General features: G+C 72.6%; 52 protein-coding genes (1 of these 52 cut by a window edge). 25 read left to right on the forward strand and 27 right to left on the reverse strand.

Annotated features, from left to right (window positions below):
* Window positions 1-309, forward strand: a 309-nt coding sequence (locus ACZ5NW_RS30685; protein WP_468747222.1) for a Scr1 family TA system antitoxin-like transcriptional regulator, incomplete at its 5' end; no start/stop codon positions are given.
* Window positions 306-494 carry a DUF397 domain-containing protein gene (locus ACZ5NW_RS30690; RefSeq protein WP_468747223.1) on the forward strand — a complete coding sequence of 63 codons (189 nt, stop codon included), beginning with the start codon at window positions 306-308 and terminating at the stop codon, window positions 492-494. The genes ACZ5NW_RS30685 and ACZ5NW_RS30690, both read left to right, overlap by 4 nt.
* Here ACZ5NW_RS30690 and ACZ5NW_RS30695 read toward each other — a convergent pair.
* Window positions 475-2,748: a tetratricopeptide repeat protein gene (locus ACZ5NW_RS30695; protein WP_468747224.1), complete on the reverse strand. Its 2,274-nt coding sequence runs from the start codon at window positions 2,746-2,748 to the stop codon at window positions 475-477. The two genes, ACZ5NW_RS30690 and ACZ5NW_RS30695, sit on opposite strands and share 20 nt — an antisense overlap.
* A 187-nt stretch (window positions 2,749-2,935) precedes the next feature.
* Here ACZ5NW_RS30695 and ACZ5NW_RS30700 point away from each other — a divergent pair, with 187 nt between their 5' ends.
* Window positions 2,936-3,478 carry a DUF2165 domain-containing protein gene (locus ACZ5NW_RS30700; protein WP_468747225.1) on the forward strand — a complete coding sequence of 181 codons (543 nt, stop codon included), beginning with the start codon at window positions 2,936-2,938 and terminating at the stop codon, window positions 3,476-3,478.
* On the opposite strand, the gene ACZ5NW_RS30705 is transcribed toward ACZ5NW_RS30700, so the two are convergent.
* The 4 genes from ACZ5NW_RS30705 to ACZ5NW_RS30720 all read right to left on the reverse strand — a co-directional run bounded on the left by ACZ5NW_RS30705 (window position 3,462) and on the right by ACZ5NW_RS30720 (window position 8,355).
* Entirely contained in the window at window positions 3,462-4,040 is a 579-nt protein-coding gene (locus tag ACZ5NW_RS30705; RefSeq protein ID WP_468747350.1) for a hypothetical protein, read from the reverse strand. The two genes, ACZ5NW_RS30700 and ACZ5NW_RS30705, sit on opposite strands and share 17 nt — an antisense overlap.
* Before the next feature lie 87 nt (window positions 4,041-4,127).
* Complete coding sequence (locus ACZ5NW_RS30710) at window positions 4,128-6,740, reverse strand: bifunctional FO biosynthesis protein CofGH (RefSeq protein ID WP_468747226.1); 2,613 nt, start codon at window positions 6,738-6,740, stop codon at window positions 4,128-4,130.
* Window positions 6,737-7,588, reverse strand: coding sequence for an LLM class F420-dependent oxidoreductase (locus tag ACZ5NW_RS30715; protein WP_468747227.1), 852 nt, complete (start codon window positions 7,586-7,588; stop codon window positions 6,737-6,739). Before ACZ5NW_RS30715 ends, ACZ5NW_RS30710 begins: the two co-directional genes overlap by 4 nt.
* Before the next feature lie 173 nt (window positions 7,589-7,761).
* A complete protein-coding gene (locus ACZ5NW_RS30720) occupies window positions 7,762-8,355 on the reverse strand; it encodes a TetR/AcrR family transcriptional regulator (protein ID WP_468747228.1) in 594 nt (197 codons plus the stop codon).
* Window positions 8,356-8,484: 129 nt separating this feature from the next.
* Here ACZ5NW_RS30720 and ACZ5NW_RS30725 point away from each other — a divergent pair, with 129 nt between their 5' ends.
* Together ACZ5NW_RS30725 and ACZ5NW_RS30730 are read left to right on the forward strand one after the other, a co-directional pair.
* Window positions 8,485-9,414 carry an oxidoreductase gene (locus tag ACZ5NW_RS30725; RefSeq protein ID WP_468747229.1) on the forward strand — a complete coding sequence of 310 codons (930 nt, stop codon included), beginning with the start codon at window positions 8,485-8,487 and terminating at the stop codon, window positions 9,412-9,414.
* 36 nt (window positions 9,415-9,450) lie between these two features.
* Window positions 9,451-9,846, forward strand: a complete 396-nt coding sequence (locus ACZ5NW_RS30730; protein ID WP_468747230.1) for a nitroreductase/quinone reductase family protein — start codon at window positions 9,451-9,453, stop codon at window positions 9,844-9,846.
* A 15-nt stretch (window positions 9,847-9,861) separates the two neighbouring features.
* Here the strand turns inward: ACZ5NW_RS30730 and ACZ5NW_RS30735 are convergent, their stop codons facing one another.
* The 6 genes from ACZ5NW_RS30735 to ACZ5NW_RS30760 all read right to left on the reverse strand — a co-directional run bounded on the left by ACZ5NW_RS30735 (window position 9,862) and on the right by ACZ5NW_RS30760 (window position 17,274).
* Window positions 9,862-11,313 carry an aldehyde dehydrogenase family protein gene (locus ACZ5NW_RS30735; RefSeq protein ID WP_468747231.1) on the reverse strand — a complete coding sequence of 484 codons (1,452 nt, stop codon included), beginning with the start codon at window positions 11,311-11,313 and terminating at the stop codon, window positions 9,862-9,864.
* Complete coding sequence (locus tag ACZ5NW_RS30740) at window positions 11,310-13,031, reverse strand: N-acyl-D-amino-acid deacylase family protein (RefSeq protein ID WP_468747232.1); 1,722 nt, start codon at window positions 13,029-13,031, stop codon at window positions 11,310-11,312. Before ACZ5NW_RS30740 ends, ACZ5NW_RS30735 begins: the two co-directional genes overlap by 4 nt.
* Window positions 13,032-13,125: 94 nt before the next feature.
* Window positions 13,126-14,244 (reverse strand): LLM class flavin-dependent oxidoreductase, encoded by a 1,119-nt coding sequence (locus ACZ5NW_RS30745; protein WP_468747233.1) that lies wholly within the window; start codon window positions 14,242-14,244, stop codon window positions 13,126-13,128.
* A 110-nt stretch (window positions 14,245-14,354) separates the two neighbouring features.
* Entirely contained in the window at window positions 14,355-15,125 is a 771-nt protein-coding gene (locus tag ACZ5NW_RS30750) for an SDR family NAD(P)-dependent oxidoreductase (protein WP_468747234.1), read from the reverse strand.
* Between the two features lie 8 nt (window positions 15,126-15,133).
* The gene (locus ACZ5NW_RS30755; RefSeq protein ID WP_468747235.1) at window positions 15,134-16,036 is read right to left on the reverse strand and encodes an LLM class F420-dependent oxidoreductase; all 903 of its coding nucleotides are present in this window, start codon (window positions 16,034-16,036) and stop codon (window positions 15,134-15,136) included.
* Between the two features lie 8 nt (window positions 16,037-16,044).
* A complete protein-coding gene (locus ACZ5NW_RS30760) occupies window positions 16,045-17,274 on the reverse strand; it encodes an amidohydrolase family protein (RefSeq protein WP_468747236.1) in 1,230 nt (409 codons plus the stop codon).
* A gap of 176 nt (window positions 17,275-17,450) precedes the next feature.
* Here ACZ5NW_RS30760 and afsR point away from each other — a divergent pair, with 176 nt between their 5' ends.
* Together afsR and ACZ5NW_RS30770 are read left to right on the forward strand one after the other, a co-directional pair.
* The gene (gene afsR / locus ACZ5NW_RS30765) at window positions 17,451-20,597 is read left to right on the forward strand and encodes an SARP-family global regulator AfsR (protein WP_468747237.1); all 3,147 of its coding nucleotides are present in this window, start codon (window positions 17,451-17,453) and stop codon (window positions 20,595-20,597) included.
* 230 nt (window positions 20,598-20,827) lie between these two features.
* Window positions 20,828-21,037, forward strand: coding sequence for a hypothetical protein (locus ACZ5NW_RS30770; protein WP_468747238.1), 210 nt, complete (start codon window positions 20,828-20,830; stop codon window positions 21,035-21,037).
* 382 nt (window positions 21,038-21,419) lie between these two features.
* Here the strand turns inward: ACZ5NW_RS30770 and ACZ5NW_RS30775 are convergent, their stop codons facing one another.
* Window positions 21,420-22,988, reverse strand: coding sequence for a FadD3 family acyl-CoA ligase (locus tag ACZ5NW_RS30775; RefSeq protein ID WP_468747239.1), 1,569 nt, complete (start codon window positions 22,986-22,988; stop codon window positions 21,420-21,422).
* A gap of 93 nt (window positions 22,989-23,081) precedes the next feature.
* On the opposite strand from ACZ5NW_RS30775, the gene ACZ5NW_RS30780 reads away from it, so the two are divergent.
* From ACZ5NW_RS30780 to ACZ5NW_RS30790, 3 genes are read left to right on the forward strand one after another with little or no spacing between them, the layout of a single operon-like run.
* Window positions 23,082-24,230, forward strand: a complete 1,149-nt coding sequence (locus ACZ5NW_RS30780) for a lipid-transfer protein (RefSeq protein WP_468747240.1) — start codon at window positions 23,082-23,084, stop codon at window positions 24,228-24,230.
* Between the two features lies 1 nt (window position 24,231).
* Window positions 24,232-24,648, forward strand: coding sequence for a Zn-ribbon domain-containing OB-fold protein (locus ACZ5NW_RS30785; RefSeq protein ID WP_468747241.1), 417 nt, complete (start codon window positions 24,232-24,234; stop codon window positions 24,646-24,648).
* The gene (locus tag ACZ5NW_RS30790; protein WP_468747242.1) at window positions 24,645-25,415 is read left to right on the forward strand and encodes an enoyl-CoA hydratase/isomerase family protein; all 771 of its coding nucleotides are present in this window, start codon (window positions 24,645-24,647) and stop codon (window positions 25,413-25,415) included. The genes ACZ5NW_RS30785 and ACZ5NW_RS30790 overlap by 4 nt, the downstream gene beginning before the upstream one ends.
* Window positions 25,416-25,422: 7 nt before the next feature.
* Here the strand turns inward: ACZ5NW_RS30790 and ACZ5NW_RS30795 are convergent, their stop codons facing one another.
* The 3 genes from ACZ5NW_RS30795 to kbpA form a co-directional block, all read right to left on the reverse strand.
* Window positions 25,423-25,947: a hypothetical protein gene (locus ACZ5NW_RS30795; RefSeq protein ID WP_468747243.1), complete on the reverse strand. Its 525-nt coding sequence runs from the start codon at window positions 25,945-25,947 to the stop codon at window positions 25,423-25,425.
* A 165-nt stretch (window positions 25,948-26,112) separates the two neighbouring features.
* Entirely contained in the window at window positions 26,113-28,494 is a 2,382-nt protein-coding gene (afsK, locus tag ACZ5NW_RS30800; protein WP_468747244.1) for a protein serine/threonine kinase AfsK, read from the reverse strand.
* 193 nt (window positions 28,495-28,687) lie between these two features.
* A complete protein-coding gene (gene kbpA / locus ACZ5NW_RS30805; RefSeq protein WP_468747245.1) occupies window positions 28,688-29,434 on the reverse strand; it encodes an AfsK-binding protein KbpA in 747 nt (248 codons plus the stop codon).
* Between the two features lie 134 nt (window positions 29,435-29,568).
* On the opposite strand from kbpA, the gene ACZ5NW_RS30810 reads away from it, so the two are divergent.
* Window positions 29,569-30,204 carry a TetR family transcriptional regulator gene (locus ACZ5NW_RS30810; RefSeq protein ID WP_468747351.1) on the forward strand — a complete coding sequence of 212 codons (636 nt, stop codon included), beginning with the start codon at window positions 29,569-29,571 and terminating at the stop codon, window positions 30,202-30,204.
* A gap of 111 nt (window positions 30,205-30,315) precedes the next feature.
* Here ACZ5NW_RS30810 and ACZ5NW_RS30815 read toward each other — a convergent pair whose 3' ends face one another.
* Window positions 30,316-30,768: an Lrp/AsnC family transcriptional regulator gene (locus tag ACZ5NW_RS30815; protein ID WP_468747246.1), complete on the reverse strand. Its 453-nt coding sequence runs from the start codon at window positions 30,766-30,768 to the stop codon at window positions 30,316-30,318.
* An 82-nt stretch (window positions 30,769-30,850) separates the two neighbouring features.
* Between ACZ5NW_RS30815 and ACZ5NW_RS30820 the strand changes: the two genes are divergently transcribed.
* On the forward strand, window positions 30,851-31,480 hold the full coding sequence (locus tag ACZ5NW_RS30820; RefSeq protein ID WP_468747247.1) for a LysE family translocator: 630 nt from the start codon (window positions 30,851-30,853) through the stop codon (window positions 31,478-31,480).
* 22 nt (window positions 31,481-31,502) lie between these two features.
* On the opposite strand, the gene ACZ5NW_RS30825 is transcribed toward ACZ5NW_RS30820, so the two are convergent.
* The gene (locus ACZ5NW_RS30825; RefSeq protein ID WP_468747248.1) at window positions 31,503-31,973 is read right to left on the reverse strand and encodes a nitroreductase family deazaflavin-dependent oxidoreductase; all 471 of its coding nucleotides are present in this window, start codon (window positions 31,971-31,973) and stop codon (window positions 31,503-31,505) included.
* Window positions 31,970-33,184 carry an acyl-CoA dehydrogenase family protein gene (locus ACZ5NW_RS30830; protein ID WP_468747249.1) on the reverse strand — a complete coding sequence of 405 codons (1,215 nt, stop codon included), beginning with the start codon at window positions 33,182-33,184 and terminating at the stop codon, window positions 31,970-31,972. Before ACZ5NW_RS30830 ends, ACZ5NW_RS30825 begins: the two co-directional genes overlap by 4 nt.
* An 80-nt stretch (window positions 33,185-33,264) precedes the next feature.
* Between ACZ5NW_RS30830 and ACZ5NW_RS30835 the strand changes: the two genes are divergently transcribed.
* From ACZ5NW_RS30835 to ACZ5NW_RS30845, 3 genes are read left to right on the forward strand one after another with little or no spacing between them, the layout of a single operon-like run.
* Window positions 33,265-34,428 carry a thiolase C-terminal domain-containing protein gene (locus tag ACZ5NW_RS30835; RefSeq protein ID WP_468747250.1) on the forward strand — a complete coding sequence of 388 codons (1,164 nt, stop codon included), beginning with the start codon at window positions 33,265-33,267 and terminating at the stop codon, window positions 34,426-34,428.
* A 36-nt stretch (window positions 34,429-34,464) separates the two neighbouring features.
* Window positions 34,465-34,890, forward strand: a complete 426-nt coding sequence (locus tag ACZ5NW_RS30840; RefSeq protein ID WP_468747251.1) for a pyridoxamine 5'-phosphate oxidase family protein — start codon at window positions 34,465-34,467, stop codon at window positions 34,888-34,890.
* 10 nt (window positions 34,891-34,900) lie between these two features.
* Entirely contained in the window at window positions 34,901-35,566 is a 666-nt protein-coding gene (locus ACZ5NW_RS30845) for a pyridoxine/pyridoxamine 5'-phosphate oxidase (protein ID WP_468747252.1), read from the forward strand.
* A 4-nt stretch (window positions 35,567-35,570) separates the two neighbouring features.
* Here ACZ5NW_RS30845 and ACZ5NW_RS30850 read toward each other — a convergent pair whose 3' ends face one another.
* The 4 genes from ACZ5NW_RS30850 to ACZ5NW_RS30865 form a co-directional block, all read right to left on the reverse strand.
* The gene (locus ACZ5NW_RS30850; RefSeq protein WP_468747253.1) at window positions 35,571-35,909 is read right to left on the reverse strand and encodes a helix-turn-helix domain-containing protein; all 339 of its coding nucleotides are present in this window, start codon (window positions 35,907-35,909) and stop codon (window positions 35,571-35,573) included.
* Entirely contained in the window at window positions 35,906-36,280 is a 375-nt protein-coding gene (locus ACZ5NW_RS30855; protein WP_468747254.1) for a type II toxin-antitoxin system RelE/ParE family toxin, read from the reverse strand. Before ACZ5NW_RS30855 ends, ACZ5NW_RS30850 begins: the two co-directional genes overlap by 4 nt.
* Before the next feature lie 52 nt (window positions 36,281-36,332).
* Window positions 36,333-36,851, reverse strand: coding sequence for an ATP-binding protein (locus tag ACZ5NW_RS30860; protein ID WP_468747255.1), 519 nt, complete (start codon window positions 36,849-36,851; stop codon window positions 36,333-36,335).
* Window positions 36,852-37,079: 228 nt separating this feature from the next.
* Complete coding sequence (locus tag ACZ5NW_RS30865; protein WP_468747256.1) at window positions 37,080-37,937, reverse strand: hypothetical protein; 858 nt, start codon at window positions 37,935-37,937, stop codon at window positions 37,080-37,082.
* 108 nt (window positions 37,938-38,045) lie between these two features.
* Between ACZ5NW_RS30865 and ACZ5NW_RS30870 the strand changes: the two genes are divergently transcribed.
* The 5 genes from ACZ5NW_RS30870 to ACZ5NW_RS30890 all read left to right on the forward strand — a co-directional run bounded on the left by ACZ5NW_RS30870 (window position 38,046) and on the right by ACZ5NW_RS30890 (window position 46,308).
* On the forward strand, window positions 38,046-38,558 hold the full coding sequence (locus ACZ5NW_RS30870; protein WP_468747257.1) for a hypothetical protein: 513 nt from the start codon (window positions 38,046-38,048) through the stop codon (window positions 38,556-38,558).
* Window positions 38,559-38,655: 97 nt separating this feature from the next.
* Complete coding sequence (locus ACZ5NW_RS30875) at window positions 38,656-39,318, forward strand: hypothetical protein (protein ID WP_468747258.1); 663 nt, start codon at window positions 38,656-38,658, stop codon at window positions 39,316-39,318.
* A gap of 193 nt (window positions 39,319-39,511) precedes the next feature.
* Window positions 39,512-44,464 (forward strand): ricin-type beta-trefoil lectin domain protein, encoded by a 4,953-nt coding sequence (locus ACZ5NW_RS30880; protein WP_468747259.1) that lies wholly within the window; start codon window positions 39,512-39,514, stop codon window positions 44,462-44,464.
* Between the two features lie 26 nt (window positions 44,465-44,490).
* Complete coding sequence (locus tag ACZ5NW_RS30885; RefSeq protein ID WP_468747260.1) at window positions 44,491-45,828, forward strand: hypothetical protein; 1,338 nt, start codon at window positions 44,491-44,493, stop codon at window positions 45,826-45,828.
* Between the two features lie 18 nt (window positions 45,829-45,846).
* Window positions 45,847-46,308: a hypothetical protein gene (locus tag ACZ5NW_RS30890; RefSeq protein WP_468747261.1), complete on the forward strand. Its 462-nt coding sequence runs from the start codon at window positions 45,847-45,849 to the stop codon at window positions 46,306-46,308.
* A 16-nt stretch (window positions 46,309-46,324) separates the two neighbouring features.
* Here ACZ5NW_RS30890 and ACZ5NW_RS30895 read toward each other — a convergent pair whose 3' ends face one another.
* Genes ACZ5NW_RS30895 through ACZ5NW_RS30905 form a run of 3 tightly spaced genes read right to left on the reverse strand, consistent with a single transcriptional unit; the run spans window position 46,325 to window position 47,813 of the window.
* Window positions 46,325-46,924: a GNAT family N-acetyltransferase gene (locus ACZ5NW_RS30895; RefSeq protein ID WP_468747262.1), complete on the reverse strand. Its 600-nt coding sequence runs from the start codon at window positions 46,922-46,924 to the stop codon at window positions 46,325-46,327.
* Window positions 46,925-46,932: 8 nt separating this feature from the next.
* On the reverse strand, window positions 46,933-47,376 hold the full coding sequence (locus ACZ5NW_RS30900; RefSeq protein ID WP_468747263.1) for a Zn-ribbon domain-containing OB-fold protein: 444 nt from the start codon (window positions 47,374-47,376) through the stop codon (window positions 46,933-46,935).
* On the reverse strand, window positions 47,367-47,813 hold the full coding sequence (locus tag ACZ5NW_RS30905; RefSeq protein WP_468747264.1) for a DoxX family protein: 447 nt from the start codon (window positions 47,811-47,813) through the stop codon (window positions 47,367-47,369). The genes ACZ5NW_RS30900 and ACZ5NW_RS30905 overlap by 10 nt, the downstream gene beginning before the upstream one ends.
* A 178-nt stretch (window positions 47,814-47,991) precedes the next feature.
* Here ACZ5NW_RS30905 and ACZ5NW_RS30910 point away from each other — a divergent pair, with 178 nt between their 5' ends.
* From ACZ5NW_RS30910 to ACZ5NW_RS30925, 4 genes are all read left to right on the forward strand, one after another.
* Window positions 47,992-49,182, forward strand: coding sequence for a flavin-containing monooxygenase (locus ACZ5NW_RS30910; RefSeq protein WP_468747265.1), 1,191 nt, complete (start codon window positions 47,992-47,994; stop codon window positions 49,180-49,182).
* Between the two features lie 148 nt (window positions 49,183-49,330).
* Complete coding sequence (locus ACZ5NW_RS30915) at window positions 49,331-51,556, forward strand: acetate--CoA ligase family protein (RefSeq protein ID WP_468747266.1); 2,226 nt, start codon at window positions 49,331-49,333, stop codon at window positions 51,554-51,556.
* Window positions 51,547-52,338: an enoyl-CoA hydratase/isomerase family protein gene (locus ACZ5NW_RS30920; protein ID WP_468747267.1), complete on the forward strand. Its 792-nt coding sequence runs from the start codon at window positions 51,547-51,549 to the stop codon at window positions 52,336-52,338. Before ACZ5NW_RS30915 ends, ACZ5NW_RS30920 begins: the two co-directional genes overlap by 10 nt.
* Before the next feature lie 42 nt (window positions 52,339-52,380).
* Window positions 52,381-52,959 carry a flavin reductase family protein gene (locus ACZ5NW_RS30925; RefSeq protein ID WP_468747268.1) on the forward strand — a complete coding sequence of 193 codons (579 nt, stop codon included), beginning with the start codon at window positions 52,381-52,383 and terminating at the stop codon, window positions 52,957-52,959.
* Window positions 52,960-52,969: 10 nt separating this feature from the next.
* Here the strand turns inward: ACZ5NW_RS30925 and ACZ5NW_RS30930 are convergent, their stop codons facing one another.
* Window positions 52,970-54,280, reverse strand: a complete 1,311-nt coding sequence (locus tag ACZ5NW_RS30930) for an MFS transporter (RefSeq protein WP_468747269.1) — start codon at window positions 54,278-54,280, stop codon at window positions 52,970-52,972.
* 72 nt (window positions 54,281-54,352) lie between these two features.
* On the opposite strand from ACZ5NW_RS30930, the gene ACZ5NW_RS30935 reads away from it, so the two are divergent.
* Window positions 54,353-55,408, forward strand: coding sequence for a GlxA family transcriptional regulator (locus ACZ5NW_RS30935; RefSeq protein ID WP_468747270.1), 1,056 nt, complete (start codon window positions 54,353-54,355; stop codon window positions 55,406-55,408).
* Between the two features lie 7 nt (window positions 55,409-55,415).
* Here ACZ5NW_RS30935 and ACZ5NW_RS30940 read toward each other — a convergent pair whose 3' ends face one another.
* Window positions 55,416-55,947: the 3' portion of a Zn-dependent alcohol dehydrogenase gene (locus ACZ5NW_RS30940; protein WP_468747352.1), read on the reverse strand. Its footprint extends 518 nt past the window's final position; 532 of the gene's 1,050 nt are visible here — the last part of the coding sequence; the start codon falls outside the window, past its right edge; it ends in the stop codon at window positions 55,416-55,418.

A 55,947-nucleotide genomic window follows, 5' to 3' on the forward strand; every position in this document is an offset into this window, starting at 1 on the left:
GGTGGCAGAGTGGTGCTACGGCAGCAGCTTGAACACCTATTGGAGGTCGCCAACTTGCCGCACGTGGACCTCCAGGTGATGCCCATGGAGCACCAGGACCACGCGGGGGTGAGCGGGTCATTCCGTGTATTCAAGCTCCAGGACGGCAAGACACTGGGATTCTCGGCAGGCGAGCGGAACAGCCAGGTGATCAGCGATCCACGGGAGGTCCAGCTCCTGGATATGCGTTATGGGATGATCCGGGCACAGGCCCTCTCCCCCCGGGAGTCGCTGGCGTTCATCGAGAAGGTTATGGGAGAAGAGACATGACCACCTCCACGTTGGCGTGGTTCAAGAGCAGTTACAGCGGCCCCAACGAGCCCGACTGCGTCGAGATCGCCATATCCCCCACCACCCCCACCATCCACATCCGCGACTCAAAAGACACCCACCGCCCCCACCTCACCTTCTCCGGCGCCTCCTGGCGAGACTTCCTCAGCTTCGCGGGTCGCTGAGCAGGCTCTGTACCTCGGCGCGGCGGGCCAGTGCCCAGGGGTACTCCGGTTTGAGGTCGAGCGCGTGGTCGAGGTCGGCGAGGGCCGCCGTGAGGTGTCCCATCCTGGCCAGGCAGGCGCCACGGCTCGCGTAGGCCGAGGCATAGGTCGAGTCCACGGCGAGGGCCCGGTCGTAGTCCGCGAGCGCGGCGTCGTAGCGGCCGGCGGCGGTGAGGGCGTCGCCCCGCTCGCAGAGCACCCAGCGCAGGTCGGGGCCGAGGGCGGCGGCGCGGTCCAGGTCGGCGAGGCGCCGCTCCTGGTCGCCGCGCACGCGCCAGACGCGGGCCCGTAGCACCAGCGCCCAGGTGAAGTCGGGGTCCAGTTCCAGGGCTCGGTCGAGGTCCGCGAGCGCCGCGTCGACGTGGCCGAGCCGTTGCCGGGTGACGCCCCGGGCGGCCCAGGCGTCCTCCAGCGTCGGGTCGAGTTCGAGCGCCCGGTCGAGAACGCTCATGGCGGCCGCGAGGTCTCCCGTCACCCGGTGGAGGTTGCCGAGCGCGGCGAGGGTGCGGGCGTCGTCGGGGACCAGTTCGTCGGCCCGGCGCAGGTCGGCGAGGGCACCGGAGAAATCGCCCTGGCCCACGCATGCCTCTCCGCGCACCACGTACGCCCGGGCCCGCCCCGGCGTGTCGAGGCGCCCCCGCGTCAGCAGCAGGCCCAGCGCTTCGAGGACCCCGCCCGCGTCCAGCGCGGCCAGGAGGTCGCTCCCCCAGGCCGCGACCTGCTCCTCGTCCGTGTCCTCCCCCGCCTGTACCAGCGTCTGCGCCCAGCGCCGGGCCACCACCTCGCCCTCGCCGCACGCCTCCACGAGATCCCGTGCGATCTCCGGCAGAGCGGTTCGGGGGTGGGCGCACAGCAGGTGGTACGACTCCGCGAGGCGCAGCTCCCGCCACCGCTCGTCCCTCCAGTGCTCGTCCGCCTGCGCTTCGGCGCGCCACTGACCGAACACCCCGGCGAGGCGGGTGTGCCGCTCGGTCCAGCCCCGGGGCGAGCGCAGTCGCTGGAGGCGCAGCATCGGTGCCCGTACGACGTCGTGGTACTGCACCCGCTCCCCGCGCTCGCTGACGAACGGCATGCTCCTCAGCCACGCGTACAGTTCGTCGACCTGCTCGTCGGGGCTGTCCACGACCGCCCGGAACACGTCCGCGTCCAGCCGTCGCGGCAGCGCGCACGCCAGCGCGACCGCCCTGCGCACGGGATCCCGCTCCCACTTGAGGAACCGCTCCACCGCGTCCGCGCTCGGATCCCCCACGTCCTCGGGGTCGGCGGGGCGTGCCGAGGCGAGGGTGGAGACCAGGACCGGCAGGCCGCCCGTGAGGCGCAGCACCTCCTCCACCACGGGCTCGTCCACGACGCCCTTGTCGGCGAGCAGCCCGCGCGCCTCCGCCTCCGTGAAGGGTCCGAGCCGCAGCTCCGCCGTGAAGTCGGTGAAGGCGCCCCAGCGGGCGATGTCGAGGGGGCGCTGGCCGGCCGTGACGACGACGACCGTGGCGGGGAGGGTGCCGTGCCGGTCGCTGGTGATCACCTCGTACAGCCAGCCGTCGAGGAACGGGCCAGTGCGCTCGTAGGTGTCGAAGAACAGGACGATCCACGGGGCGTCGGCGGCGGCTTCGGACAACTCGTCCAGCAGGACGGGGGTGAGGACGCGTTCCGGGGACAGCACGAGCTGTACGTCCTCCTGGTTGCGGAAGCGTGCGCTGAGGCTCGCCCGCAACCGGTCGGCGCCCTGGGCGAGTTGTGTCGCGTCCAGTGCTCCGGCGAAGGCGCCGACCCCGGGCACCATCCCCAGACCGACCAGCCCGGCCCGCGCCACGGCAACGGAACCGGCGGAGGGGCCCTCCGGCTCGGGTTCGTCGAGTGCCGCGACAGCGGCCGCCTCCGCCTCGTGCCGCCGGTCGCGGTGGACGGCGAGCAGCCGGTCCAGCTCCTTGAACCGGTGTCCCCGGGCGGCGAACTGCCGGCTGATCGCGGCCATCGCCTCCGGCACACTGCCGACGCTCTCGTCGACGTACACGGTCAGCGCGCCCTTCTCGCGGGCGATCTGCTCCAACTCGCGCACCAGGAAGGTCTTTCCGACGCCCGCGTTGCCGTGCACGTGGAAGAGGAAGCGGTGGCGTTCGTCCTCCGGCGGGAGGTCCAGGTTCGCACGGAACGCGGCGCGCTCGGCGCCACGCCCGACGAACCCGGCCCGTCTGCGCCGTTCGATCAGCTCCTGCATGGACGGCCGCGTCGGCCTCATCCGCCACCCACCCCCGTAGTCGGCTCCCGCCTGGCCCCACCATTCTGACCCGGCGACGGCCCGGCCGGGGAGGCCCGTCGGGGTGTCGTCGGAGTGTCCGAACCCTGACTGTTTTCTGGCGCAAAGCACACGCTCGAAGCGGGCCCCGCCCGGGCAGGAACCGGCCATGACCACCACCCCCACACGTCACACGGGTCTCAGCCTCGCCGCCACCCTGCTCACCGCCACCGTCGCCCTGTACATGGCCCTCGTCGCCTTCGGGAACATCACCGACTTCGGGACCAATCAGCAGTTCGTGCGGCATGTGCTGGCCATGGACACCACCTTCAAGGACGACGACCTGATGTGGCGGGCCGTCACCAGCAAGGGACTTCAGGACGCCGCCTATGTCGCGATCATCGTGTGGGAGACGGTGGCGGCGCTCGTCCTGCTGGCCGGGACCTGGTGCTGGGTGCGGCGCGATACGCGACTGGCCCGCAGGGTCTCCACCTACGGGCTGCTCATGGTCCTGCTGCTCTTCGGGGCCGGGTTCGTGGGGATCGGCGGGGAGTGGTTCGCGATGTGGCAGTCCAAGAGCTGGAACGGCCTCGACGCGGCGAACCGGGTGATCCTCCTCAGCGGCCTGGTGCTGATCGTCGTACACCTGCCGGAGAGGGACTCCGAGGCCGCTGCGGGGGCCGCCACGGGGGCCGCTACTCCACGACCCTGACCTTCGTCCCCGTCGCCCCGAACGCCCACAGGGCCGAGCCGTCGGGCTTGGGCATGCGGATACCGCCGGTCCTCGTGCCCGAGGCCGGCGGGGGCGAGGAGCCGTCGACCGCGTTGGAGAAGGCGATGTTCACGCCCGAACTGACCGTGAAGTAGACGATGTGCTCGATCTTCACGCCGTCCGAGCCCGTCGTCGCGTCCTTGCGCAGGGAGATCGTGTAGCTGCCGGGGGCCGGGTCGACCGTGCCCGGCCACACCGTGAAGGTGCGCCGGGCCTTCTCGTCGGCGTCGACCAGCCACACCCGGTGCTGCGCGAGGGAGTACACGATGCGGCGGCCCGCACCCGAGCCGTCCGGGACCTCGGTCGGCGCGATGGGCTTCGGTGACGCGGAGGGCTTCGCGGACGCCGACGGCTTGGCGGTGTGATGGGTCGCCGCCGTGGCCACGGGGTGCGGGCCCCCGTCCGCCTGGACCGCCAGGACCGCGACCGCGGCGATCGCGCCGGTCGTCAGGCCGGTGACCCAGACCCACGAGGGAAGCAGCCGTCGGGCAGGCACGGGCAGATCTCCTCAGTCTCCTGGCCCCGATACGGGGGGTGCCCCCAATACCGGGGGTCGGATCATCGTACTCAGTCCGGCGTAGGTCCCGGATCAGTCCAGCACCGGCAGCAGCTCCGGCAGGTGACCGTCCGACGCCCTCGCCGCCCGCTGCCTCTCCTCCGGTACCTCGCCGTACAGCGTCGTGCGCGGCCGTGCCGGGCGGCCCGCCGCCTCCGCCACCGCGATCAGATCGCGGACCGACTTGTACGAGCCGTACGACGAGCCCGCCATCCGCGAGATCGTCTCCTCCATCAGCGTGCCGCCGAGGTCGTTCGCCCCGGAGCGCAGCATCTCCGCCGCCCCGTCCGTGCCCAGTTTCACCCAGCTGGTCTGGATGTTGGGGATGTGCGGGTGGAGCAGCAGGCGGGCCATCGCCGTCACCGCCCGGTTGTCCCGCATCGTCGGGCCCGGGCGCGCGATGCCCGCCAGGTACACCGGCGCGTTGGTGTGGATGAAGGGCAGCGTCACGAACTCCGTGAAACCGCCGGTCTGTTGCTGGATGCGCGCCAGGGTGCGCAGATGGCCCAGCCAGTGCCGGGGCTGGTCCACGTGGCCGTACATCATCGTCGACGAGGAGCGGATGCCCAGCTCGTGCGCCGTCGTCACGACCTCGATCCAGGTCGCCGTCGGCAGCTTGCCCTTGGTCAGCACCCAGCGGACCTCGTCGTCGAGGATCTCCGCCGCCGTGCCGGGGATCGAGCCGAGGCCCGCCTCCTTGGCCGCCGCCAGCCACTCGCGGATCGACAGGCCGGTGCGCGTCGCGCCGTTGACGACCTCCATCGGGGAGAAGGCGTGGACGTGCATGTCCGGCACCCGCTCCTTCACCGCCTTCGCGATGTCGAAGTACGCCGTGCCCGGCAGGTCGGGGTGGATCCCGCCCTGCATGCAGACCTCCACCGCGCCCACGTCCCACGCCTGCTGGGCCCGGTCGGCGACCTGGTCCAGGGACAGCGTGTACGCGTCGGCGTCGGTGCGGCGCTGCGCGAAGGCGCAGAACCGGCAGCCGGTGTAGCAGACGTTGGTGAAGTTGATGTTGCGGGTGACGATGTACGTGACGTCGTCGCCGACGGCCGCCCGGCGCACGTCGTCGGCGATCCTCGTCAGCGCGTCCAGCGCCGGGCCGTCCGCGTGCAGCAGCGCCAGCGCCTCCGCGTCGGTCAGTTTCGTGGGGTCGTCGGCGGCCGTCGCCAGCGCCGCCCGTACGTCCGTGTCGATCCGCTCCGGAACCATGCCGGGGGCGGCCGCCTCGCGCAGGGCGCCCCAGTCGCCGTACACCTCGTCGAAGTCGTCGCGCCGGTCGGACGTACGGCCGTCGGTGTCGATGGTGCGGTGCAGATCCGTGCGGCCGGAGGCGACGAACACCTCCTCCGGCTCCTGCCAGGGCCGGCCCTCGACGACGGCGTCCGGGACGGCGAGGCCGGTCTCCGGGTCGGCGAGCGCGCGCACGTGCGGCAGCAGCCGGGGGTCCAGCCAGGGCTCGCCCCGGCGCACGAACTCCGGGTACACGCAGAGCCGTTCGCGCAGTTCGAAGCCGGCGGCCGCCGAGGTCGCGGCGAGTTCCTCGATCCGCGGCCAGGGGCGCTCCGGGTTGACGTGGTCGATCGTGAGGGGCGATACGCCGCCCCAGTCGTCGATGCCGGCCGCGATGAGCCGCTCGTACTCGCTGTCCACCAGGTTCGGCGGGGCCTGGATGTTGGCGGCCGGGCCCATGATGTGCCGGGCGACGGCCACCGCCGCGACCAGCTCGTCGAGTTCCGCGTCGGGCATGCCGCGCATCGCGGTGTCCGGCTTGGCGCGGAAGTTCTGGATGATCAGTTCCTGGATGCCGTGGTGGGCCCGCGCCACCTTCCGCAGCGCGAACAGCGACTCCGCGCGCTCCTCGTGGGTCTCGCCGATGCCGATGAGGAGGCCGGAGGTGAAGGGCACCGAGGAGCGGCCGGCGTCCTCCAGGACCCGCAGCCGTACGGCGGGTTCCTTGTCCGGGGAGCCGTAGTGGGGGCCGCCGGGCTCCGACCACAGGCGGGTCGCGGTCGTCTCCAGCATCATGCCCATGGACGGGGCGACGGGCTTGAGGCGCTGGAAGTCGGTCCACGTCATGACGCCCGGGTTGAGATGGGGCAGCAGGCCCGTCTCCTCCAGGATGCGGATCGATATGGCGCGGACGTAGGCGATGGTGTCGTCGTAGCCGTGCGCGTCGAGCCATTCGCGCGCTTCCGGCCAGCGGTCCTCGGGCTTGTCGCCGAGGGTGATGAGGGCTTCCTTGCAGCCGAGAGCCGCGCCCTTGCGGGCGATGTCGAGGACCTCGTCGGGCGACATGAACATCCCGTGCCCGGCGCGCCGCAGCTTGCCGGGGACGGTGACGAAGGTGCAGTAGTGGCACTTGTCCCGGCACAGCCGGGTGAGCGGGATGAAGACGCTCTTGGAGTAGGTGATGACGCCCGGCCGGCCGGCCGCCTCAAGGCCCGCGTCGCGCACCCGTCCGGCGGACGCCACGAGGTCCGCCAGGTGATCGCCGCGGGCCTGGAGCAGCACCGCCGCCTCGGCGACGTCGAGGGCGACGCCGTCCCGGGCCCGTTTCAGAGCGCGACGCAGGGAGTTCTCGGTCGGACCGGGGGCGCCGGGACGCTCGCTGGGGCCGGTTCCGGAGGTCGCGGAAGTCGTCATCTGTCGAGCATACGATCGAGGTCGTCCAACACCCGGAACACCTCGCTCTCCCCCGCGGACGGCAACTGGGCCACGATCTCCTCGATGCCGAGGTCGGCGTAGTGGGCGAGCTTGCCGGGGCTGGGGTGGACGGCGTACGGCACGACCTGGAGGGCGGCCGGGTCGCGGCCCGCGTCGGCCCAGGCGGTGCGCAGCAGCGGCAGCGCCTCGGACAGGCCGCGCCCGCCGATCGGCAGCCAGCCGTCGGCGTACTCGCAGATGTGCGCGAACAGCTTGGGCCCGGCGGCCCCGCCGACGAGGGTGCGCGGACCGACGACCGGCCCGCGCGGCTTCTGTACCGGCTTGGGGTGGGCGTGGCTGGCCCGCACGGATCCGAACTCGCCCTCGTAGGCGGTGGGTTCGTCGGCCCACAGCGCCCGCATCAGCGCCATCCGGTCCCGGACCAGCTCCCTCCTCGTACGCCAGGAGACGCCGTGGTCGGCGGCCTCCTCGACGTTCCAGCCGAAGCCGAGGCCGAGGGTGAGGCGGCCGCCGGAGAGGTGGTCGACGGTGGCGATCTGCTTGGCGAGGTCGATCGGGTCGTGCTGGGCGACGAGGGTGATGCCGGTGCCGAGACCGAGGCCTTCGGTCACCGCGGCGGCCTGACCGAGGGCGACGAAGGGGTCGAGGGTGCGGCCGTACTCGCGGGGGAGGTCGCCGCCGGCCGGGTAGGGGGTGGTGCGCTCGACGGGGATGTGGGTGTGCTCGGGCAGGAAGAGCCCGGCGTAGCCGCGCTGCTCCAGCTCACGGGCGAGGCGGGTGGGGGTGATCGTCTCGTCGGTGAGGAAGATGGTGACGGCGATACGCATGGGCTCCGCCCTTTCGCGGTCGGGTGGGTGACCTGTGGGTGACCTCATCTGTACCGGGGAGATGTGCTGGTGTCCATACCGACTGGTCGGCAGGTTGTGTTTCGGGTGCGGGTCGGTGGGGGCTTGTCGCGCCCACGCGGCGGAGCCGCATATCGATACAGCCCCGCGCCCCTTCAGGGCGCGCAGCCTCGCCGGATGGACTCGATTACGTCGGTCAGGCCGTGTTCGGTTGTTTCGGGGGGTAGGACGCCGCTGACCGCCAGGTCGGCGTAGCCGTGGAGGGCGGCGAAGACGGGCAGGCCGACGCGTTCCAGCGGGCCCTCGCGCACCTCGCCCGCGCGCTGGCCCTCGGCGATCAGTTCGAGGAGCTGGTCCGCCCAGCGGTGGGCGACCCGCCCGAGCGCCTCCGACGCCTCCGGGCTGTGCTTGGCCGAGAACATCAGGTCGAGCAGGGCGGCGTTGTCCACGGCGAAGGTGACGTAGGCGCGGGCCGCGGCGTCGACCCGCTCGGCGAACGACGCGCCGGCGCCGTCCTGGGAGGCCGCGATCACCTCGCTCAGCCGCTCGAATCCGACCACCGCGAGGGCGTCCAGCAGGACCTGCTTGGTCTTGAAGTGGCGGCTGGGCGCGGCCGGGCTCACCCCGATGTCACGGGCCAGTTCCCGCAGGGACAGCGCGCCCGTCCCCCGTTCCCTGAGGGTCTCCTCGGCCCGGGTGAGCAGTTCCGCTCGAAGGTCTCCGTGGTGGTAGGGGCGGCGGCTCTTCATGGCCTCAGCTTAGTTGGGGTGTGATCAGCGCCGACATTGTCGGCACTGCCTACATTGTTATCGTTGCATACATTGTTATCAGCGCCTACATTGAAGGGACGCCCCCTGAGAAGACCGGAGAAGACCGCCATGGCGAACACCGACACCACCCCCCGCCCCTGGAACACCCAGGACATTCCCGACCAGACCGGCCGCACCGCCGTCGTGACCGGCGCCAACAGCGGTCTCGGCCTGGACACCGTCAAGGCGCTGGCCGGCGCCGGCGCCCATGTGGTCCTCGCCGTACGGGACCCCAAGCGCGGCGAGGAGGCCGCCGCGACCGTGCACGGCAGCGTGGAGGTCCGCCGCCTCGACCTGGCCGACCTCTCCTCCGTGCGCGCGTTCGCCGCGGGCTGGCGCGGGAACCTGGACCTGCTCATCAACAACGCCGGCGTCATGAACATCCCCGAGGCCCGCACCAAGGACGGCTTCGAGATGCAGTTCGGCACCAACCACCTGGGCCACTTCGCCCTCACCAACCTGCTGCTGCCGCACATCACCGACCGCGTGGTCACGCTCTCGTCCGGCGCGCACCGGGCGCCGGGCAACCCCCGCATCCGCTTCGACAACCTCGACCTGGCCGGCGAGTACGCGCCGATCGCCGCCTACAGCCAGTCCAAGCTCGCCAACCTGCTCTTCACCCTGGAACTCCAGCGGCGCCTCACCGCCGCCGGCTCGCCCGTCCGCGCGCTGGCCGCGCACCCCGGGTGGGCCGCCACCAACCTCCAGGGCCACGACGCCAGCGCCCTGCGCCGCCTCGTCATGCGCGTCGGCAACCGCCTCCTCGCCCAGGACAGCGAGGCCGGCGCGCTGCCCACCCTGTACGCCGCCGTCCAGGACCTGCCCGGCGCGAGCTATGTCGGCCCCGACGGCCTCTTCGAGATGCGCGGCGCCCCGACCCTGGTGGGCCGCTCCCGCGCGGCCGGCGACCCGGCCACGGCCCGCCGCCTGTGGACCGTCTCCGAGGAACTGACCGGCGTCACCTTCCCCGCCCCTGTGGCGGCGGTGGCACAGGGCTGAGTGCGTGCCGGTCGCGGGACGGGGCATCCTGGTCGCATGTCCCGTCTCGGCGATCTTCGATTCCGTGCCGTCACCGGCTTCCAGCGCCGTGTCGCCAATCCGGTGCTGCGCCGGATCCCCCTCCAGACGGTCCTGGAGACCACCGGCCGCGTCTCCGGCCTGCCCCGCCGGACGCCGGTCGGCGGGCGGCGGATCGGTGACTGCTTCTGGCTCGTCTCGGAGTTCGGCGAGAAGTCCCAGTACGTCCGCAACATCAAGGCCGACCCCCGGGTGCGGGTCCGCGTCCGGGGCCGCTGGCACACCGGCACCGCCCATCTGCTCCCCTACGACGACCCGGCGACCCGCCTGCGCACGCTGCCCCGCCTCAACAGCACGGCGGTACGCGTCCTGGGGACGGGGCTGCTGACGGTGCGGGTCGACCTGGACCGCTGACGCCGCCCGGCCGGGTCACGTCGACCAGACGATCGCCTGCACCTCGCTGTACGCGTGCAGGGCGTACGAGCCGACGTCACGGCCCACGCCGCTCTTCTTGAAGCCGCCGAACGGGGCCTCCATGTTCCGGCCGACCGTGTTGACGCCGACGCCGCCCGCCCGCAGGCGACGGGCCACCCGGAAGGCCCGGGCCACGTCACCCGACCAGACGTAGTCGATCAGGCCGTAGTCGGAGTCGTTCGCCAGGGCGACGGCCTCGTCCTCCTCGTCGAAGGGAAGCACGGCGACCACCGGGCCGAAGATCTCCTCCCGGGCCACCCGCATCTCGTTCGCGCAGTCGGCGAGGAGGGTCGGGGCGACGTAGAAACCCCGGTCGAGAAGCGGCCGTTCACCGCCCGCGACCACCACCGCGCCCTCCTTACGGCCCAGTTCGACGTACGACTCCACCCGGTCCCGGTGCGCCGCCGAGATCACCGGGCCGACGACCGTGTCCGGCTCCCGGGGATCGCCCACCTTCAACCGTCCGGCGTAGGCGGCCAGTTGCTCGACCAGCCGCGCGTACACGCCCCGCTGGGCCAGGACCCTCGTCGGGGCCGTGCAGATCTGGCCGCTGTAGAAGGAGAAGGTCGTGCCGATGCCGGCCACCGCGGAGGCCAGGTCCGCGTCGTCGAAGACGATCGCCGCGCCCTTCCCGCCCAGCTCCATCAGCTGGCGTCTCATGTCCCGGCCGCACACCTCGGCGATGCGCCGGCCGACGGCCGTGGAGCCGGTGAAGCTCACCATGTCGACGTCGGGGCTGCCCACCACCGCCTCGCCGATCTCCACCGCCCGCCCGGATACCACGTTCACCACGCCCGGCGGCACCCCGGCCGCCTCCAGCGCCTCGGCCATGCGGTAGACGGACAGGGGGTCCTGCGGGGCCGGTTTCACCACGACCGTGTTGCCCATGGCGAGCGCCGGGGCGACCTTGCCCGCCGGGTTGGCCCACGGGTTGTTGTACGAGGTGACGCAGGCGACGACGCCCACGGGCTGCCGTACCGCCAGCGCGCCCATCACGCCCGCCCGCCCCATCGGCCCGGCCTCGTTGATCTGCGGCGGGATCGGCCACTCCGCTGGCTCCACGCGCGCGTACCGCCGGAAACGGGCCGCGCCCACCCCGACCTGCATGGCCCGCGCGGTGCCGGTGGTGGCCCCGGTCTCGGCGGCGGCGAGCTCCGCGTACGGCAGGAACCGCTCCCGGACGATCTCCGCGGTCCGGCCGAGGATCGCCGCCCGCTCCTCCGGCGGCGTGCGCGACCACGGACCGAGGGCCTCACGGGCGGCGGCGCAGGCGGCGAGGGCCTGGTCCCGGGAGGACTCGGGCGCGAGACCGACGGTGTCCTCGGTGGCGGGGTCGACCACGGCGTAGTGCCCGGCGTCCGGCTCCACCCACCGGCCGTCGAGGAACAGGCGCTGGCCGCCGCTCACCTCGTGTTCACCGTCCGGGTGTCCCGCCCGGACCGCAGCACCCTCCCCGGGACGGCCCCGGTCACCACGTCGTCGCGGATCGCCTCCACGCCGTTGACCCACACCGCCCGTATCCCGATCGCCCGGGAGTCCAGGCGGGGGCTGTCGCCCGGCAGGTCGTGCACCAGGGTGGCCGTACCGGCGTCGATCCGCTCCGGGTCGAACAGGACCAGGTCCGCGTGGAAGCCCTCCTGGATCCGCCCCCGGCCGACCAGCCCGAAGAGCCGCGCCGGGTCGTCCGTGAGCATCTTCACGGCCTGCTCCAGGCCGACCAGCTTCCGCCCGCGCAGACAGTCCCCGATGAAGCGGGTCGTGTACGGCGCCCCGCACATCCGGTCCAGGTGCGCACCCGCGTCGGAGCCGCCGAGCATGACGTCCTCGTGCTGCCAGGTCTCGGCCCGCAGCGCCCAGGACGCGGGGTCGTTGTCGGTGGGCATGGGCCACAGCACCGTACGGAGGGTGTCGGCGGCGCAGATCTCCACCAGGCACTGGAAGGCGTCCTGGCCGCGTTCCGCCGCGATGTCCTGGACCACCCGTCCGGACAGCCCGGCGTTCTCCTCGCTGTAGGTGTCGCCGATGACGTAGCGCCCGAAGTTCGTCAGCCGCCGGAAGACGCCGGCCTCCTTGGACGCCGCGCGCCGCAGCATCTCGGCCCGCACCTCCGGGTCGCGCAGCCGGGCGATCCGCTCCGGGACCGGCAGCCCGAGGATGTCGCCCCACCCGGGGATGAGGTTCAGCGCGCAGAACGTGCCGAGGGACATGTTCATCGGCGTGAGGATCGGCATGGTCAGCGCGACGATCCGGCCGCCCGCCTTGCGCGCCTGCTCGCTCGCCAGCAACTGCCGGGGCACCCGCTCGGGGACGGCCGCGTCGATGGTCAGGACATTCCAGTTCAGCGGCCGCCCCGCCACCGCGCTCATCTCGACGAACAGCTCGATCTCGGCATCGCTGAACTGGTCGAGACACCCGGCGACGATCGCCTCGATCTGCGTCCCTTCGTGCTCGCCTACGGCACGCGAGAGCGCCAGCAGCTCCGCCGGTTTCGCGTGCCGGGAGGCGACCGGCTTCCCGTCGCCGTCCGAGTGCGTCGAGGACTGAGTGGTGGAGAAACCCCAGGCCCCGGCGTCCATGGCGTCGTGAAGCAACCGCACTATCTCCGCCAGCTGCTCCTCACTGGGCTGCCCGCCGACCGCGTCCGGCCCCATCACATACCGCCGCAGCGCGCAATGCCCCACCATGAACCCGGCGTTGACGGCGATCCGCCCCTCCAGGGCGTCCAGATACTCCCCGAAGGTGTGCCAGCTCCAGGGCGCCCCGTCCTCCAGGGCGACCAGCGACATCCCCTCGACCTTGGACATCATGCGCCGCGTGTAGTCGGCGTCCCCCGCCTTCAACGGAGCAAGCGTGAACCCGCAGTTCCCGGCGGCAACGGTAGTGACCCCGTGATTCAGGGACGGCGTGGCATACGGATCCCAGAACAGCTGGGCGTCGTAGTGGGTATGGGGGTCGACGAACCCGGGCGCGAGAACGAGCCCGCGAGCGTCCTCACTGCTCCGGGCGTCCTCGGTGACGGTCCCGATGGCGACGATACGACCGTCTCGGATGCCGACGTCGGCGGCGAAGGCGGGCGCGCCGGTGCCATCGACCACGGTCGCCCCTTTGATGAGGTGATCGAGCATGAGTGCCCCCTTCAACTCGGGGTGGGCGGAAGGTTTTTAGGGGCGCGGGGAACTGCGCGACCAGCCACAAGCGACCCGCACCCCGCAACGACGATCAAGCCGCACCCCGGAACCGCGAAGTCCGATGCACGGGATCCGTATCGATCCGCGGAATCACGTACTCCCCGATCAACCGAATCGTCTGCAACGTCTCCTCCTTCGGCACCCCCACCGGCAACCCGAAGCTCAACTGATCCGCCCCGGCCTGCTCCCACGCCTTGCACTGCCGCAGCACCTCCTCCGGGTCCCCGCAGATCAGCAGCTCCTCCTCGATCAGCAGCTCCACGAACTCCGGCGTGTACTCGGGCAGCGTCTCCGGCCACTCCGGGAACCCCTCGGGGCGCGGGAACGTGTCGTGGTACCGGAAGACCAGCGACGGCAGATAGTGCAGCCCGCCGTTCACGGCGATCGAGATGGCCTCGTCATGGGTGGGCGCGCAGATCGCCGTCGTCGTCACCATCACGTTGTCGTTGACGAAGTCCCCGACCGGCTCGGCGTCCACGACCGCCGTCTTGTACTGCTCCAGCACCCACGCCATGTCGGACACCTTCTGGATGCTGAAGCCGAGCACCCCGAGCCCCTTCTTCGCGGCCATGGCGTACGACGCCGGCGACCCGGCCGCGTACCACATCGCGGGGTGGGACTTCCCGTACGGCTTCGGCAGGACCTTGCGCGGCGGCAGCTGCCAGTGCTTGCCCTGGAAGCCGACGTACTCGTCCTGGAGCCACATCTTCGGGAACTCGGCGATGGTCTCTTCCCAGATCTCCTTGGTGTAGTTCATATCGGTCACGCCCGGTATGAACCCGAGGATCTCGTGCGACCCGGCACCTCGCCCGGACCCGAACTCGAAGCGCCCCTCGGTGAGATGGTCGAGCATGGCGACCTTCTCGGCGACCTTCACCGGGTGGTTGACCTGGGCGAGCGGGTTGAAGATCCCCGACCCCAGATGGATCCGCTCCGTCGCGTGCGCCAGATATCCCAGGAAGACGTCGTTGGCGGAGAGGTGCGAGTACTCCTCCAGGAAGTGGTGCTCGGAGGCCCAGGCGTACTTGAAGCCGGAGCGGTCGGCCTGGATGACGTACTCCGTCTCCTCCATCAGCGCCTTGTGCTCGGCCAGCGGGTCGGTCTCGGCGCGCTTGCCCACGTATCCCTGTACAAAGAGCCCGAATTCCACGGAGGTCACCGTCCCCGGTTCAGTTGGCTGACGGTTCGTCAGATTGGCACCGGCCGCATGCACCGTCAATAGCTGACGGTCAGTCAGATACGGTCAGTCGGGTACGACGGTCACAGGACCGAGACGCCCGCCAGCCAGCCCCCGTCGATCACGAACGGCTGCCCGGTGATGTAGGAGGAGTCGTCGGACGTCAGGAAGAGCGCCAGCCGGGCCACCTCCTCGGGCCGCCCGATCCGCCCGAGCGGCACCAGCTTGCGGTACAGCACGTCCAGCGCCCGCGCCGTCTCCTCGGGATCCGCGTCCGGGTCCAGGCGGGCCGGGTTGGACATGGCGGTGTCGATCGCGCCGGGGCACATCGCGTTCACCCGGATGCCCCGCCCGGCCAGCTCCAGCGCGGCGACCCGGGTGAGCCCGACGATCGCGTGCTTGGTGGCGGCGTACGCCCCCACGGCCGCCATGCCCGTCACCCCGGTGTAGGAGGCGGTGTTCACGATCGTGCCGCCGCTGCCCAGCTCCGGCGCGACGGTCTTCACGCCGAGGAAGCAGCCGACCTGGTTGACCCGTACGACCTGCATGAACTCGTCCAGCGGGGTGTCGACGAGCGCGTTGAAGCGCAGCACGCCCGCGTTGTTGACCAGCCCGTCGACCTGGCCGTAGGTCTCCTTCGCGGCCCGTACGGCCGCCCGCCACTCGCTCTCCTCGCCGACGTCGAGGTGGGCGTACAGCGCCCCGAGTTCCTTCGCGAGGGCCTCGCCCGGCCCGTCCAGGACATCGGTGACGACGACCCGCGCGCCCTCCGCGGCGAAGAGGCGCGCCTCCTGCTCACCCTGTCCGCGCGCGGCACCGGTGACGATGACGACGCGGCCGTCCAGCTTGCCCATGGCTCTCCTCAGTCCAGGTGGGGGGCGACCTCCGCCCCGAACGCGGTGATCTGGTCGATGAGTTCGGCGCGGCCCCGGCTGCGCAGGCGCACCTGGAGCTGGTGCACGCCCATCGTCGCGTACGCGCGCAGCGACTCGGCGAGTGCTTCCGCGCCGCCGGTGAGGGTGCGCCGGCCCACGTCCCACGCGGGCCGGCCGACGTAGAGCGGCTCGGCGATGGCGCCGACGGTGAACGGCCCGTCGAGGCCGGCCTCCTCGCGCAGCCGCCGGATGGTCCCGATCCGGGCGGGCAGCCGCTCGCGCGGATCGCCCTGCGGCAGCCAGCCGTCGCCCCGGAGGGCGGCCCGGCGCACCGCCGCGGGGGACGATCCGCCGACCCACAGCGGCACCCGCTCCTGCGCGGGGCGCGGCCGCTGACCCAGGCCCGCGAAGTCGTGGACCTTCCCGTGGTGCTCGGGGAACTCGTCCGCGAACGCCGCCCGCAGCGCGGCGATCGACTCGTCGAGCAGGGCCCCGCGCCGCTCGAAGTCGACCCCCAGCGCCTCGAACTCCTCCCGTACGTGCCCGGCGCCGACCCCGAGGATCAGCCGGCCGCCGGAGAGACGGTCGAGGGTGGCGTACTGCTTGGCCGTGACCAGCGGGTGGCGCAGGACGACCACGGCGACATGGCTGAGCAGACGGGTGCGTTCGGTGACGGCCGCGAGGTGGGCCAGGGTGGCCACCGGGTCGTACCAGACCGTGCTCATCGCGGGCGCGAGGCGGCGCGGGACGCCGACGTGGTCGCAGGCGGCGATGTACGCGAAGCCGGCCCGGTCGGCGGCCCGCGCGACCTCGACCAGGTCGGCGGGGCCCGCCTCGGTCTCCCAGGGCTCGGCGTACAGGGTGCTCTGGGACTGGACCGGGAGCTGCATGCCGTACTTCACGCGCCGCCCCACAGGCCCTCGGGGGTGAGTCCCAGCAGGTCGATGGCGTTGCCCCGGACGATCCGCTCGACGACGTCGGGGTCCAGGTGGCCCATCTGGGCCTCGCCGACCTCGCGGGACTTGGGCCAGGTGGAGTCGGAGTGCGGGTAGTCGGTCTCGTACAGGACGTTGCCGAGGCCGATCGCGTCGAGGTTGCGCAGGCCGAAGGCGTCGTCGAAGAAGCAGCCGTAGACATGGCCGGCGAACAGCTCGGACGGCGGGCGGTGGACCTTGTCGGCGACTCCGCCCCAGCCGCGGTTCTCCTCCCAGACCACGTCGGCGCGTTCGAGGATGTACGGGATCCAGCCGATCTGGCCCTCCGCGTACATCACCCGCAGGTTCGGGAAGCGCTCGAACTTGCCGCTCATCAGCCAGTCGACCATGGAGAAGCAGCAGTTGGCGAAGGTGATGGTGGAGCCGACGGCGGGCGGGGCGTCGGCGGAGGTGGACGGCATACGGCTGCTGGAGCCGATGTGCATGGCGATGACGGTGCCGGTCTCGTCGCAGGCGGCGAGGAAGGGGTCCCAGGCGTCGGTGTGCACGGAGGGCAGGCCGAGGTGCGGGGGTATCTCGGAGAACGCGACGGCACGGACGCCCCGGGCGGCGTTGCGCCGCACCTCGGCCGCGGCCAGCTCGGCGTCCCACAGGGGGATGAGGGTGAGCGGGATGAGCCGGCCCTGGGCCTTCGGGCCGCACCACTCCTCCACCATCCAGTCGTTGTAGGCGCGCACGCAGAGCAGGCCGAGCTCGTGGTCGCTCGCCTCGGTGAAGGTCTGGCCGCAGAAGCGGGGGAAGGTGGGGAAGCAGAGCGCGGACTGGACGTGGTTGACGTCCATGTCGGCGAGGCGGGCGGGGACGTCGTAGGACCCCGGGCGCATCTGCTCGTAGGTGATGACCTCGAGTTTGATCTCGTCGCGGTCGAAGCCGACGGCGGTGTCGAGGCGGGTGAGGGGCCGGTGGAGGTCCTCGTAGATCCACCAGTCGCCGAGCGGCCCCTCGTCCCCGGCCTCGCCCATGACGGGCTTGAAGCGGCCGCCGAGGAAGGTCATCTCCTTCAGCGGGGCGCGCACGATACGGGGGCCGGTGTCGCGGTACTTCCTCGGAAGGCGGTCCTGCCACACATGCGGGGGTTCGACGGTGTGGTCGTCGACGGAAATGATCAGCGGGAGGTGCGCGGTCTTCTCCATGTGGGCCACCGTAGCGCTGATCTGACGGACCGTCAGCTGGTGTGGAGGGGGTCACGGATGTGCGGGCTTTGTGGACTCCCGTGAGCCGCGTTGTGATCGGCGTCTCGCCCGGCTGACGGTTCCGGCATGGACAGGGCAAACTGACCTGGATGGTCAGAAAGCCGAGGGGGACTCCCATGGACGACGGTGGACCGCGCGTGCCGGAGCAGAGGCGTCCGGACACCGCGAGCGGGGCGGCGGAGCCGACGCGTCCGGGTGCGGTGAGTGGGGCGGCGGAGGCGACGCGTCCGGGTGCGGTGAGCGGGGAGCCGGAGGCCGTGACGCCGGAGGTCGGTGCCGCCGGTGACGCCGGGGCCGGCGGTGCCTCCAGTGCTTTCGCTGCTGTCGGTGCCTCCCATGCTTCCGCTGCCGCCCGTGCCGTCCTGCGGTTCGGTGTGCTCGGGACCGTGCGGGCCTGGCGGGGGGAGGAGCCGCTGCCCACCGGATCGCCGCAGCAGCGTGCCCTCCTCGCCGCCCTGTTGCTGCGCGAAGGGCGTACGGCCACCGCCGGGGAACTCATCGACGCGCTGTGGGGCGAGGAACCGCCGTCCCAGGCGCTGGCCGCGCTGCGCACGTACGCCTCCCGGCTGCGCAAGATCCTCGACCAGGGCGTCCTGACCAGCGAGTCCGGCGGCTACGCCGTACGCGGGCTCGGCGACGGCGCCCTCGACCTGGCCGAGGCGCAGCGCCTCGCGACGGAGGCGGAGAAGGCGCGGGCGTCCGGGGACCTGGGCCGGGCCCGGGAGACCCTGAACCGGGCGCTCGCCCTGTGGGACGGCGAGGCGCTGGCCGGCGTGCCCGGCCCGTACGCCGAGACCCAGCGGATCCGCCTGGAGGAGTGGCGGCTCGGGCTGCTGGAGTCCCGCCTCGACATGGACCTGGAGCAGGGCTGCCACGCGGAGGCCGTCTCCGAGCTGACCGCCCTCACCGCGGCCCATCCGCTGCGGGAGCGGCTGCGCGAACTGCTGATGCTGGCCCTCTACCGCAGCGGACGTCAGGCCGAGGCGCTCGCCGTCTACGCCGACACCCGGCGCCTCCTCGCCGAGGAGCTGGGCGTCGACCCGCGCAAGGGCCTGAGGGACCTCCAGGAACGGATCCTGCGCGCCGACCCCGAGCTGACCGAACTGCCCGCCGCCCCGGCGGCGGAACCCGCGGTCGCCCTCGTGCGCCCCGCGCAACTGCCCGCCACCGTCCCCGACTTCACCGGCCGCTCGTCCTTCGTGACGGAACTGAGCGAGGTGCTGGCCGCCGCCTCCGGCAACGAGGGCCGGGTGATGGCCGTCTCCGCGCTCGCGGGCATCGGCGGCGTCGGCAAGACCACCCTCGCCGTCCATGTCGCCCACCGGGCCCGGGCGGCGTTCCCGGACGGCCAGCTGTACGTGGACCTCCAGGGCGCGGGACAGCGGGCGGCGGAACCGGAGACGGTGCTCGGCTCGTTCCTGCGGGCCCTCGGCACGGCGGACGCGGCGATCCCGGACTCCCTGGAGGAGCGGTCGGCGCTGTACCGCTCGATGCTGGACGGCCGCCGGGTCCTGGTGCTGCTGGACAACGCCAAGGACGCGGCGCAGGTACGGCCCCTGCTGCCCGGCACGGAGGGCTGCGCGGCGCTGGTCACCTCCCGGGTCAGGATGGTGGACCTCGCGGGCGCCCACCTCGTGGACCTGGACGTGATGTCCCCGGACGAGGCGCTCGCCCTCTTCACGAAGATCGTCGGTGAGGAGCGGGTCGCCTCGGAGCGGGAGGCGGCGCTCGACGTGGTCGCGGCGTGCGGCTTCCTGCCGCTGGCGATCAGGATCGCGGCGTCGCGGCTCGCGGCCCGCCGCACCTGGACGGTCTCCGTGCTGGCGGCGAAGCTCGCCGACGAGCGGCGCCGGCTGGACGAACTCCAGGCGGGCGACCTGGCAGTGAAGGCGACCTTCGAACTGGGCTACGGCCAGCTGGAGCCGGCCCAGGCCCGCGCCTTCCGCCTCCTCGGCCTCGCGGACGGCCCGGACATCTCGCTCGCGGCCGCCGCCGCGGTGCTGGACCTCCCCGTGGAGGACACGGAGGACGTCCTGGAGTCCCTGGTCGACACGTCCCTCCTGGAATCGGCGGCCCCGGGCCGCTACCGCTTCCACGACCTCGTACGCCTCTACGCCCGCGCCTGCGCCGAACGCGACGAGCACCCGCCCAGCGAACGCGACGCGGCGATGTCCCGCCTCCTGGACTTCTACCTCGCGACAGCGGCGAGCGTGTACGCGATCGAACGACCGGGGGACCGGCTGACCGACCACCTGGAGGAGACGGAGTACCCGGGCCTGCTGTTCGGGGACCGGCACCGGGCCCAGGACTGGCTCTACACGGAGGCGATGTCCCTGTTCGCCTGCGTGCGGCAGTCCACCGCGCCCGGCTTCCTGCGGCGCGCCGTGGACCTGCTGTGGGCGGCCGTCGACCTCACCGAGTCCGGCGCCAACTCCCGGGAGTACGAGACGACGGCCGCCTTCCTGCGGGACGCGGCCCGCGCGGCGGCGGACCAGCGGGCCGAGGCGCGCGCCCTCGTCACCCTCGCCAACGGCCACCATCTGATCGGCCGCTTCGAACTCGCCGGCGAGCAGGCCATCGAGGCGGTCCGGCTCGCCGACACGGCCGGCGACCCGCTGCCCGGCTGCTGGGCGTCCAACATGCTCGGCATCATCGCCCTCTACCAGGGCCGCTTCGAGGACGGCGAGAGACACCTCACCCGTGCCATCGACAGCTTCCGCTCCTGCGGGGACCGCCCCGGCGAGGCCAGCGCCCTGTGCAACCTCTCCCGCATCCACCTGGCGATGGGCCGCACCACGAGCGCGGTCTCCCTGGCCCAGCAGGGCAGCGACATGTACGACGCGATGGGGCACGCCCTCAAGGGCGCCAACGGCCGGTACGCGCTCGGCCTCGCGCTCACCGCGTGCGGGCAGCACGACCGGGCCGCCGAGCGTCTGGAGGAGGCCCTGGAGGTGTTCCGGGACAGCCGGATGCGGCTGTGGGAGGGCATGTCCCTCTTCCGTCTCGCCGAACTCGACCTCGCGGCCGGACGCCCGGCGCAGGCCGCGACCAACGCGGAGGCGGCCCTCACCGTGCTCCGGGGCATCGGCGGCGAATGGCGCCGGGGCCAGGTCCTCACGGTTCTGGGGCGCGCTCTGACGGACATCGGCCAGCCCGGCCGCGCCCAGGTCTGCTGGCGCGAGGCGCTGGAGATCTTCGAGGCGCTGGAGGCGGGCGAGGCGGAGACGGTACGAGGGCTGCTGCGGGCCGGGGCGGTGGCCTGAGGCGGCGAACGGGGCGGTGGCCCGAGGCGGGGAACGGGGCACGTTCATCGTTCGTTTATCGCCGTCCGGCACTCTCATGGTGTCGATCCGCCGCCTCGGGGGGCAGCCGGAACGGCCGTGGGCCGCAGCTAGGGTGGAGCGGCCCGGAGGCGCCCGCCCGGCAGTCCGCGGGGGAGTTGCCGGGCGGGACCTTCCCAACCACGACTTCACGAACCTTCAGGGGATCAGCCATGAGCGACGAGCAGAAGAACATCGCGGCGGACGAGACCGGCACGGACGCCGCCGAGGTCACGACGCTCAACAGCCACGCCACCAGCGAGCCCATCAAGCCGCTGAACAGCCACGCGACCATCGCGCCGGTGAACACCACGGTCCTCAAGGGGGACGACACCACGGTGGCCACGCCGGACAACTCGCACGCCACGGGCGAGACCGCCTGACGAAGCCTGGCCGACGGGGACCGGCCACGGCGGCACCGAGGGGGAGCCACCGCGGCCGGGGCACCACGGGGGGACAGAAGGGGCCGGACCTGGGGGGGTCCGGCCCCTTCGCCGCGTTCACCGCCCGCTGCACCGCGCCTCCCCATCGCCGCGGTTCACCACCCGGCGCCCCGCACCTCCCCCTTCGCCGCGTTCACCGCCCGCTGCACCCCGCCTCCCCATCGCCGCGTCACCGCCCGGCGCCCCGCGCCTCCCCCTTCGCCGCGTTCACCACCCGGTGCACCGCACTTCCCCCATCGCCGCGGTTCACCGCCCCGCGCCCCGCGCCTCCCCCATCGCCGCGTTCACCACCCCGCGCCCCGCGCCTCCCCCATCGCCGCGTTCACCGGCCGGTGCCCCGCAGCTCCCCCTTCACCACCTTTCCGCTCGCGTTGCGCGGCAGTTCGCTCACGAATTCCACCGCCTTCGGGACCTTGTAGTTCGCCATCTCGCGGCGGGACCAGGCCATCAGGTCCTCGGCGGTGGTGAGCGAGCCGGGGCGGCGGACGACGTACGCCTTGCCGACCTCGCCGAGTCGGGGGTCCGGTATGCCGACCACCGCCACGTCCGCCACATCCGGGTGCAGGCCGAGGAGTTGCTCGATCTCCGCCGGGTAGGCGTTGAAGCCGCCGACGATGAACATGTCCTTGATGCGGTCGGTGATCCTCAGGTTGCCCGCCGCGTCCAGCACCCCCACATCGCCCGTCCGCAGCCAGCCGTCCTCGGTCAGGGCCCGCGCGGTGGCCGCCTCGTCCTCGAAGTAGCCGCGCATGACGTTGAAGCCGCGCACCAGCACCTCACCGGGCTCACCGGCCGGCGCCTCCACCCGTACCTCGGTGCCGGGGATCGCCCGCCCGGACGTCGACGCGATCACCGGCAGCGGGTCGCCATGCCGGCACATCGTCACGATGCCGCTCGCCTCGGAGAGGCCGTACGCGGTGAGGACGGTCTCCACGCCCAGTTCCCCGCGCAGTCGCTCCACCAGCCGCAGCGGCACCACCGCCGCCCCGGTCACCACCAGCCGCAGCGCCGACAGATCGTGCGCGTCACGGGCCGGGTGGTCGAGGAGCGACTGGTGGAGGGTGGGCGGGCCCGGCAGGACGGAGACCCGTTCCGCCGCGATGTTCGCCAGCGCCGTACCGACGTTGAACACCGGCTGCGGGATCATCGTCGCGCCCCGCATCAGACAGGCGATGACCCCGGCCTTGTAACCGAAGGTGTGGAAGAAGGGGTTGACGATCAGATAGCGGTCGCCCCGCCGCAGCCCGGCCAGTTCGCACCACACCTCGTACGCCCGCAGGGTCTGCGCGTGGGTGATCACCGCGCCCTTGGAGCGGCCCGTCGTACCGGACGTGAAGACGATGTCCGAGGGCCAGGAGCCCTCCACCGCCGAGGCGCGCGCCCGCACCTCGGCGCGGCTCACCCCCTCGCCGCTCGCCAGGAAGTCCTTCCAGGTGCGGAAGTCCGCCGGGGCGTCGTCCGCCAGCACCACCACGTCCGCCAGGTCCGGCAGCCCCGGCCCCTCGGCGACGGCCCGCCGCAGCGACGCCACGTACGACGTGCCCAGGAACGTCCCGGTCACGAACAGCAGCCGGGCCCCGCTCCGGCGCAGCACGTCCGCCGCCTCCGCGCCCTTGAACCGGGTGTTCAGCGGCACCAGCACGGCTCCGGCGGACACCGCGCCCAGCGCCGACACGATCCAGTCCAGCGTGTTCGGCGCCCAGATCGCGACCCGGTCGCCCGGCGCGACGCCGTGGGCCAGGCAGGCCGCCGCCGACCGCTCGACGCGGGCGCCGAGTTCGGCGTAGGAGATCCGGGTGCGGCCCTCCACCACCGCCTCGACGTCCGCGTACCGCTCCGCGGCGGACCGGACGAGTCCCGGGATGCTGCCCCACTCCAGATCACCGCGCACCGCACGCCTCCCCACGCCGTAGCTGACTACCCGTCAGATTAACGATAGTCTGACGGACTGTCAGCAACCCTTCACCCGCGCGGAGGTGTGCGCATGACCGCCCTCAAGGACGCCACCGCGATCGTCGGCATCGGCCAGACCCCGTTCGCCAGACACCTCCCCGAGGACGAGCGCACCCTCGCCTGCCGGGCCGTGCTCGCAGCCCTCGACGACGCCGGCATCGCCCCCGGCGAGGTCGACGCCCTCGCCTCCTACACCATGGAGGAGACCGACGAGGTCGAGCTGGCCAAGGCCCTCGGCCTCGGCGACCTCACCTTCTTCAGCAAGGCCGGCTTCGGCGGCGGCGGATCCTGCGCCACCGTCGCCCACCTCGCCGCCGCCATCACCGCCGGGCAGGCCACCGTCGGCGTCGCCTGGCGGTCCCGCAAGCGCGGCAGCGGACCCCGCCCCTGGACCAACACCGCCGTCCAGCTGCCCACCCCCGCCCAGTGGACCCGGCCCTTCGGCCTGCTGCGGCCCGCCGACGAGATCGCCCTGCTGGCCCGCCGCCACATGCACGAGTACGGCACCACCCGCGACCACCTCTTCAACGTCGCCCTCGCCTGCCGCAACCGCGCCAACCAGAACCCGGCCGCGATCATGTACGACCGCCCGCTGACCCGCGAGATGTACATGACGTCCCGCTGGATCAGCGAACCCCTCTGCCTCTTCGACAACTGCCTGGAGACGGACGGGGCCCTGGCCTGCGTCGTCGTCGGCGCCGAACGCGCCCGCGACTGCGCCACCCGGCCCGTCTACGTGCACGCCGCCGCCCAGGGCCTGCCCGCCCAGCACCACGGCATGGTCAACTACTGGAACGACGACCCCCTCACCGGCCCCTCCTGGACGGCCGCCCGCCACCTGTGGAAACAGGCCGACCTCACCCCCGACGACATCGACGTCGCCCAGATCTACGACGCCTTCACGCCCCTCATACCGCTCTCCCTGGAGGGGTACGGCTTCTGCGGCCGGGGAGAGGGCGGCGCCTTCACCGAGCAGGGCGCCCTGGAGATCGGCGGACGGCTGCCCCTCAACACCTCCGGCGGCGGGCTCAGCGAGGCGTACGTGCACGGCTTCAACCTCATCACCGAAGGCGTCCGGCAGCTGCGCGGCACCAGCACCGCCCAGGTCCCCGGCGCCACCACCTGCCTCGTCACCGCCGGCGAAGGCGTCCCCACCTCGGCGCTGCTCCTGAGGAGTTGAGATGCTCTCCCCCGTCCCCGACCCCGACGGCACCCCCTTCTGGCAGTACGCCGCCCAGGGCGAACTGCGCGTCCAGACCTGCGGCGACTGCGTCGAACCCCGCTTCCCGCCCCGGCCCTGCTGCCCGCACTGCCAGTCCTTCGCGAGCGAGTGGCGGCCCGTGTCCGGCCGGGGCCGCATATGGTCGTACGTCGTCCCGCACCCGCCCCTGCTGCCCGACTACGCCGCGCAGGCCCCGTACAACGTCGTCCTCGTCGAGCTCGCCGACCACCCCCGTATCCGGCTGGTCGGCAACCTCGTCACCGCCCCCGGCGCGCCCCTGAACTCCCTCTCCCCCGACCGGCTGCGCATCGGCGCCCGCGTCCAGGTCGTCTTCACCGCCGACGGGCTGCCCCAATGGGTCCTGGAGCGGCCATGAGCCTGCGCGTCCGCACCGACCGGGACACGGGCGTCGCCGTCGTCACCCTCGACCGGCCGGACCGGCTCAACGCCATCGACACCGCCCTCGCCGACCGACTGCGGTCCACCTGGCGGGAGTTCCGCTTCGACGACACCGTCCGCGCGGTCGTCCTCGCCGCGTCGGGCGGGCGCGCCTTCTGCACCGGCATCGACCGGGACACCGTCGTGCCCCAGCCCAACTCCCCGTACGCGCAGGACGATCCGCTCCTCACCATCGGGCCCAAGGCCAACGACCTGTGGAAGCCGGTCGTCGCCGCCGTGGAGGGGATGGCCTGCGGGGGCGCCTTCTACCTGCTCGGGGAGAGCGAGTTCCTGATCGCCGGCGAGAACGCCGTCTTCTTCGACCCGCACACCACCTACGGCATGGTCAGCGCGTACGAGTCCATGCTGATGGCGCTGCGGATGCCGTACGGGGAGGCTGCGCGGATGATGCTCATGGGCACCGCCGAGCGGATCTCCGCCCGCCGGGCCCACGAGATCGGGCTGGTGTCCGAGGTGACCGGCCCGGGCGACGCCCTCGCCGCCGCCGTCGACCGCGCCGCAGTCGTCGCGGGATTCCCCACCGAGGCCGTCCAGGGGACCGTGCGGGCGCTGTGGGCCGCCCAGGAGGCCGCCCGCTCCCTCGCGTTCGCCCGGGCGGCCCCGCTCGTCGCCCTCGGCAACCTGCCCCCGGACCGTCAGGCCGGGCTGTTCGCGCGCCGGGGGCGGGACTTCCGGACGCGGTGAGACGGGCTCACACGGCGGAGGCGTCGCAGTGGTCCACGCGGGCCGCGTCGCCGGGGGCGTCCAGGGTCACCTTCACTTCGAGCGTGTCGTTCGCGGCGACGTAGACGCTCGTCTCCTGGTCCTCCACCGGCTCGGACCGGTCGTCGTAGAAGGTGACCGCGATCCGGAAACTCTGGGCCGTCGCGTTCGGGTTGGTGACCGCGACCGTCGCGTACGGCCGGTCGGGCGTCGCGCAGGCGATGAGCTCGACCCCGGCGGTCTGCGGCACGGGCGTCGCGGAGTCGCCGTCGCTGCTGCCGTACGTGTCGTCGTCGGTGCGGTCGTCGTCATCGTCGTAGTCGTGGTACCGGGACCCCGAGGTGCCGCCGCTCGACGACGAACCGCCGTCGTGGTCCTGGCTGGAGCTGCTGCAACCGCCCCCACCGCCGTGCCCACCACCGTGCCCGTGCCGCCCGCTGGAGAAACCGGTGAGCGCCAGCCCCACCAGAGCCGTCACCACCGTGAGCCTGACCATGTGTCCCCGTCGTCGCATGCCCGTCACTCTAGGCAACAGCTGTCACGACCATGTCACCGCGTGGCGACCGCACCGCACCCGGCGTAGCGTCTGGGGTGAGCGGCGCAGCTGCCGCTCCGCAGCGACGGCCGCCGTCTGGATCCCCTTCCGTACAAGCCCGGTACGACGGCCGTCCCGCACCCGCTACGCGGTACGGGCCGTGCCCGTGCCCTTCTCCGCGTCCAGCGCGTACACGCAGCGGTCCTTGCTGCACGCGTACACCACGCCGTCCTTGACCACCGGGGAGCCGGTGATCTCGCCGCCCGTCGCCAGCTTCCAGCGCAGCCGGCCGTCGTCGGCCTTGAGCGTGTACAGCAGGTGGTCCGTCGAGCCGAAGTGGATGCGGCCCTCCGCCACCGCGGGCGCGCCCACGATGTCGCCGCCCGCCTGGAAGCGCCACTTGGGCGTGCCGGTGACCGCGTCCAGGGTGTACAGGCCCTTGCCGCTGCCCACATGGACATGGCCCGCCGCGACCAGCACCGGGTCGACGGACGCCCGGGACTCGGTGGCGATGCGCCAGCGGTCGCGGCCGTCGGTGGCGTCGAGGGCGTAGACCGTGCCGAGGTAGTCGGCGAGATACACCCCGCCGCCCGTGACCGCGGGGCCCGGCACGAAGGTCGGCGGGCTCAGGAAGACCGCCGGGGCCTCGAAGTGCCAGCGCACCATGCCGCTCACCACCTCGATGGCGAGGACACGGGTACCGGCCGAGAGATAGACGAAGCCGTCCGGGCCCGGGGTGACCCGGACCGGTACGCCGCCGCAGGAGGCCGCGTCGCCGATGGGGTACGACCAGCGCTCCTCGCCGGTGCGCGCCTCCAGGGCTCTGAGACGGGCGTCCTGCCAGACGAACACCGTGCCCTCGTGGACGACCGGTCCGGCCTCGGGCGACTCGAAGTCGGTCTGACAGCCGGCGATCTCCCACAGCTTCTGGCCGTTGGCGGCCTCCCACGCCTGCACGCCGCCGCCGCGCGTGCCGGTGACGACGGTGCCGCGGTCGGCCTTGAGCGTGTACACCCAGGCGTCCGTCGGCAGCCGCCACAGATCAAGGCCCTCACGGGCGTCCAGGGCGAACAGGGTCGGCCCGTCCGAGGCGTGGATACGGCCGTCCGCGACCGCCATCGACCAGGCCACGTCCCGCGTCTTGAAGCGGCGGCGGCCGGTCGCCACGTCCAGCGCGTGCACCTCGAAGGAGGTGACGTAGACGAGGTCGCCGGCGACGGAGGGGGTGCCCCAGACGTCGTTGGACATCCGGAAGCGCCAGGGCCGCCAGCCGGCCGCGGCGGCGTCCGGGAGCGCGGTGGGCGCGGCCGGTACGACGGGGTCGGCGCCGTTGACGCCGGGGCGCGGGCGGGACCAGGAGGCGACCAGGCCGGGTTCGGGAGCGGGCGCCTTGACGGCGGCCGTGGCCCGTACGTCCGCGACGCGCGGGCCGGGGCCGATCGGCACGGCGGCGCCGGCCAGCCGCACCGGGCCGGTGTCCGGGGCGCCCACCGGGACCGGCACCGGGGCCGGGCCGGACGAGGACGGGAACACGGGGTCGTGGGAGGGCGGGGGCGGCAGGACGGGCCCGGCGCCGGGGCGTCCGCCGCCGCTGCGGCCGCCGGTCGTCGGGGCGGGCTTCACCGCCGGCCGGCCGCCCCGGCGGGACTCGATCAGCCCGACCGCCTTCTCGGGCAGCCAGGCCGACGCCGTGCCGCTGTCGTCGGAGCCGGAGCCGAAGAGATGCGGGGCGAGCTGGGCCTGGAGGTCCGCCGGGTTGGGCCGGGCGGTGGCCTCCATCTGCATACAGGACTCGATGAGCGGGCGCAGTTCCTCCGGCAGGCCCTCCAGGTCGGGGCCCTCGCGCAGCAGCATGAAGACCGTCTCGACCGGGTTGGCCCCGTGGAAGGGCGGGTGTCCGGTGGCGGCGAAGACCAGCATCGAGCCGAGCGAGAAGACATCGCTCGCGCCCGTCACGCTGCGGGAGTCCTTGGCCTGCTCGGGGGACATGTAGGCGGGGGTGCCGACGGCGACGTTCGTCATCGTCAAACGTGTGTTCGATACGCCGGAGGCGATGCCGAAGTCGATGACCCGGGGGCCGTCCTCGACGACCAGGACGTTGGAGGGCTTGAGGTCGCGGTGGACCAGGCCGGCGCCGTGGATGGACTGCAACGCCTCGGCGACGCCCGCCGCGAGCCAGCGCACCGCCTGCGCCGGGAGCGGGCCGCACTCGTTCACTATCTCTTCGAGGGAGGGCGCGGGGACGTACGCGGTGGCCAGCCAGGGCACGGCGGCGCGCGGGTCGGCGTCGACGACGGCCGCCGTGTAGAAGCCGGAGACCGCCCGGGCCGCCTCCACCTCGCGCGTGAAGCGCACACGGAAGAGCTGGTCCTCGGCGAGCTCCGTGCGGACCGTCTTGATCGCCACGCGCCGGCCGGACGCCGAGCGCGCGAGATAGACCAGCCCCATGCCGCCGGCGCCCAGCCGTCCCAGCACCTCGAACGGCCCGATCCGCCGCGGATCGTGCTGTGTCAGCTGATCCACCACTTGCCTGCCACCTCCCCGTACGAGCCGCGCCACCCACTATGTGTACGCGACCGAAGTGCAGCGTCTCACCACCGCACCGCCGTGGCGGCACGCACCCCGATTCTTCCTGGCCGCGCCACCGGTTGCGAACCCGGCCGCAAATGGGATGTCCCCCACCGAACCGGACCTACTGCCGCCCGCTCTCCGCCGCCCCCTACCGCTCCAGCAGCGCGAACGACGCCCCCTGATTGTCGGTGACGACGGCCACTTTCCCGTACGACGTCTCGAAGGGTGGCGCCTGGACCCGCCCGCCGAGCCTCAGCACCGCCGCCAGCGCCGCCTCGCAGTCCTCCACCCCGAAGTGCACGAGGAAGTGCGGCGGCATCTCGGCCGGGAAGACGTCGGAGACCGGTGCGCGGCCGAAGTCGGGGCGGGCGTCGGGGCCGAACAGCGCCTCGTGGAAGAGACCGCCGTAGAAGGCGTTCGCGCTGTCGGTGTCGCGGGCGTACAGCTGGGCCCAGGCGAAGGTGCCCGGGGTGTGCCGCACGCCGAAGCCGGGGTGGGCCGCGGCCTGCCACAGGCCGAAGACGGCGCCCTCCGGGTCGGTGACGAGGACGGCGGTGCCGAGATCGCCGAGCGCCGTCGGCGCCATCACGATCTGCCCGCCCGCCTCCAGCACCCGCCGGGCGGTCGCCGCCACGTCCGGGGTGGCGAAGTACACCGTCCACACGGTGGGCATGCGGCCGTCCGTCTTGTGGGCGAGCGCGGCGACGACCGCCCCGTCCAGCCGGGCCCACACGGAGCCGCCGTGGGCGTCCTCGAAGGTCCAGTCGAAGAGCTCGCCGTAGAACCGCTTGCCCGCGTCGACGTCCGGCAGCTGTGCGTCCACCCAGCAGGGGATGCCCTCCGGGAAGCCCTCCGGAGAGTCCCCTGCGTCCACCGATGCCCTGTTTTCGGCCATACAGCCAAACTAACGGCGGTTCACGCACGCCGCAGACCAGCCACACCCGTCCCCTCTCCCTCATGCACCCCATTTGCAGTCGGCCGAATCGCGCTCCGATCACCCCTCGGTAAGCTGACGGCATGACAGGACAAGTGCGTACCGTCGACGGCCGCGTGGCCGGTCGGCGTGGGCAGGCGACGCGGCAGAAGCTGCTGGACTGCCTCAGCGAGATGCTCAGCTCTTCTCCGTACCGCGACGTCAAGGTCATCGACGTCGCGCGGAAGGCGGGAACTTCACCCGCGACCTTCTACCAGTACTTCCCGGACGTCGAGGGCGCCGTCCTGGAGATCGCCGAGCAAATGGCCGCCGAGGGCGCCGAGTTGACCGAGCTGCTCGAAGGCCGGTCCTGGGTGGGCAAGGCGGGCTGGCAGACCGCGCAGGAACTCGTCGACGGGTTCCTGGAGTTCTGGCGGAAGAACGACGCGATCCTGCGCGTGGTCGACCTCGGCGCCTCCGAGGGCGACAAGCGCTTCTACAAACTCCGCATGAAGATCCTCAACTCGGTGAACAACTCCCTGGCCGACGCGGTCACCGAGCTGCAGAACAAGGGCAAGGTCGACAAGGACGTGAACCCGGCCGCGATCGCCGGTTCGCTCGTCGCGATGCTCGCGGCCGTCGCCGGGCACCAGAAGGGCTTCCAGACCTGGGGCGTGAAACAGGCCGAACTCAAGCCGAATCTCGCCCTGTTGGTCCACCTGGGAGTGACCGGCAAGAAGCCGACGAAGTAGCGCCCCTTTTTCATCCCCACGTCTTGTCAAGCGCCCCGAAAGGGGCGCGGGGAACTGCGCGAGAAACCCCAGACCACCCGCACCCCGCAGCCGAGCCGAACCCCTCCGGAGCTAAGCGGGCAGTGGGCGGTCTCTCACGACATGCTTCATCACGAGCGTGGACGTCAGCCGCTGCACCCCCGGCAGTGTCGCCAGCCGCTCGTCGTACAGCCGCTGGAACGCCGCGAGATCGGCCGTGGCCACGCGCAGCAGATAGTCCGGCTCCCCGAAGAGCCGCTCGGCCTCCAGGACATGGGGGATGTCCGCCAGCGCGCTCTCGAACTCGGCGACCGTGTCCCGGTCCTCCTGCCGCATGGACACGAAGACCAGCGCCTCGAAGGTCAGCCCCACGGCGGCCGGCTCCACCACCGCCCGGTATCCGCTGATCGCCCCCGACCGCTCCAGCTCGCGCAGCCGCCGGTGGCACGGCGAGACGCTCAGCCGCACCCGGGCGGCCAGCTCGGTCACGGTCAGCCGCCCGTCCAGCTGGAGCTCGGCAAGGATTTTCCGGTCAACGTCGTCCATGGGGCAGATCTTTCCACGCGCTCTCGCACACCGGGCAAACTCTGGGAACACTTTCGGGCCGTTCGAGCCTAATGTCACCGACATGAACACGGGCTCCCTGCTTTCCTTCCTCGCCGTCGACCTGCTGCTGGTGTGCGTACCGGGCGCCGACTGGGCGTACACCATCGCCGCGGGCCTGCGCGGCCGCTCGGTGGGGGTGGCCGTGGCGGGCCTGGTCAGCGGCTACGCCCTGCACACGGCGCTGGCGGCCGCGGGCCTCGCCGTCCTGGTCGCGGGCTCACCGACGCTGCTCACCGCGCTCACGGTCGCGGGCGCGGCGTACCTGGTGTGGCTGGGCTGGAACGTCGTACGGCGCCCGGGCGCGCCTGAGGCGCCGGGGGAGGGCGAGGAGCGGGCCGGGGCGTCGCGCCGGGCGGTCTTCCTGCGCGGTGCGACGATCAGCGGCCTGAACCCGAAGGGCCTGCTGCTGTACCTGTCGGTGATGCCGCAGTTCCTGGCGACCGGCGGCGGCGCCCGGCTGCCGGTGGCGGCCCAGACCGCCGTCTTCGGCCTGCTCCACATGCTGTGCTGCGCGGTCGTCTACGCCCTGGTCGGCACCCTGGCCCGCGCGGTGCTGTCCGCCCGCCCGGCCGCCGCCCGCGCGGTCACCCGGACCTCGGGCGCGGCGATGCTGGGCATCGGCACATTCCTGCTGGTGCAGCACGCGCTCTGAGGACCTGCTGGCTTGGCACGCGCTATGAGGAGCGGCGGCTGAGCCTGAAGAGCCGTATCTCGCGTTCCACGCGGGCCTGATAGGTGGCGTACGGCGGCCAGAAGGCCAGCACCGCCTGCCAGGCGGCCGCGCGTTCCGCCCCGGTGAGGAGCCGGGCGGTGACCGGGATGTCGGTGCCCTTCCAGTTGATCTCGGCGTCGGGGTGGGCGAGGAGGTTGGCGGTCCAGGCGGGATGCCCGGCGCGGCCGAAGTTGGAGCCGATGAGCAGCCAGCCGTCCCCCTCGGGCATGCAGGCGAGCGGGGTGCGCCGGGGCAGTCCGCTGCGGGCGCCGGTGGAGGTCAGCACGACACCCGGCAGCATCTGGGCGCTGAGCAGTACCTTCCCCCGGGTCAGCCGGTGGACCGCGCGGTCCAGGGCGGGGATCACCCGCGGGCCGATCTTCGCGAAGGTGCGGGTGGAGGAGACCTTCTGCACCAGCCGGACGCCGATCACACGGTCACCGCCTTCCGGTCGAGGACGTGCTCGCGGTCGAAGAGACGGGCGAGGTCGGCCGCGTGGCCGCGCAGCCGGTGGACGGGGCCGAAGAGGAGTTCGTCCCCGGCGGCCCGTTTGAAGTACAGGTGGGCCTCGTGCTCCCAGGTGAAGCCGATGCCGCCGTGCAGCTGGACGGCCTCGGCGGCGGCGGTGCGCAGCGCCTCCAGGGCCTGGGCGAGGGCGAGCCCGCCGACCCGGTCGTCCGGGCGGGCGGTGCAGGCCCAGGCGGCGTAGTAGGCGGCGGAGCGGGCCGCCTGCACCCGTACGTACACATCGGCGAGCCGGTGCTGGACCGCCTGGAAGGACCCGATGGCCCGCCCGAACTGCTCGCGCTGCCCGACATACGCCACGGTCCGCTCCAGCGCCCGGTCGGCGGCGCCCACGGCCTCGCAGGCGAGGAAGGCGGCGGCGGTGTCACCGAGGGCGCGCAGGGCGCCGGGTACGTCCGGCTCCGGCTCGTCGCCCAGCAACTCGGCCCGCACGTCCCGGAGTTGGACACGGCCCTGGGGGCGGGTGGCGTCGAGGGCGGTCTGCCGGACCCGTACGAGGCCGTCGGTGTCGCCGGGGACGAGGTAGAGCAGGGTGCGGGAGCGGGCGTATCCCCCGGTGTGGGCGGCGACGAGCAGCAGGCCGGCGCTGTGCCCGTCGAGGACCTGGACGGCCTCCCCGTACAGCCGCCAGGCGCCGCTCGCGTCCCGGCGGGCCTGGACGCCGCCGGCGCGCCCGCCGCCCGCCCAGTCGCCGCCGTTGTCGCCGGTCAGGCCGAGTGCGGTGGTGAGGACGGGGCCGGGGACGGCGAGCGCGGCGGTGAGCCGGCCGGAGGCGATGGCCGGCAGCAGCTCGGCGCGCTGGGCGTCGGTGCCGAGGGCGAGGAGGAGGGGTGCGGTGAGGACGGCGGTGGCGAGCAGGGGGCTCGGGGCGAGGGCGCGGCCGGTCTCCTCGGCGGCGAGGGCGAGTTCGGTGCCGGAGCAGCCGACCCCGCCGTACGCCTCGGACAGGGCGAGTCCGGGCAAACCGAGCCGATCGGAGAGGGCGGCCCACAGGGCGGGGTCGTACCCGAGGGGGCCGTCGACGGCCGCGCGCACCTCCCCGCCCCCGCACCGCTTGAGCAGCAGGTCGCGCAGGGTGCGGCGGATGTCGTCCTGTTCGGCGGTGAAGCCGGCGTCCATGGCGACCCCTTCCCTCCAGATCTGACGGTCCGTCATATTAGGGGGGTCGTCACGAGATGCACAGGGGCGGGAGGCGGCTCATGGCTCGGAACGTCGCGGTGGTCGGGGTGGCCCTGTCCGACTGCGGGCGGGTGACGGACGCGACCCCGTACACCCTGCACGCGCAGGCGGCCCGCCGGGCGCTCGCGGACGCCGGGCTGGACCGGTCGCTGGTGGACGGCTTCGCGTCGGCCGGTCTGGGCACGCTCGCGCCGGTGGAGGTGGCCGACTATCTGGGTCTGCGCCCCACCTGGGTCGATTCGACGTCGGTGGGCGGTTCGACGTGGGAGGTCATGGCGGCGCACGCGGCGGACGCGATCGCGGCGGGCCGGGCGAACGCGGTGCTGCTGGCGTACGGCTCGACCGCCCGGGCGGACGTGAAGGCGGGCCGGCGCACGGGCACGCTGCCGTTCGGCGGGCGGGGCCCGACGCAGTTCGAGGTCCCCTACGGCCACACCCTGATCGCGAAGTACGCGATGGCGGCCCGCCGCCACATGATCCAGTACGGCACGACGATCGAGCAGCTGGCGGAGGTCGCGGTCCAGGCCCGGGCGAACGCGGCACTCAACCCCGAGGCGATGTTCCGCACCCCGCTGACGGTGGACGAGGTGCTGGCGGGCCCGATGATCGCCGACCCCTTCACGAAGCTGCACTGCTGCGTACGCTCGGACGGCGGGGCGGCGCTGCTGCTGGCGGCGGAGGAGTACGTACGCGACTGCCGTACCGCACCGGTGTGGGTGCTGGGGACCGGCGAGGCCGTGTCCCACGCGGCGATGTCGGAGTGGGACGACTTCACGGTGTCACCGGCGGCGACCAGCGGACGGCTGGCCTTCTCGCGGGCGGGCCTTGGCCCCCACGAGATGGACTTCGCCCAGATCTACGACGCGTTCACGTACATGACCCTGGTGACGCTGGAGGACCTCGGCTTCTGCGGGAAGGGCGAGGGCGGGACGTACGTGGAGAAGGGCCGGCTGCGGGTGCGGGGCGGGGAACTGCCGGTGAACACGGACGGCGGCGGCCTCTCGGCCCAGCATCCCGGGATGCGGGGCCTGTTCCTGCTGGTGGAGGCGGTACGGCAACTGCGGGGCGAGGCCGGGGAGCGTCAGGTCAGGCGGCCGGACGGAGAGCCGCCCCGGCTGGGCGTGGCGTCCGGCACGGGCGGCTGGTTCTGCTCTTCGGGGACGGTGGTACTCGGCCGGGGATGACCCCGGAACCGGAACGCGCCTCTGAAGGAGACCGCGATGCCCTTGAGCCGCGAAGAACGGGAGACGTTCCTGGCCGAACCGCATGTGGCCGCGCTGGCGGTGGACGCGGGCCCGGGCCGGGCTCCGCTGGCCGTGCCGATCTGGTACTGGTACGAGCCCGGCGGGGAGGTGTGGGTGATGACCGGCGCGACGTCGCGCAAGCACGCGCTGATCGGCGCGGCGGGCCGCTTCACGCTGCTGATCGACCGGCTGGAGCCGACGATCAGGTACGTATCGGTGGAGGGCCCGGTGACCCGGACGACCCCGGCGACGAAGGACGGACTGCGGGCGATCGCGGCGCGCTATCTGCCGCCGGAGAAGGTGGCCGGCTATGTCGACTTCGCGTGGGAGAACCACGGGGAGCAGGTGGTGCTGCACATGCGGCCGGAGAGGTGGGTGTCGTCGGACCTGGGACGGGTGTGACCATCGGGGCATGGCAACTGATCTCGACGCACTGCTGAGGTCGCTCCGGGTGTGGGACCCGTCGGTGACGACCCTCCCGCCCTTCGACCCGGCGTCGGCCCCTCGCACCCCCCTCCCCCTCTTCACGACATGGTTCGCGGAGGCGGTGGCGGCGGGCGAGCGGGAACCGCACACGATGTCCCTGGCGACGGCGGACGCGGAGGGCCGCCCGGACGTACGGATCGTGATGCTGCACGGCGCGGACGAGCGGGGCTGGTCCTTCGGCACCCACGCGACGAGCGGCAAGGGCCTCCACCTGGCGTCCCGCCCGTACGCGGCGCTCGCCTTCTACTGGCCAACCCTGGGCCGCCAGGTCCGGGTGAGGGGCCCGGTGACGGTCGGAACGCCGGCGGAGGCACGGGCAGACCTCCGAGCCCGCTCGACGGGAGCCCTGGCGGCGGCCCTGACGGGCCACCAGAGCGAGACCCTGGGCTCGCTGGAGGAACTGAGGGAGGCGTCGGAGACGGCGTGGGAGCGGGCCCGGTCGGACACGGGGGCGGAGTCCCCGACGTGGACGCTGTACCACGTGGCACCGGAGCGGGTGGAATTCTTCCAGGGCGACGAACACCGCCGCCATGTACGCCTGAACTACCGGAGGACGGAGAGCGGTTGGGACCGGGAACTGCTCTGGCCGTGACGCCTCAAGCGGCGCGCTCCTCGAAAACGACGGTGTTGTGGCCGTCGGCGACGAGGCGCAAGTCGACCATGACGTCCAGGGCCGTCGCCAGCCTGACGAGCAGGTCCGCAGTGAGGGGAAGCATGCCGCCGAGCTCGACGGCCTCCACCTCCTCCGGAGTCATCCCCAGCCGCTCCCCAAGCGTGGCCTGCGTCAGCCCGAGGGCCACGCGACGGTCGTGCACGAGCTGCCCGAGTGCGAGCGCCAGCCGAATCTGCTCCCGCTCGGCGACCACCTCCGGCGGCTCCCCGGAGCCCTCGCCGACTCTCCGCTCCCGCGCCAGCTTCCAGCGGGTGTGGCTCACAGGTCCTCCCGGAACTCACGAGTGAACACGTCGTGCGCGGGCCCATGCTCCGCCTCGCACAGCTCTCGTGCCAGCTTGGCGCGCTTGACCTCGGCGTCTTCTCTCATTCTGGTCTTGCGGAAGACGGTGAGCAGTACGATCCGTCGACCGGGTGCCAGCCAGTAGGTCACCCGCATGGCATTACCACTCAGCACGAACCGCAGCTCACGCACTCCCTCCCCCAGATTACGAGAATGTGGCTCGCCCAGCGTCGTCGGAGATTGGGCGAGGAGGTCGGCCTTCTCCTCCGCCTGGCGGTAGTGCTGCGGACACAGACGCTCCAGCCATGCCTGTACTTCCGGCTCCAACTCGATCATGTAGGGCTCAGCCACTTCGCGAATGTAGATCGGGTGATGTGGAGGGCGCCCGCTTTCAGAGGTGGCGTCACCCGTATGTGCGGCGTACGCGGGAGTAGTCGACTGCTCCGGTGTGGGGGAGCGTGGCCCACATCCGGGTGCCGGTGCCCGGTTCCGGTCGGGGGCCGCCGATGCCCCATTCGCCTCGGCAGGCCCGTACGACGCGGTCCAGGAGGCGGAGGGTGACGCGGCGGTGGGTTTCGCAGGCGGCGCCGAGGCGGGCGTGGGTGTGGCGGGGGTGGCCGTCGTAGAGGGTGACGCGCAGGCACTGGTCGCGGTAGCGCAGGGAGACGTACACCTCGGCGGTCGTGGAGAAACGGCAGGCGCAGGCGGTGAGTTCGCTGACGACCTGGACCGCCGCGTCGGTCACCTCCGTGAGGTGGTGGGCCTGGAGGATCGTCCGGGTCGCCGCTCGGGCGACGGCCGGACTTCGGGGATTCGCCGGGAGCGTGAGGCTGTACGCGAGGGCCTCCGGGCGGGCCGGGGCGAAAGGGACGTCGGCGGGGGCGAGTTGGGGCGACTGGCAGATCGCGGCGTCGAGGCGCACGGCAACTCCCTTGTCGAAGCACGGACGTTGTGCGGGCCGGGCGTCCCGGTGGCCTGTCTCCCTGACCCGGGCCCACCCCTCCCAGGGGAGGAGAACGCGGGCGGATCCGTGTGATGCGCCTCCGGGAGCGTTGTTACGCCGCCGTGGTCGAGCTGTCACAGACCGTGGAGAAACCGGGCCGGTCTCCCGGCTGGACGCCGTGCGATGCGACCGCGCCCACGGCTCCGATCACATCGGGCCCGCGAGTTCGTTGACCTCCAGGTACACCTCGCGGTCCGCCGCCAGGTTGACGTCGAAGCCGTGGAAGCCGCTGGGCGGGGCCGTGGCGAAGAAGGAGCCGTCGGCCACCTCCTGGGACGTCAGCCGGTGGTCGGCGTCGTCGCTGCGGCCGCCGATGTCGTACGGGTTGGCCGTGACGAAGTGCTGCTCGAAGAACCTGTCCAGCGTGGCCTCGTCGTCCGGCAACGCCGCACCCGCCCGGTTCGTCGCCGTACCCGGAACCGGGTGGACCTCGAGAATCTGGTCGAAGCTGGGCCAGCCGCGGATCGCGTGCGCGAGGTAGAGCTGGTCGCCGTGTCCGAAGCACAGGTATTCCAGCGTGCCGTCGCCGCTCGCGTGGTCGTTCACGTCGAGCTCGGTGAACCGTACGACGCGTTCGATCCGCACCTCGGTGTTCGCGGCGAGCGGCCGCGTTCCCTTCGCGCTGCGTTCGAAGTGGCCGCAGAAGATGTCCCCGGTCATGGACGTACGCCTCGGACCGCTGCCCGACGGGTCGATCTCGGACATGGGGAAGGGGACCGGATCGAAGGTGTCGTACGGCTCGTCGGGAAACGCGTGCCGATGCGAGCGCAGCGCCTCACGCACGCCGTCGTCGAGGCCGACTTCGAGCAGGACCTGGTAATTGTGCGGCGCGCCGAACATCGGCAGATGCGAGAAGTAGAACATCTCGTGGCCGAACACGAGCATGCCGTGACCGCCGGTGGTCGGGTCCTCGGGCTGCTCGGCCTGCCCGGCGTGGTGGTGGTGCATCGCGCCCATGCCGTGCCCCGGCACCTCACCCATGCCGTGCCCCTGCATCTCACTCATGGTGTGCCCCTGGTCTGCCCCCTGGGTTACCCCTGACAGGGTCTCTCCCTCCCCAGTATCCGACGCCCCGCGCCCCGCCGCTCGGCATGCGACCCCTAGGTTGTCCCCATGGGCCTCTTCGACAAGTTCACCGGCACCCGGCACCCCGCCGAGGGCGTCACCCCGCGTCCCGCCGAGGAGGTCCGCGCCGCGCTCCTCGCGCTGAACGGGCCGGACGTCCCCTTCCGCGTACGATCCGCCTACCCTGCCGAAAAGGCCGACCTCGCCGCCGAGTTGCGCCTCCGGGAACCCGCCTGGGGTGCCTTCTTCGCCCGCTCCCAGCTGGACCGCGCCCTGAAGATACGGATGCGGCTGGTCCCGGAGAGCCACGAGGTCCGCGCCCTCGACGAGCAGTGGCAGGTCACGTGGGTCGGGGACACCCCCACGTTCGCGGTGTCGCGCGAGTACGGCCGGGGAACGGTCCGCGAGACCTCCCGTCAGTGGACGATCGAACGCGGCCCCGACGGCCGCCGCCACCTCACCGAGACCTTCCGCTTCGACACCGCACACCTCAAGGACCCCCTCCGCGACACCGTCCTCGCCGCGGGCTGGACCTGGCGCGGCGTGGTCACCCGCCTCTGACCGGAGCCAACCCCGCATGACCTCCCAAGAACCGCTGTGCGTACTTGTCCAGGCACGGGGCGAGTCGTCTCCGCTGTACGAGGTGGAAGATCCCAGAGTGGGTGAGGATCTCAGCTCCTTCAGATGCACTGTCCCGCTGGACGATGCTCGGCTGGCGCTGCCGGACGTGCTGGCAGACACGCTGCGGTCCTGGTCGTCGTCCCGCCCGCCGGAGGGTTTCTCCTCGCGTCCGGATCTTCGCAAGCACGTCAAGCAGGGGCTGGCGACGGCCCAGCGACTGGCCGAGCATCTCGGACCGTCGTGGGCGGTGCGCTATTGGGACGAGCGGCACAGCACGGCGAAGTGGGTGTGCTGGGGCTGTGGGCGCCTGCACTGGGAGCGCGACAGCCACGGCACGCCGCCGCATCCGATCGACATCACCGTCGAAGGAGAGTTCAGGTTCGGTCCGCTGCGCTCGGAAGGTTTCGGGGATTTCTTCCCCGACGATCCCGCCGCGGCCCTGGCCCTGTCCGACAGCCTCGTCGCCGACCTGTACACGTGGGCGGCAAGCATCGACGCAACGGTCAACCGGGAGATCCGTGACCGGCAGGACGGCGCCTACGACGCCGAGTGGGACCGGCTGTTCCGCGTCGGGACGGAACTGGCGAAACGAGTCGCGCACGAGTTGGGCCCGTCCCGGCAGGTGACCTACAAGGGGCTGGCCAACGGTGGCCTGGCCGCGCTGACGTCCATCACCTGGCAAGGGGACCGACAGGTGTAGGCGCGGCCGAGACGGTCTCATCTCACGCGAACGGCCACAAGTTCCTCACAAGTAACTCAAAGTCTCTTGTCCTGGACCCGTCACCCGTGCCTAAAGTGATCGCCGCGCCGGACGGAGCCGACCACTTCGTCATCGTGCGCGTCGACCGGCGACCGGGGGAACACCGTCGTGTCGCCACGGGGAGGAAGACCACATGCCGAGACATCGGCTCCTCACGCATGCCCGCGTGAAATCGCGTGCCCGGACGAGATCCGGGCCGCTGACCACTCTGCTCACCGGCGGCCTGACCGTCGCCCTGCTCGGGGGCCTCGCCATCCAGCCGGGACTGCTGAGCCGCTACGACCAGGACCACGTCGCGCCCGTCGCCGACAGCTACGACGGGTTCGACGCCCAGGCCGCCGAGCAGCTCCGGCAGGACCAGTGCCTGCTCGCCGAGGTGCTGCGGATGGGCGGACCCGGCATGTCCGCCGTCGCCCAGGACGGTCTCAACCAGCCACCGGACAAGCTGCACACCGCCGCGAACCGGCAGTACTGGGATCAGACGCCGCTGTCCACCGCGTTCAAGCAGGACCGGGACGCCGCCGACAAGGAGGGGTCGGCGCTCTACGACCACCTCAAGGACTTCCAGATCTCCGGGCTTCCCACGCCCGGCGGCTTCAAGTCGGTCGCCGACTTCGAGTGGGTGCCCGGTGTCGCCGGCGACGACCGCCCGAGCTTCTTCGCGCAGACCGGCATCTCCAAGTGGATCTGGGAGCAGTTCTGGAAGAGCGAGAGCGACCTCTACCGCGACCCGACCGCGAAGGCGGATGACGCCACCGCCAAGGCGTTCACGGACCTCGGCAGCAAGCTGTACACCGTGCGCACCCCCGAGGTGCCGTACGAGGAGTGGGCCGGGTGGCACGACTACGACACCTTCAACCACCCCATCTGGGCCGACGACGCCCGTATCTTCCTGTCCTCCGGCGGCTTCCCGCGCACCGCGCCCGAGCCGGGCACCGTCGAGTACCGCATCGCCGTCGAGGACCTGAAGACCCGCTTCTCCTCCTGCGCCTGGCACACCCCCGTCGACCCGAACAAGGTCCTCGGCAAGGAAGTCGCCGCCGCGTCCGCCGAGTGGCAGCAGGAGATCGCCGCCCAGGCGACCCCGCGCAACCAGATCCTGACCGCGAACCGCGCCTCCACCAAGGCGCTCGCCGCCGGTTCCAAGGCGCTCGGCGAGATGCTGGGCTGGTCCTGGCGCGCCGACCACCTGGTCCGCTGGCAGGACTGGTGGTCGGCCGGAGGCCCCGGTTGGATCGGTGACAGCCCGTTCGTGATCCACGCCCACGGTGCGTCCGACAAGTGCCTGGAAGCGGCCGGCGCCAAGAAGGACAACGGCACGCCGGTGCAGATCTACACCTGCAACGGCGGCGCCAACCAGAAGTGGCAGATCTGGGGCGACGCCCTGCAGAACGTCAACTCCGGCAAGTGCCTCGACATCAAGAGCAGCGGCACCGCCAACGGCACCGCGCTCCAGCTGTACACGTGCAACAGCACCGCCGCCCAGAAGTGGCAGTACGGCACCCACGGCACGACCCGGCTGTACAACCCGGGCACGGACAACTGCCTCGACCTGGCGACGTACAACAACAGCCAGGACAGCCGGATGTGGGACTGCACGGGCAAGGACCCGCAGAAGTTCGACATCGTCCCGTCCGGTCACAACGGCACCGACAAGCTGGACTACCCGAAGAAGGCCGACTTCGACCGGGTCACCAAGGACATCGCGACCGCCCAGGCCGAGTCCAAGAAGCAGCTGGACATCCTGAAGGCGCAGGCCGCCGTCGGGAAGACGGCGGCCGCGACGACGGACACGGCCACACAGGCCGCGTACGCCATCGCCGACAAGGCGGGTGCCCCGCGCGGGCGCGCGCTCCTCGTCGGCCAGCAGAAGGCCCAGGTGACGAAGGCTTCGGCGGCCGCCCTCGAAGCGCTGTCGAAGGCTGGTGACACCGCCTACGCCGCGACCCGTGCCGCCGCGGGTGACAGCGCGACCATCGCCGCCCGCGCGGTGACGCAGGCCGCCCAGTCCAAGGCCGCGTTCCGTACCGCCGCCGCCAATGAGGCGCGTGCGCAGGCGAAGGCCGCCGCCGACGCGGCCGCCCTCCAGGCGCAGAACGCCAAGACGGCGCGCGACACCGCGAAGGCCAAGCTCGCCGAGACGCAGAAGGCCGAGGCCGACGCGAAGGCGGCCGCCGCCGACGCGCACGCCAAGAGGCTCGCGGCGGAGGCCCAGGAGGCCACGGCGAAGGCGGAGAAGGAGACCGCCGCCGCCAAGCAGGCCGAGGCCGCCCAGCACAAGACGAACGCCCAGGGCTACGCCACCGCGGCCACCGAGGCCAAGACCAAGGCCGAGGCGGCGGAGTCGACGGCCCGCACCAAGCGGCAGGACGCCGAAGCCGCCCGCGACCGGGCCAAGGGCAAGATGGACGACGCGTGGGACGCCGAGGCCAAGGCCAACGCGGCGCGTGCGAAGGCCGACGCCAAGGACGCCTTCGCCGAGGCCCACGACTCCGACGACGCCGCGAAGGAATCCCGCGCGGCGGCCGACGAGGCCGACAAGCACGCCGACGACGCCGAGGCCGCCGCGAAGTCGGCGCGCGCCGAGGCGAACGCGGCGAGCCAGGCCGCCGCCGACGCGGACGCCGCCGCCACGCGCGCGGAGGCGGCCGCCAAGCGGGCCCGCTCCGACGCGGACGCCGCCCAGGCCGCCAAGCTGCGCGCCGACGCAGCCGTACGCACGGCGACCAGTGCCGCCGCGGACGCCATCGCCGCGTCCCAGACCGCGGCGCAGGCCGCCCGTTCGGCGGTCGCGCTGGCCGACGAGGCCGAGAAGCACGCCGCCGACGCCAAGGCTCAGGCCGACGCGTCGAAGGCCGAGGCCGCCAAGGCGGTCGCCGGTGCGGCGGACGCGGCCGGGCACGCCTACACGACCGCGCAGGCGTCCGAGGACGCCGGCAACGCCGCCCAGCAGGTGGCGAACCCGGCCAACGACGCGATCCAGCTCGGCTCGCCGTACATCACGACCGACTCCGCGGCCGGTCTCGCCGTCCTGGCGGGCCAGTCGTCGAAGACGATCGCCGAGCAGCAGCAGGCCGTGGCCGCCGCCCACGCGGCGAACGCCCAGAAGAACGCCGAGCAGGCCCAGAGCCTCGCCAACGCGGCGACGGGCGACGCCAAGGCCGCCTATACGCTGGCCGCCGAGGCGGCGGGCTTCGCGGCGACCGCCCGCAAGTCCGCCAAGGAGGCGCTGGGTTACGCGGCCGAGGCCGCCAAGTACGCCGCCGACGCTCAGGCCTCACTGGCCCGCGCCATCGGCTACGACCAGCAGGCGACCGCGGACGCCGACGCCGCCGACAAGGCGGCAGGCCGCGCCGAGGGCTACGCCACCGAGGCCCGTTCCTCCGCCGACCAGGCCGCCCTGGACGCCGCCGCCGCCCACACGGCCGCGGCCGAGGCCGAACAGGCCGCCAAGGACGCCCGCGCGGCGGCCGACCGCGCCGACGCCGAGGCCACCGCGGCCGAGCAAGCGGCGAAGGACGCCCAGAAGTACGCCGAGTCCGCCCAGCAGGCCGCCGACGAGGCGGCGCGCAAGGAGGCCAACAAGAACGTCCAGGACGGCGTCGGCACGGGCGTCGGCGGTGTCTTCTACGTCGTCGACAACATCACCGAGGCGGCTCCCGCCAAGCAGCTCAACCTCTGCACGTACGTGCCGCAGGGCTGCACGGTGACGTACGAACTGCACGTCGACATCACGGTCAGCTACTACTTCTGCGTCAACCCGGAGGTTCCCGCCACCGAGACGGGCTGCCCGAAGTCGGACACCCTCTACCTGAAGACGGAGGTCCTCAAGAACCAGAAGCAGGAGTGGACCCACCACTTCAGCTTCGGTGACATCACCCGCCTCGGCTGGCAGAACCTCTTCGGGGACACGCTGGGCGCGGTCCTGTACGAGATCGTCCTCGGGGACGTCGCCCGCTGCTACCACGGTGACAAGGTGGCCTGTGCCTGGGTCGCGTCCAACTTCATCCCGGGCAAGGTGTTCGAGAAGGCCGCCGAGGCCCTCCGCGCGCTGGACGCCGCGCTGAAGACCGGGATCGGCATCACCGACGCGTACAAGGCCCTGAAGGCCCTGGACGTGGATCCGGCGACGCTCGCCAAGGTCGAGGCGAGCATCAACGCCTACGAGGACCTCATCACCACCTGCAAGGTCAACAGCTTCCCCGGGGACACCCTGGTGCTGATGGCCGACGGTTCCCGCAAGGCGATCCGCGAGGTGCGCGAGGGCGACCGGGTGATGGCCGCCGACCCGGGCACCGGACGGCTGCGGGCCGAACCCGTGACCGACACGTTCCGGCACGACACCGAACGGCTGGTGACCATCGGCCTGGCCGGCGGCGGCAGCCTGGACACCACCGCCGGGCACAAGATCCGCACCGACGGGCGCGGCTGGGTCCTCGCCTCCGAGCTGCGCGCGGGCGACCAGCTGGTCGGCCCGGACGGCACGCTCCGCGCGGTGACCGACGTACGCGACCGGTCGGGGCTCGCCCCGCGCCAGGTGTACGACCTCACCGTCGACGGCCTGCACACGTTCTACGTGCGCGCGTCGGGCGCCGGGGCGACGGACGTCATGGTCCACAACTGCCTGAACCTGGGCGACGAGGACCTCAAGGCGCTGGAGAGGTACAAGGACGTCATCCACACCCTGAAGGAGCACGTCAATCCGGACGCGGCCGAGGCCTTCCGGCTCGCCAGGCTGAAGGGCAAGCCCAATACGATCTGGACGAACCAGGACATCGCCCAGCAGGCGGTGGACCGGGTCGTCGGCGACTACTTCTCCAAGCGGGCCGCGGACGGCCAGCGTGTGCTCGACCAGGCCAAGTGGAAGAACTTCCTGGACTGGGCGTCGAAGGCCAGGGACGGTGAGCAGTTCAGGGCGATCACCGGGAAGTGGGACGCCTATCCGTCGCTGGGCAAGCGGTACCTCCCCGACGGGCGGACCATCGAGGACGCCGGGAACGAGGTCACGGTGATCCTGATGAAGGTCAAGGGCCACAACGGCAACGGCCGGTACGGCTTCGTCGTCAAGACCGCCTACCCCGAGTAGTGCCCGACCCCTGGAGGACATGACCCATGCCGCACCACCGTCCCACGTACGCCGAACTGGGCTACTCCGAGGACTTCGGACTCAGCGGTCTGACGGAGCGGCTGTGCTCCCCGGACCGCCCCGCCGGCGGCCCCGCCCCCGTCGACCTCCCGGCCGCGCTCGCGGTCGCGGCCCGGTCGGCGGACGGGTCCGACGGCGAGGAGGCCGTGGAACTCGGGGAGGACGCCCGTCGGCTGCTGGACGGGCCGCTGCCGGAGGAGACCCTCCGCACGGTGTGGCTGGCCGCGGTCGGCCGGACCTTCGATCCGGCCGGCCACGGCATGGGCATGCGCACCTGGCTGGAGGCGGTCTCGGACCTGTCCACGGACCGCCTCCGGCAGAACAAGCGCTCCTACCTCCCGCCGCCGGTCCGTCCGGTACGGGACGAGGAGCGGATCGCGGACGTCCTGTCCGCGATCCGGGGCCTGGCGGCGGAACTGACCACCGCCGCCGGGCTGCCGGGCCTCGCCCCGGCGCTGGAGCGACTGGCCGGGCGATGCGACGCCGACCTCGGCTTCCGGCTCTTCCTGCGGGCCCTGAAGGCGAACGCCGTGCGGGTCCCCAAGGAGCACTACGACCGTTTCCTCGGCCTGGCCGGCCGGTTCGGGTATCCGGTCGCGGTCGTCCGCGACGGCCTGGACGTGGACTGGCCGCCCATCGACACCGCGCGCCGCGCCGCCGACGGGGACTTCGGCCTCTCGCGGCTCGCCGGGAACGCCCACCATGACTGGCGGGAGAGCACGGCCCGCCGGGAGATCCAGCAGGTGGCCGACGCGGACGAACCGGACCGGACCCCCGGCACGGCCGCCGCCCTCCTTCTGGAGGACGCGCGCCGTCTGCTGAGCTCCCCGCTCCCCGACGCCACGATCACCACCCTCTGGCTCGCCGCCTCGGGCGCGGCCCTGCGCGTGGACGGCCGCGACTGGCTGCGGCGGGTGGCGGAGGTGTGCGAGGAGCGGCTGAGGGAGGTCGCCCCGGCGTACCGGCCCGCCGTATCGCCTCCGCGCACCGACGTGACCGACGCGGTGCTGCGCGAGATCCGGGAGACCGCGCCCGCGCTGACCGACCGGGCCGTCAGCCCTCACTGGCAGCCCCTCCCGGCGCCCGAGGCCCTGACCGCGCTGGACGCCCTCGTGAGCCGGGTCGACCCCGACCTCGGTTTCCGGCTGTTCCTCCGGGTCCTCGGGGTGCTGTCCCCGCCGGTCACCCCCGAGCAGTACGAGCGGTACCAGGCGATCGGCGGACGCCTCGGCCTCGGCGAGCACCACCTCGACGAGATCGCGGACCTCGTCCAGCGGACGACCCCGCCCCACCCCACCCCCTGACCGAGGACACCCCACCCCATGTTCCTGCTCCGCTTCCTGCCACCCCTCCCCCGTGCGATATCCCTCGCCGTCGTCGGGCTCCTCGCCGGGCTGCTCCTGGCCGGGCACGGCATCGCCCAGGGCTACGACGAGGCGACGGGCACGCCCGGGACCGTGCACGTCACCACCTGCCGCCCGGCGACCGGCGGCTGGGACGAGCTGTGGGCCGACGGGTGGGCCTGCGCGGGACGGTTCGAGTCCGACGACCACTCCGTACGGATCGAGCACGTCAGCATCGACGAGATGTCGGACGACTACCCCGACGCCACTCTCGCCGCCCTGGTCGACGGCCCCACCGCCGAGACGGCCGTCCCGGACGGCTCCGGCTCCTGGAAGTGGCCGGCCCTGACGGGCGCGGTCCTCCTCGCCTTCACCGCCTGGCGCGTGCGGACCATCACCCACCTGCTCCGGGCACGCAGGACCGACACCGTCACCCCGTGAGTCACCCCGGTGGGGATCAGCCCAGCGGCTCCGGATCCGTCGCCAGCCGCGCGTGCAGATGCATGTCGCGGAACGCGTCGTGCCGGCCCGCCTCGAACATGGCGCCCCGCAGCGTCCCCTCGTAGCGGTAGCCGCATTTCTCCGCCACCCTGCACGACGCCTCGTGGCCCAGCGCGTGGTCCAGCTCCAGGCGGTGCAGACCGAGTTCGGTGAAGGCCCAGTGGGAGGCCAGCAGCAGCGCGCCGCTCGCCACGCCCCTGCCCCGGGCCTCCGGCAGCACCCAGTAGCCGACGCGCGCGCTGCGCCACACGCGGTTGATCACGTTCACGCCGACGTGCCCGAGCGTCGCGCCGCTCTCCGCGTCCGTGACCCGGTACGCCACCCCCGAACCCTCCGCCGCCTGCTCGGCCTTCACCCGCAGCGAGGCCCGGGCGCTCTCCAGGTCCGTGACGAACCTCAGCGGGGTGTTCCACCGCTTGAACTCGGGGTCGGACTGTCCGCGCAGCCACACCTCGGCGTGCTCCTCGGACCTGGGGTCCCACGCACACAGGCGCAGTCCGTGTCCCCGCAGCTCCGGATAGGGAAGCTCTTTAGCCGACTCGCTCGTCCGTTCCATCCCGCCATTCAAGCTCCGCGGCGATCATCCTGCACGGCGTTTGGGGCGTCCCCGGCCGCCGCCGTCGGGCGGAACACCGGCACACCGTCCCGGAAGGCCGCCTCCAGCTCCGTCCCGGGCCGCAGATCCGCGCCCTGAAGCCCCACGACCTCCGTCATCATCCGGGGCCCCTCCGCGAGATCGACCACCGCCGGGACGTACGGCGTGCGCTCGCGGAACGGCGGGAGGTCGTTGCGGTGCACCACCGACCAGGTGTACAGCCGGGCCCGTCCGCTCGCCTCCTCCCACCGGACGTCCTCGCTCCAGCAGTGCGGGCAGAACTCGCGGGGGTAGTGGTGGGCCCGGGCGCAGGCCGCGCAGCGGCGGATCAGCAGCCTGCCCTCCCGGGCCGCGTCCCAGTACGCGCGCGTGAACGCGTCCGCCTCCGGGACGTCGTAGCGCATCAGAACCATCCCAGCGCCGCGTCGACCGACCACGTCTGCCACGCCATCCCGCCCAGCCCGACCACCGAGATCAGCGCCATCATCGAGTTCTGCCCCTGTTCGGCCCAGTCGTGGATCATGAGCGTGAAGTAGAGGACGTTCAGGACCAGGCCCCCGGCCAGCGCCACGGGCGTGAGGAGGCCCGCGACCAGTCCCGCTCCCACCGCCAGCTCCGCGTACAGCACGACGTACGCCATCGTGCGCGGCCTCGGCTTGACGATCACCGCGAAGCCCGAACGGACCGCCTCCCAGCGGTGTTTCTCCGCGACGCCGGCCGCCCACGCGATCCCCGCGCCCTCGAACCAGCTCTTCTTCTCCTTGTGCCGCCAGCTCTCCAGCCACCACAGGCCGAGACCTATCCGCAGCACCGCGAGCCACTGTGCCCCGTCGAGCCAGACAGCATCCATGTATCTGACGGTACGTCAGATGAGCGAGCCCTGACAATCGCCCGGCCACACTCCACGCGAGCTCAAGGAGACCTACGCCACACGGCCCACACACTTCTCCTCCACCCGTGATCGATTCGCAACCGATTCCCCTCTTGACCGAGACCCATCAACCGAGCGGGTGATTACGCTCGCGCTCATGGCCGACTCCACCCCGCCAGCAAGCAGCCCCGCCGACCGCCCCGTCTACGTCATCGGCGGCGGCCCGGGCGGTCTCGCCGCCGCGTACGCGCTGCGCGCGCAGGGCATACGCGCCGTCGTGCTGGAGAAGTCCGACGGGGTCGGCGCGTCCTGGCGGCGCCACTACGACCGGCTGCACCTGCACACCACCCGCCGCCTTTCGGCCCTGCCCGGGCTGCCGATGCCCCGCCGCTTCGGCCGCTGGGTCTCCCGCGACAACGTCGTCAGGTACCTGGAGAAGTACGCCGAGCACCACGAGCTGGAGATCGTCACCGGCGTCGAGGTCTCCCGCGTCGAGCGCACCCCGGACGGCACGGGCTGGCTGCTGCACGCGACCGGCGGGCGCGAGCTGACCGGCGCCGCCGTGGTCGTCGCCACCGGCTACAACCACACCCCGCACCTGCCGGACTGGCCGGGCCGGGACACGTACACCGGCGCGCTCCTGCACGCCTCCGCCTACCGCAACGGCACCCCGTACACGGGCCAGGACGTCCTGGTCGTCGGCGTCGGCAACACCGGGGCCGAGATCGCCGTGGACCTGGTGGAGAGCGGGGCCGCGCGGGTGCGGCTGGCGGTGCGCACCGCCCCGCACATCGTGCGCCGCTCGACGGCCGGTTGGGCGGCCCAGTACACGGGCGTGCTCGTACGGCGGCTGCCCGTCGGCCTCGTCGACCGGCTGGCCCGGCCGATGGCGCGGCTGAGCGTGCCGGACCTGTCGGCGCACGGGCTGCCGCGCCCCGACACCGGGCTGTACAGCAGGGTCACCGAGGGCTCGATCCCGGTCCAGGACGTGGGCCTGATCGACGCCGTCCGCAAGGGCCGGGTGGAGGTCGTCGCCGCTGTCGAGGGCTTCGAGGACGGCAAGGTGCTGCTCGCCGACGGCACCCGGATCTCCCCGGACGCGGTGATCGCGGCGACGGGCTATGTGCGCGCGCTGGAGGGCCTGGTCGGACACCTGGGCGTGCTCGACGGCCGGGGCAGGCCGGTGGTCCACGGCGCCCGCTCCCCGCAGGGCGCCCCCGGCCTGTACTTCACCGGCTTCACCAACCCGATCAGCGGCATGTTCCGCGAGATGGCGATCGACGCGGAGCGGATCGCGAAGGCGGTGGCGCGGCGCGGCGGGACGGACGTGTCCCGAATCCCCGCTTGACGCGCGGCCCCGCCGGGCGCCTCATGGGTCCACGACTCCGCCCGCGCAGCACAACTCCATCGGTGCAGCACCGTTCCTGACAGTGCGTCAGTTCTGTAATCTGACACTACGTCAGTTACTTGGCAGTCACACAGGGACGGGCGGACCGATGCTTGGATCAACCCACGGCACCCTCACCACCGACTCCCGCCGGGCCCGCGTCCTCGCGTGCGGCGAACAGCCCGGACCCGCCGTCCACGGCCGCCCGGCCGACGTGGACGACCTGGACGTCAGCGGGCGCCCGCTGTACGCCGACGTCCCCGACCTGGACCGCTTCTTCCGCCCCGAGTCCGTCGCCGTCATCGGCGCCTCGGACACCGAGGGCCGCCCCAACACCGGGATCACCCGGCAGCTGGTGGCCTGGGCGGAGCGAGTGGGCGCCCGGCTGCGTCCGGTGCACCCCACCCGCGCCTCCGTCTTCGGCATCCCCTGCGTCCGGACCGTCGCCGACCTGCCGGAACAGGTCGACCTGGCCGTACTGCTCGTAGCCGACCCGCTGCCGGTCATCGAGGAACTGGCCGAGGCCAAGGTGAAGTTCGCCGTCGCCTTCGCGTCCGGCTTCGCGGAGACGGGCGAGCGGGGCGCCGCCGCACAGGCCCGGCTCACCGCCGCCGTACGCCGCTCCGGCCTGCGTCTCCTCGGCCCCAACACGAACCTCAACGCCTTCGAGCGGTTCCGCGACGACCTGGACGGTCCCGCGATCGCCCTGATCACCCAGTCCGGCCACCAGGGCCGGCCCGTCTTCGCCCTCCAGGAGCTGGGCGTACGGCTCTCCCACTGGGCGCCGACCGGCAACGAGGCCGACCTGGAGACCGCCGACTTCCTGGCCTACTTCGCCGAACGCCCGGAGGTCGGGGCGATCGCCGCCTACGTGGAGGGCCTGAAGGACGGCCGGGCCTTCCTGCTGGCCGCCGACCGGGCCGCGCGGCGCGGGGTGCCGGTGGTCGCGGTGAAGGTGGGCCGCACCGAGACCGGCGCCCGCACCGCCGCCTCCCACACCGGCAAGCTGACCGGCGCGGACGACGTGATCGACGCGGCGATGCGCCAGTACGGCGTGATACGCGTCGACGGCCTCGACGAACTCCAGGACACGGCCACCCTGTTGGCCCGGGCGAAGCCGCCGCTCGCCGACGGTGTGGTCGTCTACTCCATCTCCGGCGGCACCGGCGCCCACGTGGCCGACCTGGCGACGGCGGCGGGCCTCGGGCTCCCGGAGCTGTCGCCGGCCAAACAGGCGGAGCTGCACCAGTGGATCCCGGAGTACCTGAGCGTGGCGAACCCGGTGGACAACGGCGGCCACCCGGTGGGCGACGAGCGCGGCCGGAAGATCATCGACGCGATCCTCGCCGACCCCGCTGTCGGGGTGCTGATCTGTCCGATCACGGGCCCCTTCCCCCCGCTGAGCGACCGGCTCGTACGGGACCTGGTGGACGCGGCCGAGCGGACGGACAAGCTGGTGTGCGTGGTGTGGGGCTCCCCGGTGGGCACCGAACCGGCGTACCGGGACGTGCTGCTGGGCTCCTCCCGGGTGGCCACCTTCCGCACGGTGGCGAACTGTCTCACGGCGGTCCGCGCCTTCCTCGACCACCACCGCTTCACGCGCGCCTACCACTCCCCCTTCGACCAGGCCCCGCGCACCCCCTCGCCGTCCTACCGCAAGGCGCGCGCCCTGATGCGGCCCGGCCAGCAGCTCAGCGAGCACGCGGCCAAGCAGCTGCTGCGGGCGTACGGCATCCGGGTGCCCCGCGAGCAGCTGGTGACCAGCGCGGCGGCAGCGGTACGGGCCGCCGCGCTGGTGGGCTACCCGGTGGTGATGAAGGCGTCCGGTGCGCGGATCGCCCACAAGACGGAGCTGGGGCTGGTGCGGGTCGGCCTGACCTCGGCGAGCCAGGTACGCGACACCTACCGCGACCTGACCGACATCGCCCGCTACGAGGGCGTGCCGCTGGACGGCGTCCTGGTGTGCCAGATGGTGGAACGGGGCGTGGAGATGGTGGTCGGCGTCGGCCAGGACGACCTGTTCGGGCCGACCGTGACGGCCGGGCTGGGCGGCGTACTCGTCGAGGTCCTGCACGACACCGCCGTACGCGTACCGCCGTTCGGCGAGGACCAGGCCCACGCCATGCTGGACGAACTGCGCGGCCGGGCCCTCCTCGACGGCGTCCGCGGCCGCCCCCCGGCCGACGTGGACGCCCTGGTCGAGGTGATCCTGCGCGTCCAGCGCATGGCCCTCGAACTCGGCTCGGACCTGGCCGAGCTGGACATCAACCCGCTGATGGTGTTGCCCCGGGGGCAGGGCGCGGTGGCCCTGGACGCGCTGGCGGTGTGCCGGTGAGCGAGGTCGAGCACACCGTCGCCGGGCAGGTCGCGTACCTCACCCTGAACCGGCCCGAGACCCTGAACGCCCTGACGCCCAGCGCCCGGGACCGCCTGATCGCCCTCCTGGCGGACGCGTCGGCGGCCCCGGACGTACGGGCGGTCGTCCTCACCGGCACCGGCCGCGGCTTCTGCGCGGGCGCGGACCTGCGCGCGGGCGCGGCGACGGCGGAGCGCCTCCCCGGCGACGTGGCCCGCACGATCCGCCTCGGCGCGCAACGCCTGATCGCCGCCGTCCTGGACTGCGAGAAGCCGGTGATCGCGGCGGTGAACGGCACGGCGGCGGGCCTCGGCGCCCATCTGGCACTGGCCTGCGACCTGATCCTGGCCGCCGAGTCGGCGACCTTCATCGAGGTCTTCGTCCGCCGGGCCCTGGTCCCCGACGGCGGCGGCGCCTACCTCCTCCCCCGCCTCCTGGGCCCCCACCGGGCGAAGGAACTCATGTTCTTCGGCGACAGAGTCACGGCCCCCACCGCGGAACGCCTGGGCCTGGTCAACCGGGTCGTCCCGGACAAGGACCTGCCGAAGACCGCCCACGAGTGGGCGGCCCGCCTGGCCACGTCCCCCACCCGCACCCTGGCCCTCACCAAGCAGCTCGTCAACGCGTCCTTGGACAGCGACCGCGCCACCGCTTTCGCCGCGGAGGCGGCCGCGCAGGAGATCAACATGGCCACGCAGGACGCGCAGGAGGGGTTACGGGCGTTCGTGGAGCGCAGAAGCCCCGAGTACAAGGGCCGCTGAGGGTTCACATCTGACGAGCCGTCAGCTTCAATGGGGGATGTGATGGGACACGCAGGGGCGGCCGCCGCCGCCGTCCGTTATCTCAGGTCCACCGGGGCCCCGGCCCCCGTGGAGGCCCTGCCGCGCCCGGAGCTGCGCTGCGTCGGCGAGGACGAACGCGCGCCCGTCGACCAAGCCGAATTCCGGCGCGTGCTGGGCAACTTCGCGACCGGCGTGACCGTCATCACGGCCTCACCCGAGGCCGGCTTCGCCTGCCAGTCCTTCTCGTCCCTCTCCCTGGACCCGCCGTTGGTCGCGTTCATGGTCGGCCGTGCGTCGACGACGTGGCCGCGCATCGCCCGCGCGGGCGCCTTCTGCGTCAACGTCCTCGCCGCCGACCAGGCCGAAGTGTGCCGCGCTTTCGCGGTACGCGGGGCGGACAAGTTCGCTGGCGTGGTGTACGACGCGGCGCCCGTCTCCGGGGCGCCGCGGCTCGCCGGCGTTCTCGCCTGGGCCGACTGCACCGTCCACGCCGTCCACACCGGCGGCGACCACCTCATCGTCGTGGGGCGCGTGGACGCCCTGGGGGCGGAGGAGGGGCATCGCGCGCCGCTGCTGTTCCACAAGGGGCGGTTCCTCTAGACGCCGGTGTTCAGGCCGTCGCCGGGGTCAAGGCCGGTGTCGGGCTTCGGCGGATCACCAGGGCCATCAGTGCCGCCGCCGCGCACAGCGCGCCCGAGGCGTACCAGACCATGTCGTACGTCCCGAAGACGTCCCGCGTCACACCGCCCAGGAAGGCGACCAGTGCCGCGCCCACCTGGTGCGAGGCCAGCACCCAGCCGAAGACGATCGCGCTGTCGTCGCCGTACTGCTCACGGCACAGCGCGAGCGTGGGCGGGACCGTGGCGACCCAGTCGAGGCCGTAGAAGACGATGAAGAAGATCATCGGGGGGTGGACGCTCGGCGCCAGCAGCATCGGCAGGAAGAGGAGGGAGATGCCGCGCAGGGCGTAGTAGACCGCCAGGAGACGGCGGGGTTCGAAGCGGTCGGTGAACCAGCCGGAGGCGATCGTGCCGACCACGTCGAACACCCCGATCACCGCCAGCAGCGAGGCCGCCGCCGTCACCGGCATGCCGTGGTCGTGGGCCGCGGGCACGAAGTGGGTCTGGATCAGGCCGTTCGTGGAGGCGCCGCAGATCGCGAAGGTGCCGGCCAGCAGCCAGAACGGGCCGGTGCGCACGGCCGAGAGGAGCACGTTCACCGCCCGCCGCGCCGCGCCCGTCACCGGCGCCGGCTTCGGCACGAACTCCCGCGCCCCGTACGGCTTCAGGCCCACGTCCGCCGGGTGGTCCCGCAGCAGCAGCCACACGAAGGGGACCACCGTGAGGGCGGCCAGCGCGACCGTCACCGCCGCCGGACGCCAGTCGTACCGCGTCACCATCCACGACAGCAGCGGCAGGAAGATCAGCTGGCCGGAGGCGGACGCGGCCGTCAGGATCCCGCTGACCAGGCCCCGGCGCTCGGTGAACCAGCGGTTCGTCACCGTCGCCGCGAAGGCCAGCGCCATCGAGCCGGAGCCGAGCCCCACCAGCAGGCCCCAGCACAGCAGCAGCTGCCAGGCCGCCGTCATCCACACGGTCAGGCCGGAGCCGAGGGCGATCACCGTCAGGGCCACGGCCACCACCTTCCGGATGCCGAACCGGTCCATCAGGGCGGCGGCGAAGGGGGCGGTGAGGCCGTAGAGCGCCAGATTGATCGAGACGGCCGCGCCGATGGTGCCGCGCGACCAGCCGAAGTCCTCGTGCAGCGGGTCGATGAGCAGACCGGGCAGCGAGCGGAAGGCCGCCGCGCCGATGATCGTGACGAAGGTGACGGCGGCGACGAACCACGCGCGGTGGATCTTCCGCCCCGGCTGCCGCTCCTGGGCGGCGGCGACTGCTGTGGCTTCGGTTGTCTGGGTCACGCCATAAAGCTTCGGGGCCGCCCGCCCTCCCCCTCCACTGGCCCGAAGGACAGCATTCGCTAGGATCGGGCCATGGGTAGTGAACCCGCGTTCAAGCCGCACCGTGTCGTCGTCCTCGCCCTCGACGGGCTGCTCCCCTTCGAGCTGGGCATCCCGCACCGCATCTTCGGCCGCCCCAAGGACGCCCGGGGGCGGCACCTCTACGAGGTCGTGACCTGCTCCGTCCGCCCGCCCGGCCCCGTCGAGACGGACGCCGACTTCGCCATCATGGTCCAGCACGGCCCCGAGGCCCTCGCCACCGCGGACACGGTCATCGTCCCGGCGTCGTACGAACTCGGCCCGCTCTTCGAACGGGGCGTCCTCACCGACGAACTGGCCGCCGCCCTGGCCCACATCCGCCCCGGCACCCGCCTCGCCTCCATCTGCACGGGCGTCTACGTCCTCGCCGCCGCCGGGTATCTCGACGGCCGCCCCGCGACCACCCACTGGGCCGACGCCGAACACCTCCAGGCACTCTTCCCGCAGGTGGACGTCGACCCGGAGGTCCTCTTCATCGACGACGGCGACGTCCTGACGTCCGCGGGCGTCGCCGCCGGCATCGACCTGTGTCTGCACATGGTCCGCCGCGACCACGGCACCGCGATCGCCAACGAGGTCGCCCGCCGCACGGTCGTCCCACCGCACCGCGACGGCGGCCAGGCCCAGTACATCGAGCGGCCCGTGCCCGATCCGCAGCAGACCGGCACGACCACCGCGCGCGCGTGGGCGCTGGGCCGCCTGCACGAGCCGATCCAGCTGCGGGACATGGCCGCGCAGGAGGCCATGTCGGTACGGACCTTCACCCGCCGCTTCCGCGAGGAGACCGGCGTCAGCCCCGGCCAGTGGCTCACCCAGCAGCGCGTCGAACGCGCCCGCCACCTGCTGGAGTCCACCGACCTCTCCGTCGACCAGGTGGCCCGCGACGCCGGCTTCGGCACGGCCCAGTCGATGCGGCAGCACCTCCAGGCGGCGCTCGGGGTCACACCGACCTCGTATCGCCGCACCTTCCGCGCCGGGACCGATCGGAACGGCGGGAACAGCGGGAACAGCGGGAACGGGAGCTACGGCACGGTCGGCGCCGCCCGCTGAACGCCCCTCAGAAGGTCAGCACGGCCCGCGCCACCCGCCCCGCCTCCGCGTCCGCCCGTGCCTTCTCGAAGTCCTCGACCGGGTACGTCGCGGTCACCAGCTCGTCCAGGAGGAGCCGTCCCTCCCGGTACAGCCCGGCGTACAGGGCGATGTCCCGCTGGGGCCGTGAGGAGCCGTAGCGGCAGCCCAGGACGGCCTTGTCGAGGAAGAGGGAGGACACCAGGAAGCTCGCCTCGGCCCGCGCCCCGGGCACCCCCAGCAGGACGGCCTGTCCGTGCCGGTCGAGCAGATCGATCGCGGCCCGGATCAGCTCCACCCGTCCGACGCACTCGAAGACATGGTCGGCCCCCGTCGGCAGCACGGACCGCACCTCCTCGGCCGAGGTCAGAAAGTCCGTGGCGCCGAACAGCCGGGCGGCCTCCTCCTTCCCCGGATTGGCGTCCACGGCGACGATGCGCGACGCCCCCGCGATCCGGGCGCCCTGAAGGACATTGAGCCCGATTCCCCCGGCCCCGATGACGACGACGCTCTCCCCCTGT

This window comes from Streptomyces sp. NPDC032126, assembly GCF_055580085.1.

Coding starts and splice junctions, on each gene's coding strand:
- ACZ5NW_RS30690 (WP_468747223.1), top strand. CDS start 306: ATGACCACCTCCACGTTGGCGTGGTTCAAGAGCAGTTACAGCGGCCCC.
- ACZ5NW_RS30695 (WP_468747224.1), bottom strand. CDS start 2,748: ATGCAGGAGCTGATCGAACGGCGCAGACGGGCCGGGTTCGTCGGGCGT.
- ACZ5NW_RS30700 (WP_468747225.1), top strand. CDS start 2,936: ATGACCACCACCCCCACACGTCACACGGGTCTCAGCCTCGCCGCCACC.
- ACZ5NW_RS30710 (WP_468747226.1), bottom strand. CDS start 6,740: ATGACGACTTCCGCGACCTCCGGAACCGGCCCCAGCGAGCGTCCCGGC.
- ACZ5NW_RS30715 (WP_468747227.1), bottom strand. CDS start 7,588: ATGCGTATCGCCGTCACCATCTTCCTCACCGACGAGACGATCACCCCC.
- ACZ5NW_RS30720 (WP_468747228.1), bottom strand. CDS start 8,355: ATGAAGAGCCGCCGCCCCTACCACCACGGAGACCTTCGAGCGGAACTG.
- ACZ5NW_RS30725 (WP_468747229.1), top strand. CDS start 8,485: ATGGCGAACACCGACACCACCCCCCGCCCCTGGAACACCCAGGACATT.
- ACZ5NW_RS30730 (WP_468747230.1), top strand. CDS start 9,451: ATGTCCCGTCTCGGCGATCTTCGATTCCGTGCCGTCACCGGCTTCCAG.
- ACZ5NW_RS30740 (WP_468747232.1), bottom strand. CDS start 13,031: ATGCTCGATCACCTCATCAAAGGGGCGACCGTGGTCGATGGCACCGGC.
- ACZ5NW_RS30750 (WP_468747234.1), bottom strand. CDS start 15,125: ATGGGCAAGCTGGACGGCCGCGTCGTCATCGTCACCGGTGCCGCGCGC.
- ACZ5NW_RS30755 (WP_468747235.1), bottom strand. CDS start 16,036: ATGCAGCTCCCGGTCCAGTCCCAGAGCACCCTGTACGCCGAGCCCTGG.
- ACZ5NW_RS30760 (WP_468747236.1), bottom strand. CDS start 17,274: ATGGAGAAGACCGCGCACCTCCCGCTGATCATTTCCGTCGACGACCAC.
- afsR (WP_468747237.1), top strand. CDS start 17,451: ATGGACGACGGTGGACCGCGCGTGCCGGAGCAGAGGCGTCCGGACACC.
- ACZ5NW_RS30770 (WP_468747238.1), top strand. CDS start 20,828: ATGAGCGACGAGCAGAAGAACATCGCGGCGGACGAGACCGGCACGGAC.
- ACZ5NW_RS30780 (WP_468747240.1), top strand. CDS start 23,082: ATGACCGCCCTCAAGGACGCCACCGCGATCGTCGGCATCGGCCAGACC.
- ACZ5NW_RS30785 (WP_468747241.1), top strand. CDS start 24,232: ATGCTCTCCCCCGTCCCCGACCCCGACGGCACCCCCTTCTGGCAGTAC.
- ACZ5NW_RS30790 (WP_468747242.1), top strand. CDS start 24,645: ATGAGCCTGCGCGTCCGCACCGACCGGGACACGGGCGTCGCCGTCGTC.
- ACZ5NW_RS30795 (WP_468747243.1), bottom strand. CDS start 25,947: ATGCGACGACGGGGACACATGGTCAGGCTCACGGTGGTGACGGCTCTG.
- kbpA (WP_468747245.1), bottom strand. CDS start 29,434: ATGGCCGAAAACAGGGCATCGGTGGACGCAGGGGACTCTCCGGAGGGC.
- ACZ5NW_RS30815 (WP_468747246.1), bottom strand. CDS start 30,768: ATGGACGACGTTGACCGGAAAATCCTTGCCGAGCTCCAGCTGGACGGG.
- ACZ5NW_RS30820 (WP_468747247.1), top strand. CDS start 30,851: ATGAACACGGGCTCCCTGCTTTCCTTCCTCGCCGTCGACCTGCTGCTG.
- ACZ5NW_RS30830 (WP_468747249.1), bottom strand. CDS start 33,184: ATGGACGCCGGCTTCACCGCCGAACAGGACGACATCCGCCGCACCCTG.
- ACZ5NW_RS30835 (WP_468747250.1), top strand. CDS start 33,265: ATGGCTCGGAACGTCGCGGTGGTCGGGGTGGCCCTGTCCGACTGCGGG.
- ACZ5NW_RS30840 (WP_468747251.1), top strand. CDS start 34,465: ATGCCCTTGAGCCGCGAAGAACGGGAGACGTTCCTGGCCGAACCGCAT.
- ACZ5NW_RS30845 (WP_468747252.1), top strand. CDS start 34,901: ATGGCAACTGATCTCGACGCACTGCTGAGGTCGCTCCGGGTGTGGGAC.
- ACZ5NW_RS30865 (WP_468747256.1), bottom strand. CDS start 37,937: ATGAGTGAGATGCAGGGGCACGGCATGGGTGAGGTGCCGGGGCACGGC.
- ACZ5NW_RS30870 (WP_468747257.1), top strand. CDS start 38,046: ATGGGCCTCTTCGACAAGTTCACCGGCACCCGGCACCCCGCCGAGGGC.
- ACZ5NW_RS30880 (WP_468747259.1), top strand. CDS start 39,512: ATGCCGAGACATCGGCTCCTCACGCATGCCCGCGTGAAATCGCGTGCC.
- ACZ5NW_RS30885 (WP_468747260.1), top strand. CDS start 44,491: ATGCCGCACCACCGTCCCACGTACGCCGAACTGGGCTACTCCGAGGAC.
- ACZ5NW_RS30890 (WP_468747261.1), top strand. CDS start 45,847: ATGTTCCTGCTCCGCTTCCTGCCACCCCTCCCCCGTGCGATATCCCTC.
- ACZ5NW_RS30895 (WP_468747262.1), bottom strand. CDS start 46,924: ATGGAACGGACGAGCGAGTCGGCTAAAGAGCTTCCCTATCCGGAGCTG.
- ACZ5NW_RS30900 (WP_468747263.1), bottom strand. CDS start 47,376: ATGGTTCTGATGCGCTACGACGTCCCGGAGGCGGACGCGTTCACGCGC.
- ACZ5NW_RS30905 (WP_468747264.1), bottom strand. CDS start 47,813: ATGGATGCTGTCTGGCTCGACGGGGCACAGTGGCTCGCGGTGCTGCGG.
- ACZ5NW_RS30910 (WP_468747265.1), top strand. CDS start 47,992: ATGGCCGACTCCACCCCGCCAGCAAGCAGCCCCGCCGACCGCCCCGTC.
- ACZ5NW_RS30915 (WP_468747266.1), top strand. CDS start 49,331: ATGCTTGGATCAACCCACGGCACCCTCACCACCGACTCCCGCCGGGCC.
- ACZ5NW_RS30925 (WP_468747268.1), top strand. CDS start 52,381: ATGGGACACGCAGGGGCGGCCGCCGCCGCCGTCCGTTATCTCAGGTCC.
- ACZ5NW_RS30935 (WP_468747270.1), top strand. CDS start 54,353: ATGGGTAGTGAACCCGCGTTCAAGCCGCACCGTGTCGTCGTCCTCGCC.